Below are 54,015 nucleotides of genomic sequence, written 5' to 3' on the forward strand. Positions count from 1 at the left end.
CGCGGCCGGTATCCCGTCGACGGGTGTGACGGCGGTGGTCCTGAACGTGACGGCGACCGAGCCGACGGCGGGCAGCTTCGTGTCGGTGTTCCCCGCAGGAACGGTCCGCAACGGTGCGTCGAACCTCAACTTCACGGCGGGCCAGACGATCCCGAACCTGGTGGTCGTCCCCGTGGTGAACGGGAAGGTGAGCTTCTACAACCACGCGGGCTCGGTCCACCTGATCGCCGACGTGGCGGGCTACTACACGACGTAACGCCGCAGACCGCACCACCACCATCACCGCAGCCCCCGCCCCGTCCGGGCGGGGGCTGCGGCGTGTCTGCGGTCCTGGGTGACCATCGCGGCACACCACTCGCCATCTCGGAATATGAAATTGATCGTCTCACCAGTCGACACGCTTACTAGGGTGCCGTCATGGGTGAGGTGGGGATACCGCGACGCAGTTGGCTGATGCTCGCTCTGGGCACCGGCGGCCAGACCGCCAGTACGACGGTGCTCTACGGGCTGCCCTACCTGCTCCCCGCGTTCCGGGAGGAGCTCGGGCTCTCGCTGGTGGGCGCCGGTCTCCTCGTCTCCTGCCCGATCATCGGGATCCTGCTGGGGCTGATCGGGTGGGGAGTGGTCGCCGACCGGTACGGGGAGCGCCTGGCGCTGTCGGCCGGGCTGCTGGCGGCCGCCGGGGCGATCGGCCTGGCCGCCGCCGTGCCGGGGGCGCGGGCGCAGGGTGCGCTGCTCGTTCTCGCCGGCGCGGCGGGTTCCTCCGTCAACTCGGCTTCGGGGCGGCTGGTCATCGGGTGGTTCCCGCCCGGCCGGCGGGGCGTCGCGATGGGCGTACGGCAGGCCTCGCAGCCGCTCGGCACCGCGCTGGCCGCCGCCGTGCTGCCGTCGCTCGCCCACCATGGCGGTCTGTCCGCGGCCTTCGGATTCTGCGCGGTGCTGTGCGGGGTCACGGGTGCGGCGATCGCCGTGTTCGCCACCGACCCGGCGCGGCCCGAACGGCCGTCGGGCGAGCGGGCCCCCGGCCCGTACCGGGGCGGCTACCTGTGGAGGCTGCACGGGGCCGCCGCCGTGCTGTGCGTACCGCAGTTCGTGGTGACGGGCTTCTCGTTGCTGTTCCTGACCGAGGTGCGCGGCTGGTCGGCCGCGACCGCCGGCACCGTACTGGCCGCGGCCAACCTGGCCGGCGCGGGCGTGCGACTGCTGGCCGGCTGGTGGTCCGACGCCCTGGCCAGCCGGGTCCGGCCGATGCGGCTGCTGGCCGCGGCCACCGTGGTGGACCTGGCGCTGCTCACCGCAGGCGCCGCGTGGGACTCGCCGGCCGGCACGGCGGCCCTGCTGCTGGCGTCCGGCCTGACGGTCAGCACCAACGGCCTGCACAACACGGCGGTCGCCGAGTACGCGGGCACCGACTGGGCGGGCCGCGCCCTGGGGGTGCACGGGATGGGGCAGCACGCCGCGGTGGTCCTCGTCCCGCCGCTGGCCGGCGCCCTGATCGCGGGCCACGGCTACACCCCGCTCTTCGCGGCCGCGGCGGCCTTCACGGCGCTGGCGCTGGCCCTGCTGCCGACCGCCGACCGACCGACGCCGGGCCTGGCCCGTACCTAGACCGTCAGCGACCGGACGTACGCGACGGCGGCGAGCAGCAGCGGCAGGATGTACCACCACTTGCCCATGGTCCGGCGGTACACCGGGGCCAGGGAGACGAGCAGCCCGACCAGGCAGATGGCACCCACGGCGCAGGCGCCCGCCTGGACGTCGGCGCGCATCCGGTCGTCGTCCGGGTGTACCTCGGCGATCAGCAGGAGCACGCAGAAGTACACGGCCGGCAGGTAGAGGAGCGCGAGCGGCACGCCCAGCACCCACCGCAGGCACCCCTGGTCCTCGGGCAGGTCGATGTTCTCGCGTCGGAGCCTCATTCGAGCGTTGCCATACGCACCCATGCGATCACGCCCAGGACGATCGGCGGGGCGAGCCACCACGGACCCAGGGTGCGGCGGAAGGTCGGGACGAGGGTGATCAGCAGAGCGAGCACGCTCGACATGAGGGCGAAGAGACAGGCTGCGGTTGTCCCCGCGTACCCCTGGTCGTCCCATTCCGCCTGTGGCCCGTAGCGCACGGCCGAGTAGACAAGGAGGCCATTGAACGCGTTGAGGAGCCCGAGGGGTATCCCGAGCACCCATTGGAGGCAGCCCCGATCCTCGGGCAGGTCGATGCTCTCGCGGGCGAGTCTCATTCGAGCGTTGCGATCCGCACCCATGCGATCACCCCCAGGATGACGGGCGGGGCGAGCCACCAGGGGCCCGTGGCCCTGCGGATGGGCGGGATGAGGGTGATGAGCAGGCCCAGTGCGGTCAGGCACAGGGAGACGAAGCACATCGCGCTGACGCCTTCGTAGCCCTGGTGGTCCCACTCGCCCTGCGGTCCGGCGAACAGGGCCCCGACCACGGCGACGGCGTTGAGCAGGTGGATGATCCCGAGCGGGACGCCGAGGACCCAGCGCAGGCACCCTTGGTCCTCGGGCAGGTCGATGTTCTCGCGCGGCAGCCTCAGTCGAGCGTCGCGATACGCACCCATGCGATCACCCCCAGGGCGACGGGCGGGAGGAGCCACCACAGGCCGAGGGCCCGGCGGACCGGTGGGATGAGCGTGATGAGGACCCCGATCACGCTGAGCACGATGGCGAGGAGGGCGCCCGCCGCAGTACCGGCGTAGCCCGCGTCGTCCCACTCGCCTGCCGGTCCGGCAGAGACGATGGCGTACACGGTCGCGGCGTTCAGCGCATGCAGGAGCCCGAGAGGGATTCCGGCCGCCCAGCGCACCCATGGACGCTTCCTGTACGAGTCGATGCTCTTGATGCTGTCCGTCATCGATCAGATCGTGACCGATCGGACGTACGCGACGGCAGCAAGCAGCAGCGGCAGGATGTACCACCACTTGCCCATGGTTCGGCGGAACACCGGGGTGAGGGTGAGCAGCAGGCCGATGGCGCAGAGGATGATGGTGAAGTAGGCGAGGTACTGCATGTCCGAACGCAACGGGTCATCGCGCGGACTCGGCCGCGATACCAGAGCCAGGTAGCAGAAGTAGGCGGCGGGCGCGTAGAGCAGCCCGAGCGGCACGCCCAGCACCCACCGCAGGCACCCCTGGTCCTCGGGCAGGTCGATGTTCTCGCGCGGCAGCCTCATTCGAGCGTTGCGATACGCACCCACGAGATCACCCCCAGGATGACGGGCGGGGCGAACCACCAGGGGCCCATGGCCCGGCGGACGGGCGGGATGAGCGTGATCAGGACCGTGATCACGCTCAGGCAGATGGAGAAGAGACAAAACGTGGCTGTCCCGGCGTACCCCTGGTGGTCCCATTCGCCTTGTGGTGGATAGCGCAGGACGGCGTACACGCAGACGGCGTTCATCAGGTGGAGGAGACCGAGGGGGACGGCCAGTACCCAGTTCAGCCATCGACCCTTCTTTGGCAGTTCGATGGCTTCTGTCATCGCATTGCGTCCTTGATCTTGCCGAGGTTGTTTCTGAAGTCCTGACCGTAGTACTGGGGCTTGTCCGACTCCCAGTACGGTCCACCGTTGTAGCGGGCGGCGATCTCCTGCATCTGGTTGTCGGTCAATTGCTCCGGCGGGATGTCGCCGTAACCTGCCTCCGCCTTGATCTGGGCGAGGAAGCCTGCTGCGATGAAGGCATTCTGCGCAGGATCCTGAAGCGACTCTTCCACCAAGGCACGTTGCTCCTCGGTGAGGTGAGCCGGATCGTAGCCGAGCACCTCGGCGCCCCGGCGGAGCTGGATGGCAATCGGACCGAAAGAGGTCTCGTCGGGCGTTCCGCCCGCCCTGCTGGGCAGGTTCTCGGGGAGGACGGGACTCAGAGGGGACTCGGCCCACTGTCGGACCGTGTCGATGCCGTCGTCAAACCACCCGGGCTGCCCCGGGATCTCCTTCCACGCGATGCCCGCCACCAACGCCTCGGGTACCCCGGCGTGCTCGGCGGCGTAACGGAGAACCCACTTGTTGGCGGCGATCCACTCCGCCTTCTCCTGATCGCTGTCCTTCGGGTCCCAGTACATGTCCACCGCTTCGGGCAATCCGGCGACCCGCATCCGTATGTCCCGCAGCTCCGGTGACATTGCGGTGTTGCCCAGCGGCCCCGTCACCTCCCGCTTCGGAGCGCTGCCCGGCAGGTGGGTGAGAGGGCTTGCCGCGGCCTCCGCCGCCTCCCGGCGGATGTCCGCCATCGCCGCGTACAGGTCCGGCCGCTTGCCGTCGCCCGACAGCTTGAACTCGGGCAACAGCTCGTACGCCTGCTTCAGCGCGTGCACGCAGGTGCTGCGCGCCTCCTGCTCGACCGTCTTCGCCAGGTCGAAGCTGCCGCCGGCGGCGTCGTGGAGCCGGTTCGCCTCGTCCCGGATGTCGTCCACGTCCATGGTGAGCTCGGCGAAGAAGTCCATGACGCCGGTCGTGGCCCTCATGTCCTCCCACTGCCGCATGGGCTCCGCCTCCTGCGCGGTCTTCGTGATCGCGGTGCCCTTCGTGCCGATCAGCGCGGCGAGCGCCCGCTCCGAGCGCTTGCCGTCGCGGTAGTGGGTCTTGGCGGTGTTGAGGGCGGCGGCGTAGGCGTTCAGGGCACTGGCGGCCTTGTCGTACCCCTCGGCCATCTCCGCCACCAGTTGACGCGCCTCGGTGAGGCGCTTGGTGTACGTGTGGCTGCCGTCGCTGTGCCACTCCGTACGCGTCTCCGCGCGCCGGGCGGGTTCCTCGACCTGCACGAGAAGGTCGCGCAGCCGCCGGAACTCGGCTGCGTTGCGGTCGACGAGGGGCGGGTTCGCCTCCTCCAGGAACGCGACGTCCTTGTGGTGGCTGAGCCCGCTCACTTGCACTCCGGTGGTACGTACTGGCCCGATTCGAGGAGGTTGTCGAGGAAGGACCGGGCAGTGCCGTCGTCGACCTGGGCGAAGCTGGTGCCGGTGGTCTTCAGGCGTGTGGCCAGGCCCGCGAACAGGGCGATCGTGTCCTGGAACTGGTCGTCGGCGAAGCGGGCGAAGCCGAGGGCGGCCTTGGATACGTCCTCGTGCGCGCGGGGTGCGCGGGCCATCGTGCTCGCGTCGCCGTCCGGGCGGCCCTCGTGCAGGAGCGCGGCGATCTCGATGAGGAGGTTGGCGTTGCCGTTGATGGACGAGGCACCGGCCACCAGGGTCCCGGCCGCGCTGCCTCCGCCGCCCGCCTCGGGCGCCACGTGATTGAGCCGCATGGCGGGCGACTGCGATTGCCCGGTCAGGGCGGCCGCCTTGTGCCCGGCCCATTCTTCGTCGAACGACATGTATCCCCTGGAGAGTTGGTGCCCGGACATGACATGAATCGGATGGTCATGTCCATGCCTGGAGACGTGGAACGGGGATCTTATGGTTCCGCAACGACATTCGACAGAGGCCCTATAGTCGACGCTCGTTGATCAACTGGGCTTGTTCGGAGGGTAGATGGCGGTACGGGAGATACGCGCGGCGGCGCAGATCATCGGGCGGCGCAACGCATTGCGCTACCTGGCGATCGGGGTCGCCGGCTCGCTGGTCGCGGCGTGCGGGGGCAAGGGCGGGGGCGCGACCCCTGCGCAGGGGGCGTCCTCGGGGGCTCCGGCCCCGGACCCGTCGTCGCCCCCCGCGTCCCCGTCTCCGATCGCCCGGGCCTTCGACGCGTTCATCGGGGGCACCTGGAAGCTGGAGTCGACCACGCCGGGCGGCAAGACGGTCCACGGCACGGCCACGGTGATGGCCCCGCCCGGTGGCAACGGCGGCTTCACCATCGTCTGGGACGAGGGCGGCAAGTCGGTCACGTGGAACGGACAGTGGCTGCTGCGCGGCGGTCACCTGAGCTACCAGCTCTTCGCGGGCGGCAAGGAGATGACGAAGCTGAGCGGCGGCGAGGCACTGACGGTCCCGGGGACGGTGGAGGACAACGCCTCGCTGACCCTGCCGTGGAAGCCGCCGGGCTCACACGGCATGGTCGACGGGCAGACGCTGGCGGTGACCTACAAGAACAACGTCCTGCGGATCGTCCACGACAACGGGCACAAGAGCGAGTCGGTGCACGTCTGCACGCGGGCTTGAGGGTCGTCGGCGCGGTCAGTGGGCCGTCGGGGCACGGCCGAAGATCGCGTCGAGGAAGGCCGAAACCCCGAGGGCGACCAGCTCGAAAAGGATCAGCACCAGTACCGCGACGATCGCGAACTGAGCGGCGGGATGCCCCAGGAAGCGGTTCCAGGTCGCACGCCTGATTCTCATGTTCCTCCGGTTCCCCGCCGCGGCGGGGAACGCACGACCTTCTCAGCCGGCGGACGCGTGGGCCACGAATCCGGTCCACGCGTGGCGGCCGACAGTGAGGTGGGGGAGGTGGATGTCCTTCGAGTCCCGGACCAGGACGGCGGTGGGGGCGGCGGCCACCTCGACGCAGGAGTCGCCCTCGCTGCCGCTGCTGTAGCTGCTCTTGAACCAGTCCAACTCGGGGTGGTGGATCATGTTTCTCCCAGCAGTTCCTCGATGAAGGCCCGCGACTCCCGAGGCGTGAGAGCCTCAGCCCGGATGATGCCATAGCGCAGGTCAAGGATTCGGAGCTGCTTCGGGTCGGAAACCGGGCGTCCATTGAATGCCCCTTCGGAGCGTCCCACGGCAGTGCCATCCCCGAACTTCAGGATCTCGATGCCGCCGTCCATACCGGGGTGTGCTTCTCGACTGTTCGGCATGACCTGGAGGGAAACATGCCGCAACTGGCCGAGCTCCAAGAGTCGTTCGAGCTGATTGCGCCACACCATTGTGCCCCCGATGGGACGGCACAATGCCGAAGCTTCGTGGACGAAGCTGATTGCAGGGGCGGGCGTCCGGCTGAAGACGGACTGACGAGCGACCCGTGCGGCTGTATACCGCTCCACCTCGTCCTGCGAGTACGCAGGCTGTCGCATTTCGAAGAGGGCCCGTGCGTGCTCCGCTGTCTGGAGGAGCCCGTGTACGGCGTGCGTGCTGTAGACGCTGATCTCAACCGCTTGGCGCTCCAGCTTCGCCAGATCCCGCACCTTCTTCGGGTAGCGGACCTGCTCCATGTCCATCTTCATCGCGACGATCTTCCCGCCGGCCCGCAGGGCCTCGTCCACCTTGTCCAGGTACTCGGGGCGGGGGATCCGCTTACCCGCCTCGACTTTCCGAACGAGGTCCTCTCCGTAACCGATCTGTGTACCCAGGTCGGCGGCCCTGACCCCCCTCTCCTCGCGCCATACCTTGAGCTGGCGGCCGAGCGCGGCCAAGACCGCCACTCCCTGCTCGTCGTCGGGATCGACGTCCCAGCCCGCGTCTTCCGTGCCGTCACTTTCCACGCTCATGCGCACCCACCTCCGCCGGACCGAACTCCTCAACGCTCCGTTCCCAGGGCTTGTGCAGGACAGCCGCGACAGCATCGGACAGCGGCCGGACAAAAGCCGGACGCAAGGGCGTTGTCACTTCTCACGGTACGCACGCATCGCCACGCTGAGTGACGTGATTCTTCAACTCGCCGATTTCCACGTCCAGCTGTCCTCGACGCCGCGCGGCGCCCGACTCGGCCGCATGCTCGCCATCGAGCAACTGCGTGCCTGGGGGCTTCCCTTGGAGGTGCCGGCCCAGATCATCGCCGAACTCGCCACCAACGCCGTGACCCACGGCCGGGTCGCCGGGAGGGACTTCCGGATGGCTCTCAGCGTCACCTCCGGCACGCTCCTCATCTAGGTGATGGACACCCGGGGTGACCGGATCCCAGAGATCCGCGACCCGGGGCGGGGGCTCCTGCTGGTCGAAGCGCTCGCGGACCGTTGGGGCGTAAGGGAAGGGCCGCTTCCCTGCAAGGTGGTGTGGGCGGAGGTGTCGCTGAACACCGTGTCCCGGGGGCCCGCTACCCGGCGTGCTTAGACGCATAAGGCTTCAAAGAACCGGGAGAAAAAACCAACCAACCCAACCCCACCGGTTCGAGTCCCTCGGTCGGGTGAATCGGGCCAACTGGACTGGATTTCGGGCCGGTTGCCGGGCATATGCTCGGCCCGACAACAGCAGACATGAGACGGCCCCCGGCGGGACTGGCATCCCGGTCGAGGGCCTGACCAAGCAGGAAGACAACAGCTTCCTTATGGCTCTCCAGCACCCTAGCGCGCCTTCGCGCGCCTCGTCCCGAGTTCACGCCGGGACCGCTCGATCCGGTGTCATCCACGTCAACTCGCCGCACACGAGTCACTTCACCGTGGTCGGCAACCACCTCCTCCAGCACCGCCGGCTCTCGGCGACGGCGATCGGGATCGGTGCGTACATCCAGTCGCTGCCCGAGGGGTCCCCGGTCGGCGTGAAGGCGCTCGCCGAGTGGTTCCCGGAGGGCGAGATCCGCATCGGGTCGGCCCTGCGGGAGCTGGAGCGGCACGGCTACCTGGAGCGGCGGCGCGAGCGGCTGGCGTCGGGGCGGGTGGTGACGCGGACGTACTCGTACAACAAGCCGGGGGCCGCTGCGGGCGGCCCGCCGCCGCCACCGCCGCCGCCGGAGCGTGAGCCCGTGCCGGTGCCGGTGCCGGTGCCGGTGCCGGAGCCCGCGCCGGAGCCCGCGCCGGAGCCGCAGGTGGCCATCGCCCCAGCCCCAGCCCCAGCCCCCGCCTCGCCACCGGCCCCGCAGCCCGTGCATCCGCAGGCCGCCGACCTGCTCGCAGGGCTGCGGCGGCACGATCCCCGGCTGCTGCTGTCCGAGCGGGACGTGGCACGGCTCGCGCCCGGGATGTCGGCCTGGCTGGAGCGCGGGGCCGATCCCGTGGCCATCGGGCAGACCCTGTCGGGGAACCTCCCCGAGCCGATGCGCAACCCGGCCTCCGTACTGGCGTACAGGCTGAACGCGCTGCTCCCGCCCCACCTGCCGGCGGCCCCGACGAGCGGCAAGCAGGCCAGACCCCGCCCGCACCCCCTCCAGAACTGCGACGGCTGCGACCGAGCCTTCCGCTCCCCGACCCCAGGGCGCTGCGGCGCCTGCCCACCGGCGGCGAGCGCGGCGGCCTGACCCAATGGGGGAAAGCGAGCGGGGCGCGTCCGAAAGGGGGCGGACCGCCCGCCCTACCCCCGCCCGCCCTGATCGACCAGCAGATCCAACTCCCGTCGCAGCGTGCTGCTGGAGACGTGGGCCGTGTACGGGAGGTACACGACCTCCACGCCCACCGCCTCGAAGTCCCGCTCCCACTGCGCCCCGCGCTCGGTGCCGTGCCAGTCGTCGCCCTTGAACAGGCGGTGGAAGCCGACCTTCCGCCACGCGTCCAGCTTGTCGAGAGAGGTGTCGGCGACGACCTCGTCGACGTACCGCACGGACCGTACGATCTCCAGCCGCTCGTCGAACGGGACCACCGGGGCGCCCCCCTTGTGCGCGGCCACCTCGTCGAGGAGCACCCCGGCGACGAGGTGGTCGCAGTGGGTGCGGGCCCGGCGGAGCATGTTGAGGTGCCCGACATGGAAGAGATCGAAGACACCGGACGCGTAGCCGATGATGCGAGACACGGAACCCCTTGCAGCTGTGCAGTTTGACCCGGTTGCGGCGGGGCGGCCCGATGGTAGATCAGGGCGGGCCCGGGGTGTCGCGACTGTCCACGGCCGGCCCGTGGCCCGTGGTCACTTGATGTGGATGGTGCTAGCTTCATTGGCATCATGTTGCTGAAGCTGAACACCGCGGACACCCGCCCGCTGCACGAGCAGGTCGCGGGCGCGATCCGGCGCGCCATCGCCGAAGGGGAATGCGGCCCCGGCGACCGCATCCCGCCCGCCCGTGACCTGGCGCAGGCGCTCGGCGTCAACGCCAACACCGTTCTGCGGGCGCTGCGCACGTTGCGCGACGAAGGCCTGCTGGAGTTCCGGCGGGGCCGCGGGGTGACGGTGGCCGGCGGTGCGGACGGGCGGTCGGTGCTGATGGAGCGCCTGCGCGAACTCGTCGCCGACGGTGCGCGGATGGGTTACAGCAAGGCCGACCTCATGGAGATGATCAGGGAGGTGCCGTGAGCTACCGAGCTTCCGGTGGAACGAACGGAACGAACGGAACGAACGGAACGAGCGGGGCGGCGTGGGGTGTTGGTGCCTGGGGCGTCGGGACGGCGGCGTTACTCGTGGCCATGCCCCTGGCCGCGAGCGGACGGCTTCCGGAGCGGGTGGCCACCCATTGGGGCGGGCTCTCCGGACCGCCCGACGGGTCCATGCCGCTCTGGGCCGCGGCGCTGTTCCCGGCGCTGATATGGGCCGTCCTCGTGCTCGCCGTCGCGATCGCGGCGCGGCGGACCGGGGGAGCGGCGCGGGGCTGGGTGGCCGGTTCGCTGCTCTCGGGCGGCGTGCTCCTGGCCGGTGCGCAGGCGTCGATCGTCCGGGCGAACCTGGACCACGAGGACTGGCGGCAGGCCGAGTCGGCGACCGGCTGGGTCGTCGTCGTGTTCGTGGCGGCAGCGTTGGCCGCTCTCGGGGGAGTGCTGGTGGGGCGACGGGGCGCGGTCGGGTCGCGGGGGCCCGCGGTCGTCGGGCCCAGCATGGACATCCCGAGCGGGGAGCGCCTCGTATGGCTGTCCCGGGCGTCCAACGCGTGGCTCCAGCTGATCGCGGCCGTCGCCGGACTGGTGGCCGTCGCGGGCGCGCTCGCCGGGCTGGGCGGCCTGATGGGGTCGGAGTGGCTGCTCGTCGCGCCCTTCGCCCTCGCCTCCCTGCTGACCCTCGCCTTCTCCTCCGTGCGGGCCCGCGTCACCGGGCGGGGCCTGGAAGTCGCCTTCGGGCCGCTCGGCCTGCCCGTACGCCGCTGGGCCGCCGAGGACATCGAGTCGGCATGGGTGGAGGAGCGTACGGCCGCGCGGGTCGGCGGCTGGGGGTACCGGCTGAACGGGCTCGGTACGACCGTGATGCTGCGCGGCGGCGAGTGCCTGGTCGTCCGCTCCAAGGGCAAGGACTTCGCGGTGAGCGTGGACGACGCCGAGCGCGGCGCCGCCCTCCTGAACTCCCTGGGCGGCCGGCCGACGCGACCGTGATGAGGGGCGATGTGCGTGGTGTGGGCGGTGTGGGCCGATGTGGGGGGTGTGGAAAGGAGCCGTGCAGAGGGGTGGCCGTCAGCGGTGCGCCATGCCTAGATTACCGGCGGTAACACCTGACTGACCCAGGAGGACACGCCTTGGACGCCGCCGAGCCGAAGCTGGTCGAGCCCGTCAAGACCGTGGTCGACGGGGTCGTGCGCGAGGTGTACGTGCCCGCGCTCGCCGCCGTGCCGGAGCGGGGGTCCCTCGGGGACATACCGTTCGAGAACGCCCGCCAGGCCCCCGGCGAGGCGGTACTCGCCCGCAAGGAGCCGGACGGGACCTGGCGCGACGTCACCGCCGCCGAGTTCGCGGCCGAGGTGCTCGCCGTCGCCAAGGGCCTGATCGCGGAGGGGCTGCGCGAGGGCGACCGGCTCGCCATCATGGCCCGTACGACCTACGAGTGGACCCTGCTCGACTTCGCCGGCTGGGCCGCGGGGCTGGTCACCGTACCGATCTACCCGACCTCGTCCGCCATCCAGGCCCGCTGGATCATCCAGGACTCCGGCGCCGTCGCGTGCGCCGTCGAGGACACCGCGCAGGGCCGCATGATCAGCATGGAACGCAGCGCCCTGCCCTGGCTGACGCACCTGTGGGCACTCGACACGGGCGCCGTGGGACGGCTCGTCAAGGCCGGCGAGCACCTGCCCGACCAGGTGGTGCACGAGCGGCTGATGGCCCGTACGCCGGAATCCGTCGCGACGCTCGTCTACACCTCCGGCACCACCGGACAGCCCAAGGGATGCGTGATCACCCACGCGAACTTCTTCGCCGAGGTCGACAACGCGGTGGAACTGCTGCACCCCGTCTTCAGGTCGGTGAGCAGCGACCCGGCGTCCACGCTGCTCTTCCTCCCGCTGTCGCACATCTTCGGACGGATGGTCGCCATCGGCTGCATGCGGGCGCGGGTGAAGCTGGGGCACGCTCCGAGCATCCGTACCGAGGACCTGCTGGAGGACCTCGCGGGCTTCCGGCCGACGTTCCTGCTCGCCATCCCCTACGTCCTGGAGAAGGTCTACAACACGGCCCGCGCGACCGCCGAGAAGATGGGGCGGGCCTCCTCCTTCGACCGGGCCGCCCGGATCGCGCGCAGCTTCGGCGAGTCGGTGGAGGGGACCGGGAAGGGCAAGGCGCCGGGGCTGGGGATGAGGGCGGCGCGGGCGCTGTACGACCCGCTGGTCTACCGGCGGATCCGGGCCGCGCTCGGCGGGCGCGTGCGGTACGTGCTGAGCGGCGGCTCCCCGCTGGGGCGGCGGCTCGCCGCCTTCTACACCGGGGCCGGGATCGAGGTCTTCGAGGGGTACGGGCTCACGGAGACGACCGGCGCCAGCACCGTCAGCCCGCCCCAGCGGCCCCGACTCGGCACGGTGGGCTGGCCGCTGCCGGGCACCTCGGTGCGGATCGCGGACGACGGGGAGGTGCTGCTGGGCGGGCGGCACGTCTTCGCGGGCTACTGGAACAGCGGGCAGGGCGTCCCGTACGGCAGTTGGCTGCCGACCGGGGACATCGGGGAGCTCGACGCGGACGGGTACCTCTCCATCACCGGCCGCAAGAAGGACGTGATCATCACCTCGGGCGGCAAGAACGTGGCCCCGGCCCCCCTGGAGGACTGGCTCCGGGCCCACCCGCTGGTCGGCCAGTGCATGGTGGTCGGAGACAATCGGCCGTACGTCACCGCGCTGATCACCCTGGAGCCGGACGGGCTGGCGCACTGGCGGCAGATGCACAAGAAGCAGGACGTGCCGATGCGGGTGCTGGTGCAGGACGAACAACTGCTGGCGGACCTCCAGCGGGCGGTGGACGACGCGAACCAGCTGGTGTCGCGGGCGGAATCGATCCGACGGTTCGCGGTGCTGCCGGGGGAGTTCACGGAGGGGCGGGGGCACTTGACGCCGTCGCTGAAGCTGAAGCGGATGGCTGTCGCGCGGGACTTCGCGGATCGGATCGAGGACCTGTACCGGTAGCTCACGGCGCGGCGGGCGGGCGGGCGGGCGCGGGCCGAGCGCACGGGGCTCCGCCGTGGACCGCGAGGCGGTCGGGTGCGGGCCGAGTGCACGGGGCTCCGCCCCGGACCCCGCGCCTCAAACGCCGGCGGGGCTGGAAGGTCGGGGGCTCCGCCCCCGGACCCCCGGTCCTCAAACGCCGGACGGGCTGGATTTGCCTCCGGCGTTGCCTCAAACGCCGGCGGGGCTGGAAAATCCAGCCCCGCCGGCGTTTGAGGCGCGGGGTCCGGGGCGGAGCCCCGGGGAACGGTGGAAGGGCGGGTAGGGGACGGGCTCCGCGCAGCGGTCACCCGGGGGCGCCGGTGGACGTGCCGCCGGGCTGGGGCGCGCCTATCGTGGGCCCGGGGGGCCGCCCGGAGGAGGGTTTCGTGCCCCGCACCACCCGCACCCGTACCGCTGCAACCACCGCAACCGCCGCACTCGGCGTACTGGTGCTGGCAGCCGCACTCGGCGCAGCCCCCGCCCGCCAAGACCTCCGCTGGGGCGCGTGCCCCGAATCGCGCGTCCCCAAGGAAATGCGCTGCGCGACCCTCGACGTCCCGCTCGACTACACGGGCCGGCACAAGGGCCACGTCCGCCTCGCCCTCGCCCGGATACCCGCCGCCGAGCCCCACCGGCGCCTCGGCTCCCTCGTGCTCAACTACGGCGGCCCCGGCGCCCCCGGCATCGCCAACCTCGCCGCCGACCCCAAGGCCTTCGCCGAGCTCGGCAAGCGTTACGACCTGGTCGCCTTCGACCCCCGCGGCGTCGGCCACAGCGATCCCGTCTCCTGTGGCGGAGCCCAGGGAAAGGGGGAGGAGACCGTCGAGACCGCCGAGACGGCCACCGCCCAGCTCGCCGCCCTGCGCGCCGAGGTCCGGCGGTGCGAACGGGCTTCCGGGCCCGTGCTCCCGTACATCGGGACCGTCAACGTCTCCCGCGACATGGACCGGATGCGCCAGGCCCTCGGCGAGGACAAGCTGAACTTCCTCGGCTTCTCCTACGGGACCCGGCTCGGCGCCGTGTACGCCGCGCAGTTCCCCGACAAGACCGGCCGCATGGTGCTCGACGGCGTCGACACCCTCGGCGAACCGCTCGCCGAGCAGGCCCTCGTATCGGCGCGCGGCCAGCAGCGGGCCCTCGACAACTTCCTCACCTGGTGCGCCCACCGGCCCGGCTGCGTCTACGGGACCAACACCCGCACCGCGAAGGAGAAGGTCGCCGCGCTCGTCGAACGGCTCGACCTGGAGCCGCTGATCGGCGACGACGGCTCGCCCGTGACCGGGCAGGACGCGGTCGCCGCGATCGGCGCCGCCCTGTACTCGAAGGCCATGTGGCCCGACCTCGCCGAGGCACTCGCCCAGGCCGAACGCGACCACGACCCGGTCGGACTGCTCCAGCTCGGCGGCCCGATGGACGTCGTCCCGGGCGGTGGCGGCGGCGACGGCGACACCGGTGCCGGCACCGGACCCGGTGCCGTGCCCGCCGACAACGCGGCGTCCGCGCTCATCGCGGTGAACTGCGCCGACGACCCCGACCGGCTGAAGACCAAGGGTTCGCAGGCCGCCACCGCGAGGGCACTGGTGGAGATCCAGAAGGGGCTCCGGGGCGAGTTCCTGGAGGCGTCGAAGATATTCGGGCCGAACCAGCTGGCGACCGTACTCTCCTGCTACGGACGCCCCGCCGGCACCGACTTCATCCGCAGGATCGACCATCCCGGCGCCCCGCGGATGCTCCTCGTCGGCACCCGCGGCGACCCGGCCACGCCGTACGAGTGGACGGAGGAGACGGCGAAACGTCTCGGCTCGGCGGTGATCGTGGACTTCAAGGGCGACGGGCACACCGGCTACTCGTCGTCGAAGTGCGTGCAGGAGTACGTGGACCGCTTCCTCGTCGACGGCCGGCTGCCGTCCGGGACGCGGGCCTGCCCCGCCGGGGAATGAAACCGGCCCGCAGGCGATTGCGGCCCCGCCGGCGTCTGAGGCGCGTCGTCCGGGGCGGAGCCCCGGGAGGTGGGCGGGCGGGTGGGGAAAATCGGTGGGTCTTCGTGGGGGCCGCGCGCAGAATGGGCGGCGATGATCGATACCGCCGAGCAGCTGCTCGCCGCCGTGGCCCCGCTCCCGCACCCCGCCCGGCTCCGCCTCACCGCCGTCACCGCCCGCCGCCTCGCCGACCGCGGCGAACTCCGGCCGCTACTGGTCGACTTGGAGGCCCACGGCCCGTACGGGCGCCGGCTCGCCGCCCTGGCCGCGCTGGTCGGCGGCGACGTACCCCACCTGGCGGCCCGGCTCGCCGATCCCGATCCCGTCGTACGCCGCTACGCGCTCCGCGGCGCCCGACGGCTGCCCGTGCCCGACCGGGCCGTCGAGACGGCCTACGACGACGCCCCGGCCGTGGTCCGCGGCGACCTGGCACGACTGCTGTGCGAGGGCGAGGGGAGCCGGTCGGCGCTCGCCGAGCGGCTCGTGCCGCGCCTGCGCACCGCGTACGGCGACCGGGACGCGGCCCGCCTGCTGCCCGGCTGCTCCTCGGAGTTCGCGGCGCGGATGCTGCCGGAGCTCGCCGCGGCGGTGCCCTTCGAGGGCTGGGGACGGCTGGGCCTGCGCCACCCCCTGGCCTTGCTCGACCACGCCGAACGCGAACTCGCCACCCTGCGTGGTTGGCACCGCGACACCTGGTGGACACGGCACGCCACGGGCATCGGGGCCGCCCTGCCCGCCGCCCCGGAACGCGTCCTCGAACTGCTGGAACGCCACGGCCCCAGCCGGCTGCCGGGACCGGTGTACGACCGGCTGGGCGACCTCGTCGCGGCGAACGCCGAGCGCATCACGCGGTGGCTCGCCGCCCCCGAGCGCAGCACCGCCCGATGGGAGCCGACCCCGAGCCGGCGGGTCCTGCGGCAACTCGTCGACGCCGACCCGCCGTCGCTGCCCCGGTACGCCGCCCGGTGGTTCAACCGCCAAGCCTTCACCGCCCTGCTCGACCTGATGCCGCCGGCCCGCCGCGACGCGTTCGCCACGGCCGTCGCCGCGCACCTCCCGCACCGCGGCAGGGCCGTGCTGCGCGACCGCGTACGCGCCGCGCTGCCCGTGCCCCAGCTGTACGCCGAGGCCACCGCGAGGATCGAGGAGCTCCGCGCCGAAGGCGGATCGGACTGGGACATCTGGTGGACGATCGCCCTCCTGCCGCCCGACCAGGCCCGGCCGCAGCTGCTCGCGGCACTCACCGGCGCCGACGCCGAAGAGCGGGAGTCGCTCTGGACCTCGCTCATCCACAACGCCGGCCGCAGCGGGGACGGCGGGGTCGTGGCCGAGGTCATGACCCTGGCGGCGGCCCGGGTGGCCAACGACCGGGACCCGGTGCGCTGGTCCGTGCTGGAGGACTTCGGGAACCTGCCCGGCGGGCTGTTGGCCGCCGCGGTGGCGGGAGCCGGGCCGACGGCAGGGCCGCTGGAACGGCTGTGCCGCGACGCACTCGGCGCCAGGGACTGCTCGGACATCACCCGGTGGATGGTGGGCGACCTCGCGCTGAAACTCCTCGGACGGGCGGGCGAGGCGGGCGAGGCGGACGGGTTCGCCGCGGCAGCCGCCGTCCGCATCATCGAGGCGCTCACCGCCCACACCGGCACCCTGAACCTCGGCGCGCCGAACCGCACCCTGCCCGCGGGTCGGGACAGCGCCGTCCTCGAAGGGCTCCTGCCGTGGCTGGACCGGGCCGCCGTCCGGGGTGACGCCGGGCCCCTGATCGAAGTGGCGGAGGCCTTCGGGCGCCGGGCACAACGACTCCCCGGGCTCCAGGACCGGATCGCCCGCACCCTGCGTACCTGCTCGGACGGGGACTTTCCCCGGGTGGCCGCCCTGTGGCTGAGCGGCAGCCCGTCCGAGCGCGGCGAACGCGTGGCCGAGCTGCTGGACCGGGAGCCGTCGGCGGTGTTCACCGCGCCCGTACTCGCCGTACTGGCCGCCCGGCGGACGGACCTCCTGGACCGCGCCCTCGTCGCGACGCCGCCCCCGGGCCGTTTTCCGCCGCAGGGTGCGCCGCGCGAACTGCCCGACCTCCGGTACGCCGACCGGTGGACGCCCCGGCAGCAGGAAGCGGCGGTCGGGCTCGTCCGGGCGGCCCTCGCCGACGATTCCCGGAGCTTGGACGAGCGGGCGAAACTGCTGCGAGCCGTGGCCTCCGTACCGGAACACGGACCCGCCCTCGTCCGGGAGTACCTGCCCTCCGGGCAGCCCGAAGGCGAAGCGGTCCCGCCGGTGTTCGCGCGTGCCGCACTGGAGGCATCGGGCCACGGCACGGTCCCCGACGACGCCCTCACGACCCTGCTCGACCACGCGGGCACGGACGGCGCGGCGACCGCGTGGGCCGCGGCGGGACGCGTCGCGGACCGCGTACGCCCCGGCCTGCTCGCCGCCCTGCTGCGCGACCTGCTGACCCGCGAGAGCGGGGTGAAGGTGACCGTCCGCAAGTCGGCCGCCCGCCTGGCGGCCTTGCACCTGCCGCCGGAAGCCGCCGCCGAGCTCCTCGCCGCGGTGGTGAGGGACCCCCGCAGCCACCCCGACGTGCAGATCGCCGTCGCCGGTCTGGCGGTGCCGCTGCTCCCGGCGCCCGGTGCGGTGGAGTTGGTGGAGCGGGTGGTCGCCCACGGCCCCTCCGGGGCGCAGAAGGCGTTCCTGGAGCGCACGCCCCTCGGAGTCCCCGCACCCCACCGCTTCCGGTACGGGACGCTGGTCGCCCGGCTCGCGGTCGCCCCGAACAGTGAGGTGGCCGCCGAGGCGGTGTCCGCCCTGGCGGTCTGGGCCCGCTACGCGCCGGAGGCCGCGGGGATCCTGGGCGATCTGTGCACCGACCCTTCGGCCCACTGGGACATCGTGCGCCGTGCCCACGGCAGCCTTCGCGCCGTCGCCCTGTCCGACCTGCCCCATCCGGTGGGCGGTGCGGAGCCGGGCAGCGTGCTGCACGGGGTCGTCACCCACCTCGTGGAGATCGTCACCTCCGGCGAGGAGGAGTCCCGGGACGCCCACGGCCGGCCGGGGGCCGATCTGCCGGCCCGGCGGTGCCTGGAGGCCCTGACCCAGTCCGTGTACGGCGGGTCCGGTCTGAGCGGCCCCCTGGCCCGTCACCTGGCGGGCGTGCCGGCGCTGACGCCCATGAGGGCCGCACTCCTCGCCGAGAGCGTCGACCTCACCGCGCCCGGGTCCGCCCAGGACCTCGCGGAGGCCCTGCGCGAGATCGCGCGCACCGTCGAGGGGCGTCCCGTGCTCGCCGGGCAGACGGCCCGTTACCTGCACGAACGCCACCGGTACGGGGACCCGCTGGAGACCCCGGGGCCCGTGTTCGAGGCCGTCGCAGCCCTGGGCGACGGCCTCGCCGAAGGCCTGCTCGCGGTCGCCCTCGCGCACGCCCTCGGTATGCGCCAGGGCTGGACCCAACCCTGCCGCGAGGCCGTCCTCGCGCTCCGCGACCATTCCGAACAGGAGGTGCGCGACGCGGCGTACGCCGCGGTCATGGGTCAGGGCTGAGCCCGCGCAACGGATCGCGTCGGGCCGCCACCCGCCCGACGCGATCCGGTACGGCCCCGGCGTCGTGCCCGGCCGGCGTCAGCCCGACGTGGCGTCCCGGCGGCAGTAGGCCCAGCAGCCCGCCGCCGCGACCAGCACGGTGTAGAGGCAGAACAGGCCCGTCGCCGGCACCGTGGCGAGGTCGGAGCCCACCAGCGCGCGGGCGAACGGCCGGTCGTCCGCCGGGTACGCGGACGCGTCGGTCAGCATCGCCCGGCCGGCCGCGAACGGCAGCAGCCCGCCGATCCCGTCCAGCCCCGGGATCCGGCCCAGCAGCCCGCCCAGCAGCCGCTCGACGATCAGCGGCCACATGCACAGGAACAGCACCGGGATGATCCGGCTGCGGATCAGGGACACCAGCGCGAGGCAGAGCAAAGCCCAGCAGCCCATCCACAGGCCGAACCGCAGGGCGGGCACCGCCACCCGGCCCCACTCGGGCTGCGCCGCACCGGACGCGGCCAGCGCGAGGGCGGAGGACAGGGAGCCGAGCAGCGCACTGGCCGTGGCCGTGACGGCCCCCACGAGGAAGCCGACCAGGCACTTGGCGGCGTAGGCGGTACCGCGCCCGTTGACCGCCAGCCACGTCGTACGGGCGGCCCCGCGCACGAGGTCGGTGGAGACGGGGCCGGTGCCGAGGACGAGCAGGAAGAAGCACAGGGCGGGGACCTGCGTGGCCAGCGGTGCCCAGGTGACGACGTCGGCCACGGCGGCCGCGCCGATGGGCGGCTCGCCCGCGTCGACGTCGAGCAGGACCGTGATCCCGGTGAACAGGCTCAGCACCGCCGCGACGCCGAGCAGTACCCACGTGGAACGCAGCCCGGCGAGATGGCGCCACTCGTAGCGGCAGGCCCGACGGAAGGCCTCGACGCGGGGCACGGGGGTGAGGGGTGCCGTGTCGACGGGCGCCGGGTCGGCGGTCGGAGACCTCACGAGATCTTGAACTCCTCTTCCGCGATGCCCAGGTAGAACTCCTCCAGGGAGGGTCCCGCCTCGTGCAGCCAGTACAGCGGCAGCCGGTTCTCGGCGGCCAGGGTGCCGATCCGGACCCGGTCCAGGCCGGTGACGCGCGCGCTCCGCCCACCCGTGGGGTCGAGCCGGCCACCGGCCGCCGCGACGAGCCCGGCGAGCCCCGGCAGGTCCGGCGACTCCACGGTCACCACCCGCCGGTCGGCGGCCCGTTCCAGCAGCTCCGCCATGGCGGAGGCCGCGACGACCCGGCCGCGCGAGAGCACCACCACCCGGTCGGCCAACTGCTCCATCTCCCCGAGGAAGTGGCTGGACACCAGGACGGCCCGACCGCCCTCCTCGGCCTGCCCGCGCAGGAACTCCCGCAGCCACCGGATCGAATGCGGGTCGAGCCCGTTCGCCGGCTCGTCCAGGATCAGTACGGGCGGATCCCCCAGCAGGGCCTGCGCGATGGCGACCCGCTGGGACATCCCGAGCGACAGCTGGTCCAGCCGCAACCCGGCCGCCCCGGTCAGGCCGACGGCCGCCAGGAGCTCGTCGACCCGCCGGTCGTCCACGGCGCTGCTGGCGGCCACCATGCGCAGATGGGTCCGTACGCGGTGCCGGGGATGGCCGGCGACCCCGCCGAGCACCGCGCCGACGACCGTCCCCGGAGCGCCCCACGCGTGCAGGGGGCGGCCGAGGTAGCGGGTGCTGCCCTCGCCGTGCAGGAGGCCCAGCATCAGCTGGATGGTGGTGGACTTGCCGGCGCCGTTGGCGCCGACGAACCCGGTCACCTCGCCGGCGCGGAGGGTCAACGAGACGTCGTCCAAGACCCGCTTGGGGCCGAAGGACCGGCCGAGACCTTCCGCCTCGACCACCGTATTGACGGGGTGGCGATTCATGTAGGGTCTCCCTGCGTTATCGCAAGGGGGAGGAAGTCCTCACTCGACGACCTGAACAGGCGTGGAAACCGAAGGGTCGTCACCCGCGGGCTTCTTCCCCCGATGAGCTTGTCCGTCAATTTCGGCTCGAATGCGCGTCATTCCCGACTGCGCGTCGATGACTTCGCGTCAATTCCGTACGAGCCAGATCACTTGTACCGCGAGAGCGGCATGCGCGAGAACGCACGTAACCCAGGCGCTGGGTCCGCGCATTCCGTGGCGGAACACCGTCACCCAGCCCGCCGCCAGCAATACCGCGGACAGGGCGCAGAACGCCCAGGAAATCACGAGCCACGGCGTGGAGGGCGAGGTGAGGTACCGGAGGACCACCACCGGGAGGAGGGTCAGCAGGGGCAGGGCCCATGCGCTTTCGCCGGCTGCTCGGGCGGACTTGGCGTCGGTCATCCCGGGTACTCCGTCTTCGTTCTTCGTTCTGTTCTGGGGTGATGGCGGGGCCGGGCCGCCCGGGGGAACCCGGACGGCCCGGCCGACGTCACTCGATCGGCCTCGGGGCTCGATCAGCCGCGGAGGGCGTTGTAGATCTCAAGGAGCGTCAGGCCCGGGGAGACGGCCGCGAGAGGCGCCCGGACCCACCACGACAGGCCGTCGTACCACTTCTTGAAGTCGCTGAACTTGCCGCCGATGGCCTTGCCGAAGCCGCCGACCTTGCTGAAGGCGGCGCGGATCGCGCTCCACTTGCTCGCGGCCGAGGCCTCACCGGCGACGATCCGGTTCATCTCGGTGCGCTCGGCGGGGGTCAGCTCAGCCGCGAGCGGGCTCGCGAGCAGGGCGCGGGCGGCCTGCTGCGCCTCGGCCTGCTGGGTGGCCGAGACGGACTGGGGCACCGCCACGGAGGTCGAGGAGGCCTGGGCCAGGCCGGCGCCGCCCCCGATGGCGATGGCTGCGACGGCCGAAACGGCCGCCATGCGCAGGGTGTTGCGATTCATTTGGAATTCCCTTGCGTTGTCGCAAGGGGGAGGAAGCCCTTGTGGGCAACCCGAACAGGCGTGGAAACCGAATGGTCACCCGCGGACTTCTTTCCCCCGATTACTTGGTCGTCGCCGTACTGCTCCTGGTCAGGGAGAGGTTCGACGGTGTGCTCGTCATCTCATCCTTCGAGTGCCGGGCACACGTGCACGTTACCCACAAGTCGATCACTTGACCACTGTCGTAATGGCCAACCCGCCTCGCCTGCGTGCGGGTTCAACGCGTCTACCTGCGGGTTTATGGGCGGGCCTTCGCTTTACCTTTACATTGCTTGGCCGGAAGCCGTCTGTTGTGGCCGGGATGAGGCGGCGGATTACGAACGCCTGGAGACTGCCCCGAAGGGTCCTGATGACCGGCTGATGAGCGCTCAGGCCGGCGGGCGTGACGCTTCCGGTCATGTCGCCGGGCCCGCCCCGCGGCCTGGCGTCGAGGGTCACCAACCTCTACCTCCCGCTCGCGCCCCCGCCGGCGCAGCTGATCCAGTTCACGACGCTGCTGGAGGGCGGGGAACTCTGCCACTTCGGAGGCAGGATCGAAGACGTCCCGGCCGAGCCGGCCGTCGTCCGCCCCAACCCCTTTCACTGCCGACCGGGGCCCCGCCAAACCCAAGCCCCCACCACCGCATCGCTCCTCAAGTGGGCCTGCGACGATGCCGGGATGCGTGCGCTTCATGAACTGATCGAAGTCGAAGATCCTGCCTGGCCCGTCCTGCTCGGGGAGGTTGCCGGTGCCGTGGTGCCGGTTGAGGTGTTGGGGGGTGATGTCGAGCGGGGGCGGGCCGTTCTCGGGCAGTTGCAGGTGTCCGCTCGGTCGTACCTCGGGGGGCTCGTGCTCAACTGCGGTGGGCTGCTCGTGGACGGGGGCTGGCTGCGGGTGTTCGGGAGCCCGGATGACGCCGAGTCGGCTGGGCTGCCGGGCCTCGCCGAGGTGAACGGCATGCCTGCGGAGTTCGACCCCGCGTGGCGGCCGGACGCGGGGCTGGTCGTGGCTCAGGACGTGCTGGGTGGGGTCTTCGCGCTCAACGGCGCCGACCCCGCCGGGGACGGGCGGCCCGGCGGGCCGGGCGAGGTGGTGTACTTCGCGCCCGAGGCGCTGCGCTGGGAGGCGCTCGGCGCCGGGTATTCGGCTTGGTTGTCATGGGTGCTCGGCGGGGACCTCAAGGGGTTCTACGAGGGGGTCCGGTGGCCCGGGTGGCGCGAGGAGGTGGCCGGGCTGCGGCGTACTGAAGGGTTCGCGTTCTACCCGCCGTTGTGGACGGCCGAGGCGCGCCAGGACCTGCGGGGGGCCGACCGTCGGTCCGTGCCCATGGGGGAGCTGGTGGGGGCGGGACGCGAGTCGTGCCTTCAGCTCGACGGGGTCGATCCGGGGTTCCTCGGGATCGTGTGAGGCGCGCGGCGCGCGGCGCGCGGCGTGCGGCGTGAGGCCTGAGGCTTGAGGCTTGAGGTGCGCGGCGCGCCGGGTGCGCGTGTTTTCAGTCGGTGCTCGGCCGGTCCGGGCATCGTGGGGGCATGGACGAGCAGCGGTTCGGGGTGTGGGTGGCCGGGGACGCCTACGAGCGGTACATGGGGCGGTGGAGCCTGCCGGTCGCCGAGAAGTTCGTGGCGTGGCTCGGCTGCGCGGACGGGCTGCGGTGGTTGGACGTGGGCTGCGGTACGGGGGCGTTGAGCCGGGTCGTCGCCGAACGGTGTCGGCCCCGGGCGGTGCTGGGGGTGGACCCGTCCGGGGGCTTCGTCGCCTCGGCCCGGGCGGGTGCACCCGCGGTCGCGCGGTTCGTCGTGGGGGAGGCGGCTTCGCTGCCGGTGCGGGACGCCGGGTGGGACGTCGTGGGCAGCGGGCTCGTGCTCAACTTCCTTCCCGCGCCCGGCGCCGCGCTCGCGGAGGCGGTCCGGGTGGTGCGGCCGGGTGGGCTGGTCGGCGCGTACGTGTGGGACTACGCGGAGGGCATGGAGTTCCTGCGCCGTTTCTGGCGGGTCGCGGTGGCGGTGGACCCGTCCGCCGCGGAGGCGGACGAGACCCACCGGTTCCCGGTGTGCCGGCCGGAGCCGTTGCGTGCCCTGTGGGCGGAGGCGGGGCTGACCGAGGTGGCCGTCGCGCCGATCGAGGTGGCCACCGTGTTCGGTGACTTCGAGGATCTGTGGGTGCCGTTCCTGGCCGGTCAGGGGCCCGCCCCGGCGTTCGTGGCGGGCTCGGCGCCGGCCGTGCGGGAGCGGCTGCGCGAGGCGCTCCGGGCGGCCGTGCCGTCGCGGGCGGACGGGTCGATCGCGTTGACCGCCCGCGCGTGGGCGGTTAAGGGGCGGAGGCGGGCCTCCGGCGGGTCCCGGTCTCCGATCGCCTGACGGGTGCCGGGGAGGCGTTACTCCCGCCCCGCCCTGGGTATCCGGCCAGGAGGGGAGAGGGGGGCGCCGTGCGTGCTGTCGTACGGAAGTTGGGGCGGGCGGCGGCCGCCTTGGGCGCCGTGGTCTCCCTCGGGGTCGCCGGGTGGCTGGTGTGGCTGCTGCCCGGGCCGCAACTGGCCGCCATCCTCGGCTTCGGGCCCGTCGACGGGGTCGTCACGGTCCACGAGTGCCATGAGGCGACCGACGAGGACGGCTACTCGACGGGCACCGACTGCACGGGCTGGTACGTCCCGCGGCGGGCCGACGGGCCGGCGCGCGAGATGGTGATCGAATCGGCCGCCGGGAAGCACCGGCACGGTGCCCGGGTGGAGGTCCGTACGGCGCGCGGGCGTGCCTACGAACTGTCGGGAACCGCCGTGTTCGACACGGGCACCGCCACCGGGATGCTGCTCGTGCCGTTCCTCGCCGTGGCGGGCTGGCTGGTGTCCTGCGCGCGCGGCGCCTCCCCGGGTGACGGGGAGGTCTACTTCTTCGCCGCGCTCGGCGGGATGGTCGCCGTCATCGTGCTGGGCATGGTGTGCGGGATCCTGGTCGCGATCGGCGTCGCGGTCTTCTGAGCAGGCTCCCGAGGGGCCTGCCGAGTCATCCGGCGGTGACGCGGGCCGCGAAGGAGTCCAGGTTGAGCGTCATCCGCTCCAGGCGCTCGTCGAGCGTCAGGGACTCCTCGTACCGGGTCGTCCGCAGCTTCGGCTGCCGCTTCCCGCGTACGTAGAGGGGACACGCGAGGTCCGCGCACACGTACACCCCGACCGTGTTCCCCTCGCGGCCGCGGGCCCCCGCCAGGGGCGCGGCGAGCAGGGTGACGCCGGAGGAGGCGTGGCCCGTCAGGCACAGCTGGCAGAGGCTGGACTTCACGGCGCTGGTACGGCTCACCGAGGGCACGCGGAGCGAGATGCCGAGCGGGCCGTCCGGCCGGGGGAGTACGAGATGGGCCTTGAGGGGCGCGCCCGGATCCACCCAGCCGAGGAAGTCCAGGTCCTCCCAGGGCAGCTCGGCGAAGTCGAGCGGGAGGCGCAGGCGGGAGGCCTCGCCCTTGGTGCAGTTCACGAAGGACGAGCGGATCTGTTTCTCGCTGAGTGGTTCCACGGGAGTCGACCCTAATCTCCGGCCGGAGCCGGCCGCATCCCCATATGGGTCCGGTGCCGGTGCCGCCGGCGGTCGCAACCGCGCGCGGTCGCGACGCGTCCACGGATGGGGGGTGTGGATGACTGCGCAGGGCGACGGGCGGCCGGCCCGGGAGCGGTCGGCGGGACGGGTCCTCGCCGCGCTCGCGGTGCTCACCGCGCTGCTGATGCTGTTCGCCGACCGGATCCCGAACCGGGTCGGGAACCCGGGCAGCTTCGTGCAGACCTTCCTGCCGTGGAGCGGGATCGTCGTGCTCGGGCTCGGGGCGCTCGCCCTGCTGCGCAGGTCACGGCTCGCGCTGGTGGCCGTGCTGGTGCCGGCGCTCGTCTGGGGGCTCTTCCACGCGGGCACGCTCACCGACCGGGCCGACGCCGGGGCGGGGGGCGCGGGCGGCGGCGCGCTGACCGTCGTCACGCACAACGTCGACGACGAGAACCCCGACCCCGCCGGCACCGCCCGCGCCCTCGCCGCCACCGGGGCGCAGCTCATCGCGCTGGAGGAGCTCGTCGAGCCCGCGGCCGGCCGGTACGCGGAGGTGCTCGCGGGCGCGTATCCGTACCACGAGGTGCGCGGCACGGTCGGGCTGTGGTCCACGTACCCCCTCGCCGACACCCGGGCCGTGCCGATCATGGAGTGGACCCGTGCCCTGCGGACCACCGCGCAGACCCCGCAGGGGCCGCTGACCGTGTACGTGGCGCACCTCCCGTCCGTGCGCGTACGTCTCGGCTCGGGCTTCGACACGGCCCGCCGCAACGCCGCCGCGCGGCGCCTCGCGGAGGCCGTCCGGGACGGTCCGGGCGGGCGGACCCTCCTGATGGGCGACCTCAACAGCACCACCGGGGACCGCGCGGTGGCCCCGCTGATGTCGCGGTTCCGCTCCGCGCACGACGTGGCGGGGGCGGGCTTCGGCTTCAGTTGGCCCGCGGCGTTCCCGGTGGCCCGCATCGACCAGGTCCTGGTGCGGGACCTGACCCCGCTCTCGGCCTGGACCCTCCCCGCGACCCCGAGCGACCACCTTCCGGTGGCGGCCCGCCTGCGTCTGTAGCCGCCCGCGTCACCGGCCTTCGCGGGCTACGGCTTGCGCTTCTCCGCGATCAGCTTCTTGAAGGCCTCCGGGGTGATCGAGTCGATGCCCCGGCCCGTGTTGACGGTGAGCTGCTCGCCGTCGATGAGGACCGCCGGGGTGCCGCTGACGCCCGCATCGAGGAAGGCCTTGCCGACCTTGTCGACCCACGGCATGTACGTCAGTCCCTCGACGGCCCGGTCGAAGGCGGGGGTGCGCAATCCCGGTACCTGGTCGGCGAGTTCCAGGAGGGTGGCGGTGGAGCCGTACTTGTCGTCCGTCTCCTTCTCCGGGTGGTTCTCGTAGAGCACCCGGAGGTACTCCATGAACTTCTCCGGGCCCTCGTCGACGGCCGCGCCCAGCGCGTTCACGGCCCGCTTGGAGCCCTTGCCGCCACCGAGGGCGCCGTCGAGGAAGGTCGCGAAGCGGTACTCGACCTTGTACTCGCCCGCGTCGGCCTGTTCCTTGATGGTCCTGCCCAGGCCGATCTCGACGCCCGCGCAGTACGGGCAGCGGGGGTCGAGCCAGACGGTCAGCGTGTGCTTCGCGTCGGCCTTGCCGTACGGGACCACGACCCCGTCCGCGCCGGTGGTGTTGGCGGGCTGGACGAATGGCTTTCCGGCCGAATCGGGGTCGCCCGAACCGCCGGCGGCGGAGGAAGCGGAGGAGCCGGAGGCGTAGACGCCCACGCCGGCCGCGATGCCGAGTACGGCGACGAGGGAGCCCCCGACCAGCAGCCGGCCGCGCAGCCGCGCGCGCCGGGCCTGCGCCTCGCGCTCCGGGCGGAGCCGGTCGCGGGACTCGCGCCGCCGGTCCTTCTTCGTGTTCGTGCTGGTCGCCATGACGACCAGCGTACGGAGCGCAGGGGGTCGAAACCGGGGGTCATTGGGCTATATCGGGCGGGGACTTAAGTCCTTTGTTCGTTCTGTCGTGAGGGTCCGGTGAAGCTGAGACGAATGGTGTGTCATATCTGCCGGGGGGACGGCGATTCGGGTCCGAAGACCTGATAAACAGAGGGATATTCGCGACCCGACCGGTCGTGTGCCGCAAGCCTGACGGCTCCTTGGGGGGATCGCCGCACCGTGAAGCCGCTTCATCGTCACCTCGTCAGCACCTCGCGCAAGGTCCTGTGCACGGCCGCACTCGCGGCCAGCCTGACCACCGCCGCGGTCGTGACCAGCCCGACGACCGCCGACGCGGGGGAGTCCGAACCGACCCCGGACAGTCCGCAGGCAGCCGAACGCGGCGACGCCCGCCTGGACCTGCCCGACCTCGTCGCCGACCCGCCGCCCGCCGGCGGCGCCGCCGCGGCCGGGGGCACCAGCGGAATACCCGCCACCGCCCTGGACGCCTACAAGCGCGCCGAACTGTCGGTGGGCGCCGCGCTGCCGGGCTGCAAGCTGCCCTGGGCGCTGCTCGCCGGCATCGGCCGCGTCGAGTCGGTGCACGCCTCCGGCTACGGCCTCAAGCCGGACGGCTACACCGAGAAGCCGATCCGCGGCCCGCGCCTGGACGGCAACGGCTTCGCCGAGATCCGTGACACGGACAAGGGCGAGTGGGACGCGGACACGGTGTACGACCGGGCCGTCGGCCCGCTGCAGTTCATCCCGTCCACCTGGGTCAAGTGGGGTGCCGACGGGAACGGCGACGGCAAGCGCGACCCGAACAACATCTACGACGCGGCGCTGGGCGCGGGGCTCTACCTGTGCGCGGGCGACCGGGACCTGTCGAACGGGGCCAAGCTCGACCAGGCGATCCTCAGCTACAACAACTCCCGCGAGTACGTGAACACCGTGCTCGGCTTCATGCGGCAGTACCAGAACGGCGGCGTCTCCGAGGTCCCGAACCCGCCCGCCGGCAACTACCCGACCGTGCCGCCGGGCAACCTGCCGACCCCGCGTCCGACGACGCCGGTCACGCCGACCCCGACGCCCAAGCCCACCCCGACGCCGACCCCCAAGCCGACGCCGACGCCCACGCCGACTCCCACGCCGACTCCCACGCCGACCCCGACGCCCACGCCGACGCCGGCTCCGCATCTGGCCTCGCTGACCGTGGTCGACGGTTCCGGTCTCACGGCCGAGACCGGCGCGGAGGCCTTCGACGTGGCGCCCCGGGTCAAGGTGCTCCTCAGCGACGGCAAGCCGGCCGTCGGCCAGGAAGTGGTCTTCGCCGTCGACACGGACACCACGGGAGGCACGCTCTTCGGGACGGAGGACTCCCTGGTGGTCAAGGCGGACGCGAACGGCTTCGCGTCCGCGTCCGGCCTGAAGCCGGGCCCCAAGGCGGGCGCTTTCACCCTGCGCGCCTCGGCCTACGACACGCTGGGCAAGTTCACGGTGAAGTTCGACGGCACGGTCACGGCGAAGCCGGTCGTGGACCGGCTGGCGCGCCCGGAGGGCTCGAAGCCGCTGGAGGCCGTCGCCGGCGACACCGTCAAGGGCGTCGAGGTCCTCGCCACCGCCAAGGGCAAGCCCATCGCGGTGCCGGGTGCGGTCGTCGGCCTGGGCCGGATGAAGGACGGCAAGTGGGTCCCGGCGGACCCGGCGAGCAAGACGGGCCCGTACTTCAAGGACAAGTCCGGCAAGCGCGTCTACACCGGCGAGCCCGGCACGACGGACACGGTGGGAACGCTCGTCCTCCCGGAGCTGTTCACGGACGGCGCCGAGGCCGGCACGTACCAGCTCCGCGTGACCACCCCGGAGGGCGTCACCCTGGTCCTGGACATCAAGATCACCGCCGCCCCCGCCCCCACCCCGGCCCCGACCGCCAAGCCGACGGCCAAGCCGACGGTCTGACCGAGCCCCGGCCCCGGCCCGCAGGGCCAAGGCGTACGGAAGCCGCCCCGGCACCGTGTCAACGGTGCCGGGGCGGCTTCCGTACACCGCCACCCCACCCGGGAGGGAAAAGGCAGGAGCCCTGTCCCCTCCGCTTGCGCAGAGGGGACAGGGCTCCTTGGGTACTGCTTTCCAACCCGCGAGAGTTGGCCCAGGCGACTAGGCCGGGGTGACGTTCTCCGCCTGCGGGCCCTTCGGACCCTGCGTGACGTCGAAGTTCACCGTCTGGTTCTCCTCGAGGGAGCGGAAGCCAGAGGCGTTGATCGCGGAGTAGTGGACGAAGACATCCGGGCCGCCGCCGTCCTGGGCGATGAAGCCGAAGCCCTTTTCAGCGTTGAACCACTTCACGGTTCCGGTAGCCATGAGCCCTCCTATGGGCCAAAGGGTCGCCCTGCTCCAGAACCTGCTAAGAAGTCTGAAAACTACAAAAGCCTGCGGGTCACATTCTCCGCAGGCCTCGTACTGCAAGGGAAACCAAACTGCAACTTGCGTCGAGCCTAGCACGCACCCTGCGGCCGAGACCAGAGGGAAAGATCACGTCACCCGGACGTTTGAGACCCGCCTCAAGGCTGACGCAGACCCGGCCGCTAGTCTCGCGATGTGGACGTCTATCGCAGCCGGCCCCGCGTCGGCCACATTCAGTTCCTGAACTGCCTGCCCCTCTACTGGGGGCTCGCCCGAACCGGCACGCTGCTGGACCTGGAGCTGACCAAGGACTCCCCCGAGAAGCTCAGTGAGCGGCTCGTCGAGGGGGACCTCGACATCGCTCCGATCACCCTCGTGGAATTCCTCCGCAACGCCGACCGGCTCGTCGCCTTCCCCGACATCGCCGTCGGCTGCGACGGCCCGGTCATGTCCTGCGTGATCGTTTCGCAGGTGCCGCTGGAGCAGCTCGACGGAGCCCGGGTCGCCCTGGGATCCACCTCCCGTACGTCCGTACGCCTCGCCCAGCTGCTGCTTTCCGAGCAGTACGGCGTACGGCCCGACTACTACACCTGCCCGCCCGACCTGAGCGTGATGATGCAGGAGGCGGACGCGGCCGTACTGATCGGGGACGCCGCGCTGCGCGCCTCCCTGCACGACGCTCCCCGGCTCGGGCTGACCGTGTACGACCTGGGGCACATGTGGAAGGAGTGGACCGGACTGCCGTTCGTCTTCGCCGTCTGGGCCGCCCGCAAGGACTACCTGGAACGCGAGCCGGCCGTCGTGCGCGAGGTCCACGAGGCCTTCCTCTCCTCCCGGGACGTATCCCTCGAAGAGGTCACCAAGGTCGCCGAGCAGGCGGCCCGCTGGGAGGCCTTCGACGCCGAGCTGCTGGAGCGATACTTCACCACGCTCGACTTCCGCTTCGGGCCGGAACAGCTCGCCGGCGTAAGGGAATTCGCGCGCCGCACGGGACCGACGACCGGCTATCCCGCCGATGTATCCGTGCAGCTCCTGGAAGCCGCGGTACCGGAGCCCGTCTTGGCACCGGTCGTGGAGTCCTGACCGATTCACCCGCTGTTTCCGGTGGCTTCCATTCCATTCCTTTCCGCTTTCCGCGCGCACGGCACGGGAATGCGGAAAGGAATGCAATCCCTACGAGGCGTCCGCCAGCAGGCTCAGGCCGACGAGCAGCCCGAACACGGAGGCGACGGCCACCAGCGTGACCAGCAGCATCACCCAGCCGCCGACGATGCCCGCCAGAGCCATGCCCTTCCCGTCCCCAGACAGCCGCCGGGCCCGGAAGCGGCCCACGTGCCCGGCCGGGACCGCGATCAGCGCGCACAGCAGGGCCAGGCCGACGAAGATCGGCGGGTTGAGCCAGGCGATGGGCGTGGCGAAGTTGGCCATCGCCCCGAAGCTGCCCAGTGCGAAGAACACGCTGACCTTGGCCGCCCGGTTCCTTCCGGGCAGGACCGCCTCGCTCATGGTTCGGTTCCCCTCCGCAGACGTACGACGGCCGCCACCGTAACGCCCTAAGGTGCTGTCAAGGATCTTCCCGGGGGATGGGGGACGCGATGCAGCCGCTCGAAGCGGGCGAACCACGGACCATCGGCGCGTACCGGCTTTTGGGCCGGCTCGGCGCCGGCGGAATGGGCCGGGTCTACCTGGGGCGGAGCGCGGGCGGCCGCACCGTGGCCGTCAAGATCGTGCACCCGCACTTCGCCGCCGACGAGGAGTTCCGCGCCCGCTTCCGCCGCGAGGTGGAGGCCGCGCGGCGGGTCGGCGGCGAGTGGACCGCTCCCGTACTGGACGCCGACCCGGAGGCGGCCGTGCCCTGGGTGGCGACCGGGTACGTGGCCGGGCCCTCGCTGGACCGGGCCGTCGCCGGGCACGGGCCGCTGCCGGAGGCCTCGGTGCGGGCCGTCGGCGCGGGGCTGGCCCGCGCCCTGGTGGCCGTGCACGGGCTGGGGCTCGTACACCGGGACGTGAAGCCGTCGAACGTGATGCTGACCCTGGACGGGCCCCGGCTGATCGACTTCGGGATCGCGCGGGCCACCGACGGCACCGCCTCGCTCACCTCCACCGGGGTCTCCGTCGGCTCGCCGGGCTACATGTCGCCCGAGCAGATCCTCGGCAAGGGGATCACCGGGGCCGCCGACGTGTTCTCCCTCGGCGCGGTCCTGGCCTTCTCCGCGACCGGCCGCCCGCCGTTCACCGGGGACAACTCGGCGACCCTCCTCTACAAGGTGGTCCACGAGCCGCCGGAGCTGGACGATGTCCCGCCCGGCGCGCTGCGCGGGCTGATCGAGGCCTGTCTGGCCAAGGCCCCCGCCGACCGCCCGTCCCCGGGCGCCGTCGCGGAGGCCCTCGCCCCCGCCCTGGGCGCCCCGGGCTGGCTGCCCGCACCCCTGGTCGAGGAGGCCAGCCGGGCCGCCGTGGCCCTGCTCGACCTCGACGCCGGCCCCGCCGAAGCCGGGTTCGGACCCCCGCCGCCCGCCGAGGCGCCGTCCGGGCCGGTGCCGTTCACGACCCCGTCGTACGGGGGCCAGGCCGCGGGGTCCCCGTACGGTCCTCCGGGCACGGGCGGCGGTCCGTACGGCGGCCCCTACGCGCCGGCGGGCCCCTACGGCACCCCCGACGCGACCGCCGGGAGCGTGCCGCAGCCGCGGACCGCGCCGGACTCCGGGCGCCAGGTCAGCCTCAGCGCGGCCGGGCGCCGCTTCAGCTGCACCCTCGTACTGGCCGCCGCCGCGGTGCTGACCGGGCTGGTGGGCGGGCTGTACGGGATGGGGCTGCTGCCCGGGACGGGCGGCGGCAAGGAGCGTGACCTGGCCGACGCCCAGAGCTCCTCGTCCCCGCCCGCCGGATCCCGGCCCACGGGGACGGCCGCCGCCACGGCGCCCCCCGCCACGTCATCCCCCGACACCGCGTCCCCCCGCGCGACGCCGAGCGGGGGCGGGACCCGTACCGACGTCCCCAAGGAGCTCACCGGCACCTGGAAGGGAACGGTCACCACCACCGGCAGGCTCTCCACCGAGTTCGAGATCACCATCAAGGACGGCAAGGTCGGTGAGGTCGTCGCCCGGGACAAGTCGATCATTCCGGTCCTCGGAACGGACTGCAGCGGCGACTGGCGGCTGGCCTCGGCCACCGACCGCTCCCTCGTCCTCGACACGTCGGACGGCCCCAACCCGGCGCCCGGCATCTGCTCCAACGGCTCCAAGAACGAACGCTTCACCCTCAACGACAACGGAACGCTCCACTACAAGTCGGGCGACGGACCGGCCGGAAACCCCGAGGGCGACCTCACCCGTAGCCCCTGAACGCCGCCGACGGGCCCTGGCGTAGGCTGGATCGGTCCGTACCTCTTGACACCGCCGAAAGGTGACGCACCGGTGACCGACCAGGCCGCTCTCCAGTCTGTCCTCGACCGTGCCGCCGCAGGGGGCCGGATCACCAAGGAAGAGGCGCTCGACCTCTACCGCCACGCGCCGCTGCACGCCCTGGGCCAGGCGGCCGACGCGGTGCGCCGCCGCCGCTACGCGGGCACCGAGCACATCGCGACGTACATCATCGAGCGGAACATCAACTACACGAACGTGTGCGTCACGGCGTGCAAGTTCTGCGCCTTCTACGCGGCCCCCAAGGACACGAAGAAGGGCTGGACGCGCGACCTCGACGACATCCTGCGCCGCTGCGCGGAGACCGTCGAGCTCGGCGGCACGCAGATCATGTTCCAGGGCGGCCACCACCCGGACTTCGGCGTCGAGTACTACGAGCACCACTTCTCCGCCATCAAGCAGGCCTACCCGCAGCTGGTCATCCACTCCCTCGGCGCCTCCGAGGTCGAGCACATGGCCCGCATCTCCAAGGTGTCGGTGGAGGAGGCCATCCAGCGCATCCACGCCGCCGGCCTCGACTCCTTCGCGGGCGCCGGCGCCGAACTGCTGCCGGAGCGGCCCCGCAAGGCGATCGCCCCGCTCAAGGAGTCCGGCGAGCGCTGGCTGGAGATCATGGAGATCGCCCACAAGCTGGGCGTGGAATCCACCTCCACCATGCTGATGGGCACCGGCGAGACCAACGCCGAACGCATCGAGCACATCGCGATGATCCGTGACACGCAGGACCGCACCGGCGGCTTCCGCGCCTTCATCCCGTACACGTACCAGCCCGAGAACAACCACCTCAAGGGCCGCACGCAGGCGACGATCTTCGAGTACTTGCGCATGATCGCGATCGCGCGCCTCTTCCTCGACAACATCGCGCACATCCAGGGCTCCTGGCTCACCGTCGGCAAGGAGGCGGGCCAGCTCTCCCTGCACTACGGCGCGGACGACCTCGGCTCGATCATGCTGGAGGAGAACGTCGTCTCCTCGGCCGGCGCCAAGCACCGCTCCAACCGCCAGGAGATCATCGACCTGATCCGCAAGGCGGGCCGCACCCCGGCGCAGCGCGCGACGACGTACGAGCACCTCGCCGTGCACGACGACCCGGCGAACGACCCCGTCGACGAGCGCGTCGCCTCGCACATCTCCTCGATCGCCATCGAGGGCGGCACGGCCCACCCCGAGCTGAAGCTCATCTCGACGAACTGACCCGACCCACACGAACCGACGCCGACGAGCCGATGCGTACGCTCCATTCCGCCGAACTCCTCCTCCCCGGGCCGGGATCCGCGCCGGTGGCCGACGGCGCGGTCCTGGTCGAAGGCGACCGGATCGCGGCGCTCGGCCCCTTCGGCGAGCTCGCCGAACGCTTCCCGCACGCCCGCGCCCGCCGCTGGCCAGGGCTGCTCACCCCGGGCCTGCTGGTGAGCGGGGCCGACGAGCTGCTGGAGCGCACGTACTACCCGGACGACCCGTACGAGATCACCGAGCTCGGCGCCGACCCCATCAACGGGGAGGCGGAGCTGGAAGAGCTGAAGCTGACCGAGGCCCGCTGGGGCAACAGCGCCCGGCGCGGCACCCAGAAGCTCCTCGCGCGCGGGGTCGTCGCGGTCACGGGCCGCTTCACGGTCACGGCGGTGCGCACGGCGGTGTCCCGCTCCGGCCTGACGATCCTGCCGCCGGCGGCGCAGGAGGGCACGCCCTCCCTGGACCCGTTCGCCGGGCGGGACACGGCCGGGCAGGCCTTCCACGGGGTACTGGAGGCGGGCGCCCCGGCCCGCTTCGCGGTCTTCGCGGTCGAGGACGAGGCGGCGCTGCTGGAGCGCGGCGCGACGACCTGCGTGGCCACCGTCATCGGCGGCCGTCTGCTGCACCGCCGTCGCTGAGCGACGGGTCGGAGGCCCCTTCCCGCGCGAGGGCGGCGAGCAGACAGGCCTGGAGCCGGCTTATCCCGCCGAGCTTGGCCCGTATGTTCCCGACGTGGAACTTCACCGTGCTGACCGACAGTTGGAGCTGATCGGCGAGCTCCGCGTTGGAGGCGCCGGTGGCCAGCCAGAGGAACACGGCCGATTCCTGCTCGGTGAGCTGGGCCCCCTCGGGCACCTCGGTGCCGTACGAGGGGAACCAGCCGGGGACGGTGAAGCTGACGACTCGCAAGGTTTCCACGGTTATGGGACGTGCGGACCCGACAGATAAGTTCCGTTCGCGTCGTACGGCCAGGCGTTGGCCTTGCAGCCGTGCAGACCCTTGATCTGCTGCATCATCGCGGGCGCAGGCTTGCCCGGGCCGGGGCAGGTCTCGTGCTCGTGGCCGATCTCGTGCCCCACCTCGTGGTTGACGATCAGCGCCCGGTACTCCTCCACGGGCCCCTTGAACTGCGGCGAACCCTCTTGCCAGCGCTTGAGGTTGACGACGACGGTGTGGCCGGCGCGGCAGTTCGTCTCCCCGATCAGTTCGGGCGTGACGACCTCGCACAGCAGGTCAGTGGTCTTCGGCGTCGCGATCTTCACGGTGAAGTCCACCGGCTCGCCGGGCCCGGCCAGCTGGAAGCCGTACGCCGGGTCGTTGGTCCAGCCGCGCGGGTGCCCGAGGATCGTCTCCACGGCCTTCGCGGCGCCGTCCGCGTCCACCCCGCTGCCCTCCTCCACCTCCATGCGCCAGCGGCGCACCGTCCCCTTGCCCTGCGGCCCTCCGGAGGCGGCGGAGGGGGTGAAGACCCCCGGCCGGGCGGGCGCGGCGCTCGTCGCGGTGGGCGACGGCGGGCTCGGGGACGGGGCGGCGGCGGGCGGAGTGGAGTGGTGTGCGGGGGAGGGGGAGCGGCGGCCGCCCTGCGCGGCGGGATCCCCGCCGCCGGAGTTCTCCCCGTCCATCTCGTCGGGTCGGCCGTCGGCCTTCTCGCGGCCGCCGGCGACGGTCGCCCCGTCGTCCGAGGTCATCGCGTACGCGGTCACGCCCACCGCGACCGCCAGGACCGCCGCCGTGCCGACGAGCGTGCGCCGCAGCCGTCTTCGCCGCTCGGCGCGGCGTCTGGCACGCGGATGGTTCGGGGTGCTCTGGCGCGATCGACCGGTGTTATGGCCTGCCGGCATCGTGAAGCCCTCTGTTTCCGGCGGCCACTGCCCGGATCGGCCGCGATTCGGGTGCCGGCCCGGGGGGTGACCCTCGCACCGGGCCGCACCCCGCCAGTCAACGCGGCCGCACGCGCCCGGCGTAACTGTCCTTCGGGCCAGTTGTGGGGCAGGTCGTACCGGTTCGTGGAGCCCCCGCCGCAGGGACGGGCGGGGCCTGAGAGGATGGCTCCGTATCCGCCGATCCGTACCGCACGCACACCGAGGGGCCAACGCCAGTGACCCGCGCTTCCCTGGACAAGCAGCCGCACGAAGTCGCCTCGATGTTCGACGACGTCGCGGCGAACTACGACCTCACCAACGACGTGCTCTCCCTCGGCCAGGACCGGGTGTGGCGCAAGGAGGTCGCCAAGGCGGTCGCCGCGCGCCCCGGGCACAAGGTCCTCGACCTGGCCGCCGGCACCGCGACCTCCTCGCTGCCCTTCGCCGCGACCGGCGCGTACGTCGTCCCCTGCGACTTCTCCCTCGGGATGCTGCGCGAGGGCAAGAAGAAGCACCCGTGGCTGCCGCTGACCGCGGGCGACGCGACGAAGCTGCCGTTCAAGGACGACGTCTTCGACAGCGTGACGATCTCCTTCGGGCTGCGCAACGTCCAGGACACCGAGGGCGCGCTGCGCGAGCTGTACCGGGTGACGAAGCCCGGCGGCAAGGTCGTCATCTGCGAGTTCTCGCAGCCCACGTGGGCGCCGTTCCGCACGGTCTACATGGAGTACCTGATGCGCGCGCTGCCGCCGGTGGCCCGCGCGGTGTCCTCCAACCCCGACGCGTACGTGTACCTGGCCGAGTCCATCCGTGAATGGCCCGACCAGCCGGCCCTCGCCGGGCTCCTGCAGAAGGCGGGCTGGTCCAAGGTCGCGTGGCGCAACCTGAGCGGCGGCATCGTGGCCCTGCACCGGGGCGTCAAGGCCTGATGGACTACGACGCCCTGCTGGAGCGGATCGCGAAGGACATCGCCCCGCTCGTCGGGAGCGGCACGCCCGCCGCGTACATCCCGGCGCTCGGGGCGGTCGACGCGAACCGCTTCGGGATGGCCATCGCCGGCGTCGACGGCAGTGTGCACGGGGTGGGGGACTGGCAGGTGCCGTTCTCCACCCAGTCGATCACCAAGGTCTTCGCCCTCGCCCTGGCCCTCGCCGAGGGCGGCGACAGCCTGTGGGAGCGGGTCGGGAGGGAGCCCTCCGGCAACCCGTTCAACTCGCTGGTGCAGCTGGAATACGAGAACGGCATCCCGCGCAACCCGTTCATCAACGCGGGCGCGCTCGTGGTCACCGACCGGCTCCAGACCCTCACGGGTGACGCGAGCAGCGAACTCCTCACCTTCCTGCGCACCGAAAGCGGAAACGAGTCCCTGGCCTTCGACCCGGAGGTGGCGGCCTCCGAGCAGGAGCACGGCGACCGCAACGCGGCCCTCGCCCACTTCATGGCCTCGTACGGCAACATCGACAACCCCGTGCCGGCGCTCCTGGACCACTACTTCTGGCAGTGCTCCATCGAGATGACCTGCGCCGACCTGTCCCGTGCGGGCCTCTTCCTGGCCCGGCACGGCCTGCGCGCGGACGGCTCGCGCCTCCTCACGCGCAGCGAGGCCAAGCAGATCAACGCGGTGATGCTGACCTGCGGGACGTACGACGCGGCCGGCGAGTTCGCCTACCGCGTGGGTCTGCCGGGCAAGAGCGGCGTCGGCGGCGGCATCATCGCGGTCGTCCCGGGCCAGTGCGTCCTGACGGTCTGGAGCCCGGGCCTGGACGCCCAGGGCAACTCGGTGGCGGGCGTGGCCGCCCTGGACCGCTTCACGACGTTGACGGGGCTGTCCGTGTTCTAGGGAGTACGAGTCCACGGGCGACCCGCCCCCACCCCCTCTGTGGTGAGTGGGCAGCCGCCGGGACGGGGTGGCGGGGTGTGGGGGGAGAAGTCCCGACCGCGCGTGACCCCGTACCCCCCGCCCGCCCCCGCCCCGCCCTCACCCCCGGGTGAGCGTGAGTTCGTACCGGCGGCCGTGGCGCTTGCCGCCCGGGAGGGGGAAGGTCTTCGCCAGCGTCATGCCGAGGCGTTCCGCGACCGCGGAGGAGCGGGTGTTGGCGTCGTCGATCATCGCCACCACCTGGGGGACCCCCGCTTCCCGTACGCGTTCCAGGGTGGCCAGTGCCGCGGCGTACGCGTACCCCCGCCCCCACGCGGACCGGCTCAGCCGCCAGCCGATCTCGATCTCGCCGACCGGCCCCCATGCCTTTTCGCGGGGCCACGGCTGGGCGCCGGTGAAGCCGATGACGGTGCCCTCGCCGTCGAGCAGGGTCCACAGGCAGTAGCCGAGCTGGGCGTCGTGCATGCGCTGGCGCGCGGTGATCTCCTCGTACGCGGACAGCTCCGCGGGACCGCCGAGGAATTCCATGACGTCGGGGTCGTCGAACGCCCGGTGCCAGGCGAGGGCGTCCTCGTCGGTGGGTACGCGCAGCTCTATGACGGGGAGCGGCCGGGTCGGCGGGGTGTTCATGTGGCAGCCCTTCGGATCGCGATCTCTGTCGCTGCATAGACTGCACATGTCCGGGGCCGCCCGGCACCCCTTATCGAGATCGAGCCTTCGGGAGACCCCGCAGTGACCGAGCCCCTCTCCGAACACTCCGCGGACGTGATCGTCGTCGGGGCCGGGCCCGCCGGCTCGACCACCGCCTACTACCTCGCCAAGGCCGGACTCGACGTCCTGCTGCTGGAGAAGACGGCCTTCCCCCGCGAGAAGGTCTGCGGCGACGGGCTGACCCCGCGCGCCACCAAGCAACTGGTGGCGATGGGCATCGACATCTCCGAGGAAGCCGGCTGGCTGCGCAACAAGGGCCTGCGCATCATCGGCGGCGGGCAGCGGCTCCAGCTGGATTGGCCGGAACTCGCCTCCTTCCCGGACTACGGACTCGTCCGCAAGCGCGACGACTTCGACGAGACCCTGGCCCGCCAGGCGCAGAAGGCCGGCGCCCGCCTGTACGAGCGCTGCAACGTGGGCGAGCCGATCCGCGACCCGCGCACGGGGCACATCACCGGCGTGCAGGCGAAGCTCGGCGAGGAGAAGACCCCGGGCACCTTCCACGCCCCGCTCGTGGTCGCCGCGGACGGCAACTCCTCCCGCCTGTCGCTCGCGATGGGCTTGCACCGGCGTGAGGACCGGCCCATGGGCGTGGCCGTCCGTACGTACTTCACCTCGCCCCGCCACGACGACGACTACCTGGAGTCCTGGCTGGAGCTGTGGGACCGGCGCGGCCCGCAGGACCGGCTGCTGCCCGGCTACGGCTGGATCTTCGGCATGGGCGACGGCACGTCCAACGTCGGCCTCGGCATCCTCAACTCCTCCTCCGCCTTCAAGGAGCTGGACTGGCGCGAGGTCCTCAAGGCCTGGTGCGCCTCCATGCCGGAGGACTGGGGCTACACCCCCGAGAACATGACCCAGCCGATCCGCGGCGCGGCCCTGCCGATGGCCTTCAACCGGCAGCCGCACTACACCAAGGGCCTGCTGCTGGTCGGCGACGCGGGCGGCCTCGTCAACCCGTTCAACGGCGAGGGCATCGCCTATGCGATGGAGTCCGGCCAGATCGCGGCCGACGTCATCGTCCAGGCCCACGCCCGCGCCACCCCGGCGCAGCGCGAGCTGGCGCTGCACAACTACCCGAAGGTGCTCAAGGAGACGTACGGCGGCTACTACACGCTGGGCCGCGCCTTCGTGAAGCTGATCGGCAACCCGGCGGTCATGAAGATCGCCGCGCAGCGCGGTCTGACCCACCCGGTGCTGATGCGCTTCACCCTGAAGATGCTGGCCAACCTCACCGACCCGACGGGCGGCGACGCGATGGACCGCATCATCAACGGCCTCTCGAAGGTGGCCCCGAAGGCCTAGCGGTCGGAGTGGACGGCGGCGTCGTCGGAGTCGGCGGCGCCGCCGTGCACCGTGCGTACGCAGCGGGCCAGTAGGGCCAGGCCGCAGACCAGCAGGGCGCCGGAGGCGGTCCAGCCGAGGCCGAGGGTGAGGGCGTTGCCGGGCTTCTGCCAGGGGCGGGCGGTGGTCAGCAGCCAGCCGCCGACGGCGAGCATGCCGAGGCCCAGTGCGGCCGGCAGGGCGGTGGGGTCGCCGGCGCCGCGGTGTTCGTACGGCTTCGGATTCACGGGGCCACCGCCTACAGGTCGAACGATGTGAACGCGCCGCTGCCTATCTTCGCAGGGCCTCGGCCGGTTCGATACGGGCTGCCCGCCAGGCGGGATAGAGGCCGGCCAGCAGTCCGGTGACCAGCCCGGTCAGCGGGGCCGCGGCGACGGTGGCCGGGTGGATGACCGGGGTCCAGTCGCGGGCCAGGGAGACGCCGACCACGGTCAGTTCGCCGAGGGAGGTGCCGACCAGCCCGCCGAGCGCGCCCAACGCCGCGGATTCGGTGAGGAACTGGGCCGAGATGTGCCGGCCCCGCGCGCCGAGCGCACGGCGCAGCCCGATCTCGCCGGTCCGCTCCAGCACGGCGACGAGGGTGGTGTTGGCGATCCCGACCGCGCCGATGACCAGGCAGATACCGGCGAGCAGCAGGAACAGCGAGCTCAGGTCGGAGGTGACGCCGGAGCGCAGCATCCGCGGATCGGGCGGCGGTACGGCGTTCAGGTACTCGGGGTGGTCGGGGCGCAGCGCCAGCGGAGCGAGGTCGGCGACCTGGCGGGCGGCGCCGAGCCGGGTGGCGATCAGCATGCTCGCGCTGCCGGGCGAGGGCTGCCCCCACAGCTCCTCGGCGGTGGCCCGGGGCACGAGCACGGACAGCAGGTTCTCGGGCTTCCGCTCCACGTCGGAGATGATCCCCGCCACGGTGAACGGCTCCTGCCCGATGTAGAGCGCGGGCCGGGTCGCCAGGGTGGTGATGCCGAGGCGGCCCGCGAGTCCGCCGCCGATGACGACCACGCGGGCCCTGCTCCGCTCGGCGAACTCGTCGTAGAGACGGCCCTCCTGGAGGGTGGGCACGAGCGCGGCCACGGCACCGGGGGAGGCGGCGACGACGGACGCGCCGCTGCCGTTGGAGTCCGTACCGCCTCCCGGGGAGGGGAGGGAGCCGATGGGGGTGCGCGAGTCCAGCCGTACCGTCCACAGCACGCCGGCGTGCTCGATGCCGGCGACGGCGCGCAGCCGCTGTTCGGCGTCGGCGGGGAGGCCGGGTCCGGCGAACTCGTTCTGCCGGCCGGCGACGTCCTCGATGGTCACCTCGGTGGCGGTGAGCACGTTGAACCGGCCGTCGATCTGCGAGGAGATGGTGGCGGTGAGGCCGAGCACGGCCACGAAGCTGCCGACGCCGAGGACGGTGCCGAGGGCGGTGAGCACGGCCCGGCCGGGGCGGCGCAGCATGCCGGCGACGGCCTCCGAGAGGGCGTCGCGTACGGACAGCCGGGTCGGCCTGACGGCGCTCACGTACGCAGCCGCCCGTCGCGGATGGTGACGGTCCTGGCGCCGCGCCGGGCCACCTCGGGGTCGTGGGTGATGACGAGCACGGTCATTCCGGAGGCGTGGAGTTCGTCGAGCAGCCCCAGTACGGAGGCGGCGTTGGCGGAGTCGAGGTTGCCGGTGGGCTCGTCGCACAGGAGCAGCGAGGGCCGTCCGACGAGGGCGCGGGCGATGGCCACGCGCTGCCGCTCGCCACCGGACAGCCGCCCGGGCACGGCGTCGGCGCGGTGCCCGAGCCCGACCTGGTCGAGCGCCTCGCGGGCCCGTACGAGGCGCTGCGCGCGCGATGTTCCGGTGTAGAGCATGGCGAGGGTGACGTTCTCCAGGGCGGACCGGTGGGGCAGGAGGTGGAAGGACTGGAACACGAACCCGATGCGCCGGCCGCGCAGGGCGGTGCGCTCCCGGTCGGGGAGGGCGGCGGTGTCGATGCCGTCGAGGAGGTAGTTCCCGGTGGTGGGGGAGTCGAGCAGTCCGGCGACGTTGAGGAAGGTGGACTTCCCGGAGCCGGAGGGGCCCACGACGGTGATGAACTCACCTCGTTTCACGGTCAGTGCGCAGGGGTGCAACGCCTCGACGGGTGGTGGCCCGGGGTAGGTGAGCCCTACCCCGCGGAACTCGATGACGGGCACGGATCCGTCGACGTCGTCCCCGGGCAGGGCGTCGTCGGGGGCACGGCGCGGCCGCGGAAACCTCACGAACCGCCTCCCGCGGAGGCCCTGCCCGGCTTCGGCGATTCGCCGCGGCCCTTGGCCGGTTCCCGGGGGGCGATGCCGATGACGACCCGGGTGCCGGCCGCGAGGTCGCCGTTCTTGACGGGGGTCACGGCCACGTAGCCGTCGCCGCTGGTGCCCGTCCGGACCGGTATGCGCCGCTGGGTGCCGTCGGTGGAGACGGCCGTCACGAGGGTCTGGCCGTCCGGGCTCGCGGAGACCGCGGTGACCGGGACCACGAGGGCCTCGCCGTCGGTGGCGGCGGACTCGATGGTCAGCCGTACGTCCTGCCCCGCGAAGGCGGCGGGCAGCGGCTGGTCGGCGCGGACCACCATGCGGTAGCCGAGGTCGGCGCCGCCGGCGCCGGCTCCGCCACTGCCGCCCTTGCCCTGGGAGGCGTCGCCCTGGGTCCCGCCCTGCTGCCCGTTCGACCGGCCGCCGCCCGGCTGCTGTCCGGTGGAGCGTTCGCCGGCCACCGCCGCCACCTTGCCGCGGGCGTCGGTGCCGGCCACCTCGGAGGAGACCACCACGGACATGCCCGCCCGCAGCAGCTGCTTCTTGTCGTCCTTGAGGTACGCCTCCACGACGAGTTCACCCGCGGACAGGGTGAGCACCGAACCGGACACGGGCCCGCCGATCCGGCCCCCGACGGCGCTGACCCGGGCGGGGAAGGCCCCGAGGAACACGGTCTCGGAGGCGGGGAGCACCGGCCCGTCGGCGGCCTCGGCCGCCGCGAGCTTGGCCCGGGCGTCGGCGAGCGCCTGCCGGGCCCGGGTCAGGGTCCGACCGGAGTCGCCCGCACCGCCGGCGCCCTTTCCGCCGCCCGAGGAGCCTGCGGCACCCGTCGTACCCGTCGCACCCTTCGGGCCCTGGGACGCGGACGGGCCGGGGGGCGTCGCCCCGCCCCCGCCCCCGCTGCCGCCCCCGTCGGCACCGGCAGAGGCGGCGGTAGAGGCATTGGCACTGGCCTGGGCGTCCTCCAGGGCCCACTCGGCCGACCGTACGGACTCCCGCGCGGCCTTCAGCACCTCCGCGCCGTCCGCCACGGCGGGTAGCGGGTCGTACCCGATGGCCTTGTACAGAGCGGCGAGCGCGGCCTTCGTACCGGCCCCGAACACGCCCTTCGCGTCGCCGCCCGTGCCGTGCCCGAGCTCGCGCAGGGCCTGCTGCAGCTGGGCCACGTCGTCGCCGGTGGCGCCCGGCTTGAGGTCCCGGTAGACGGGCAGGGCCCCCCTGAGGGCGAACACCGGCCGCCCCGAGACCTCCGCCAGCAGCTGCCCGGCCGCGACCGGGTCCCCGGCCTTGAGCGGCAGCTTCGTCACCACCGGCGTGCCGGCGCCCTCGGCGGAGCGCGGCTGCGGAGCGACGTCGACGCTCTGGTCGGCGACGACGGTCCCCCGCATCACCACCTTCTGCGCGAGCACCCGCCGCTCGACCTCGGCGGTCAGCACGCTCTGCGCGGGCGGCCCGGTCTCGGCGGCCACCTGCGCGGGCGACTTCACCAGCGTGGTGGCCAGCAACCCGCCGACGGCCATGAGCGCGGCCCCGGCGACGACGCCGAACACCACCTTCCGCCCGCGCGCGAGCCCGCCGGAGTCCGGGGCACCCTTCTCGACGTCGGCGCCGTCCTGTTCGTCGACGGTCGTCACGTCCACTACGACGTCCTGCAGTTCACTCACCTGCCGAGACCGACGTTGTCGGCGGCGCCGGCGTCGCGTTCGGCCCTGCACTTCGTCATGGCGTCCATGTGCTTGGTCCTGAGCTCGGCCGCCTGCTCCGAGGTCACGGCCCCGACGGCCGTGTTCCCGGTCGTCGGATCGGGATCCGGGTACCAGGAGACGCCGTTCGCGCGCAGGCACCGGGCCTCCGCACGCGAGGCAGCGAGGATCTTCGGGTCGGCCGGCACGGGGGAGGGCGGCGGCGGGGCCTTGTCCTCGCAGGCCGCCTGCGCGGCCGGGAGCTTCTCCAGCGACGGCGGATCGTCCTTGTTCACGCGGGGCGCGCCGTAGTCGGTGTGCCTGATCTTCACCCCGTTCGCCTTGAGGCAGTCGTAGTAGGCGATCTCCTCCTTGGTGGGCGGAGGGCTGTCACTTGCCTTCGGCTCACCCTCACCCGAGCAGGCGGTGAGCGCGAGGGACGCGGCGACGAACAGGGCTGTTGCGTACTTGCGCATGCTGGCGCTTCCCCCGGGGTGGGAATGTGGAATGGGGGCGTCCGCACGACGGGAAGGCGTGCGTCCGCGGTTCGTGATCCTAAGGAGAGGTGCGGAGGGACTACAAGTGCTCCCTGGTGCAACCTTTTTGACGGTCCATGAAGCGAGAGCGGGTGCGCGTGAATGCGAACCGGCTGCCGCTGGTCTCCGCTTGGTCAAAGCAGGTCGGGGATGCGCTTCCGTCCATTTCTACAATGGTGAATGTATGAACGAACAAGGCCTCTCGTGGTGACGGATTTCAAAGCCCTGACATGAGCGTCGACCTCGAGAACGGGACTTCGACGCGCGAGTCCGCTCAGCGGTCACCGCGGCACTTCCTCAAGGCGTCCACGTGCTCCCGCTTGAGCGAGGACCATTGCTCGGGGGTGCCCTTGCGGTCGTCGATCTCGGCGGTCACCGGGTCCGGGTCCGGATACCAGGTGATGCCCTCGGCCCGCAGGCAGCCGGCCTCCTTTCGTGCGGCGGCGAGCCTTTCGGGGGTGGCCTGCTGGGGCTTCGGCGGCGGCGGAAGCTTGCCCTCGCACGCCTTCTTGGCGGCGGCCTCCTTCTCGGGCGGCTGGGGCTTGTCCTTGTCCACGCGAGGATCCCCGTAGCTGGTGTGCGTGATCGGCAGGCCCTGCTCCTCGAGGCAGTCGTAGTAGGCGATTTCCTCGGCCGTGGGCGGCGGGCTGTCGCTTGCCTCGGGCTCCTTTTCGCCGCCGCATCCCGTCAGTGAAATGCAGATGAGGAGGGCGGGGATGAAATGGCGAACACGCATGTCGGGTTCCCTTTCTGCGATACAAGCGGAATCCGGGAATCGGAGTCGGGAGGTCGGCGGAGTGCGCCGCCAGATAGTAGGTAGCCGTTCGGATGGGACGCAAGTTGCCTTTCGGGCAACGTAGGTGACTGTCCATCAGGCGAGAAAGGCCTTGTCTCGGATCGCCCGCGACTGTTGAATCCACGCCGGGCGGGAATCCGTTGAATCGACCCCGCCGCGACATCCGCTTTTTCACCGAAGAGTGAGGTACGCGTGATGGACAAGAACATGCGCAAGTTGGTGGCCGGCTGCGTCTCCGCCGTTTCGGTGGGAGCCGTTCTCCTGGGAGCCGCCGGACCGGCGGCCGCCTACGGGAGGGACGGAACGCTGGAGGACCAGGAGTTCGGTCTCTACTACTGGCAGAACCGATCCGGTTGCGTCTTCGACCTGGTGACCAGCGATCTGAACTTCGCCGACGACAAGTACCGGGGATCGTGCTCCGCGAGCGGGGACCCGGTGAACGACACCACCGAGTCCTACTGGAACCGGGACGTCTACGCCTGGAAGGTCGGCACCGACAAGGACCTGGGCGGCAACGTCGGCGAGCTTCCGTCGAAGTACTTCGGCAACGCCTCGGCGACCTTCAAGAACAGGATCAGCTCGGCCAAGTACACCCTCCACGCCTGATCCGGAAGAAGGAGTCCCGAGCGATGCGCACCCCCCGGCGCCTGCGGTCCGCCGCCGCCCCGGCCGTCCTGCTGGCGGTCACGCTCGTGGCCGGCTGTTCCGGTGCCGGTGGCTCCGGGGGCGCGGAGCCCGGCCTCGGTGCGATCGCGGTCGATCCGGCCACGGCCGCGCTGTCGTTCCCCATGGACGCCTACACCGACACCGAAGCCGAGCGGATCCGGATGGGCCGGGCCCAGGAGGCCCTCGTCGCCCGGTGCATGGCGCGGTACGGGTTCACCTACGAGGGGGTGCGGTCCCCCGCGGCCCCCGGCGGCGAGGGGGTCGCGGGGGTCGAGGACCGGCACCGTTACCTCTTCGGGTTGGCCGATCCGGAGTTCGCCGCGGCCCACGGCTACGACAAGTCCGCCGGCGAGGGATCGCCGCCCAAACCGCCCGCCCCGCAGCTGAGCGACAGCGCGTACGTCGTCATGAACGGCGAACAGCGGGGCGAGCAGGGCGGCAAGCCCGTCGACGCGCCCACCGAGGAGGAGGCCGCGCGGCTCGACAGCGGTCTCACGGCGGCCGGGCAGAAGGTGCCGGCCGGCGGGTGCGGGCGGGAGGGGTACCGGAGGCTGTACGCCCCGACCAAGGACAGCGTGGACCTGCTCTTCGTCTTCGGGCTGTCCTCCGAGGCGCACGAGCGGTCGAAGCAGGACTCCCGGGTGCTCAAAGCGCTGAAGAACTGGTCCGGTTGTATGGAAAAGTCCGGATACGGCAGGATCGAGACGCCCTACGACGTCGTCGAGAAGCTGGGCCTGGAGGACGACAGGGGCGGCCCCAAGGCCGTCACGGCCGCCAAGGCCGACGTCGCGTGCAAGCGGGAGGTGAACCTCGTCGGGATCTGGGCAGCCGTCGAGAAGGCCTACCAGGAGCGTCTCGTCGACGAGCACGCCGAGGCGCTCGCCCTGTACGGGAAGCAGCGCGAGGCGCGGTTCAGGCTGGCGGCCTCCCTGGCGTGAGCGGCGCGAGAGGCACGAGCGGCGCGAGAGGCACGAAAGGGCCGGCACTCCACCCCCGAGCGGGGGAGTGCCGGCCCTTTCGCGTCGTTCCTGTGCCTCACACGGCTCAGAGGACGCGAACGGCGCCCGTCGGCTTGTCGTAGCTCAGGCTGCGCTCGACGATGCCCGTGCTGGGGTTCTGCGCGCCGACGAACTTGCCGCCGCCGACGTAGATGGCGACGTGGTACGCGGAGCCGCGGGGGCCCCAGTACAGGATGTCGCCGGGCTGCAGGGCGCTCAGCGAGACCGAGGTGCCCCGCGAGGACTGGTCCTGCGACATGCGCGGCAGGGAGATGTTCGCCTGGCGGTAGGCGGCCTGCACGAGGCCGGAGCAGTCGTACGAGGACGGGCCGGTGCCGCCGCTCACGTACGCCTTGCCGACCTGGGCGCGGGCGAAGTTGACGATCGCGGCGGCCGAGCCGGTGGCCGGCGCGGTCACGGTGCCCACGCCCGCCTCGGAGCCCGAGCCGGAGGCCGAGGTGCTCTGGAGGTTGGTCCGGGAGGAGGAACGGGTGGCGCGATCGGCCTCCGCCTTGCGGGCGGCCTCGTCCGCGGCCTTCTTCTCCTCGTCGGCCTTCTTCTGGGCCTCTTCCTTGGCCTGCTTCGCCTCGGCGGCGGCGCCGGTGCGGGCCGTCTCCTCCTGGGCGTTCAGTTCGCCGAGGACGGCGGCCGACTGGGTGTTCTCCGCGGCCGTGGTGACGGCGGAGGAGACCTCGGCGGCCAGGTCCAGGTTCAGGACCGGCATTTCGAGCGTCGTCTCGGCCACGGGCTCGGAGGGGGACGCGCTCGCGGTGCCGGCCATGGCCAGGGTGCTGAGGACGCCACCGGCAACTCCGGCGCGGACCGCGAGCTTCGAGGCGCTGCGGCGGGGCTTCCGGTGGCTGGGTATGTGAGCGGTGTGGGACATGAGAACAACCGCTATCAGGGGCGTAGGGGTCCCATCAAGAAACGTGGTCTGCGCCACAGTTGCGCGCGAAGCGTGCGAACCGGGCGCGTCGCGAACCTTATTGACGCCGTAACGGGCGAAACGGACATGCCCCTACAGGGCTGTGATCATGGGGTTTCCGCAATAAGTCCGAATTGATCTCCGCTTACCATCCCTCCGCACTGATGGCCAAGCCCTCTTTCGGAACGGCGGATTCACAGTGGCGCAGGTCACACGACGGTCTCACTGTGAGGGTGTTGTGCCCCGTCCGTGATCCGCCTGTGAACCAGCCGGGGAGGCCGAGGGTGTAGGGAGGCGCGCGACGGGCCGGCGGCGAGCGGTCCGTGGGTCGGCGGCGGGGTCGCGCCGCCGGACCGCCGGGTCCGATGATCCGGCCCGGCAGTCGCGCGGTGCGGCGGGGCGGTCACGCGGCGTGATCGGCGTCGGTTCGGCCCGGCGCCCGGCTCGCGGGCCGGCCCGCTCGTGAACGGATGCGCTTTGGCCCGGTCCCCCGGAGGCGTCGGCCGGTCCCGCGTCCACCTCCGTACGCGGGGCCTAACCCGACCGGGGGAGGCCGATCCCTTTATCACTCCGGCGTCGGCGCCGCCAATTTGCCTGCACGGTCCATCGTTTGATAGGGCGACCCGGCCTCTACCTGCGGTAACGGGCCCGGATGTCACCTTTGGTGATCATGTGGATGCTTCGCGTACGAAGATCACCACTCATCGGACTTCATGATCGTTCGTCAGGTGGTGGAGATCACAAACTCGTTGTTGTAACCCGTGTCGCAGATCACAGATGCGCGGGCATAAGATGCGCACCAGTCCGGCTTGTGAACTGCCTCACATGCGAGCGAGGCGGGGCACTCGGCGCCGGCAGCGGTCCAACGGTCAAGGACGACTGGAAGGAGCGAGGAGCGTGAATGCGTACGCGCCCATCCTCGTGCTCGGCGCCCTCGGCGCAGGGTTTGCGATCTTCTCCGTGGTCATGGCCACGCTGATCGGCCCAAAACGGTACAACCGGGCGAAGCTTGAGGCGTACGAGTGCGGCATCGAGCCCACTCCCACGCCGGCCGGTGGCGGTCGCTTCCCCATCAAGTACTACCTCACGGCGATGCTCTTCATCGTCTTCGACATCGAGGTTGTCTTCCTCTACCCCTGGGCCGTCACCTTCGACTCCCTGGGGATCTTCGGGCTCGTCGAGATGCTGCTCTTCGTGCTCACCGTCTTCGTGGCCTACGCCTACGTGTGGCGCCGCGGCGGCCTGGAATGGGACTGAGGGGCTGAATTTTCCATGGGACTGGAAGAGAAGCTGCCGAGCGGCTTTCTGCTGACCACCGTCGAACAGGCCGCGGGCTGGGTGCGCAAGGCATCCGTCTTCCCCGCGACCTTCGGCCTGGCCTGCTGCGCGATCGAGATGATGACCACCGGAGCGGGCCGGTACGACCTGGCCCGCTTCGGCATGGAGGTCTTCCGCGGCTCCCCGCGCCAGGCCGATCTGATGATCGTGGCCGGCCGGGTCAGCCAGAAGATGGCGCCGGTGCTGCGGCAGGTGTACGACCAGATGCCCGCTCCCAAATGGGTCATCTCCATGGGGGTTTGTGCATCTTCAGGCGGAATGTTCAACAACTACGCGATCGTCCAGGGCGTCGACCACATCGTCCCCGTGGACATCTACCTCCCCGGCTGCCCGCCCCGCCCCGAGATGCTGATGGACGCGATCCTCAAGCTCCACCAGAAGATCCAGGGCGGAAAGCTCGGCGTGAACCGGGAAGAGGCGGCCCGCGAGGCGGAGGAAGCGGCCCTCAAGGCACTCCCCATGATCGAGATGAAGGGGCTGCTCCGGTGAGCGAGACCCGAGAGCCGGAGAACGGCAACCCCGAGAACGGCAACAACGTCCCCGCCCCGCGGAACGGCGGCCCCGAGGTCATCGGCGTCCGCAAGGGCATGTTCGGTGCCGGGAACGGCGGCGACACCAGCGGCTACGGCGGCCTGGTCCGCACCGTGGCCCTGCCCGGAGCGAGCCACCGCCCGTACGGCTCCTGGTTCGACGAGGTGGCCGACGAACTCGAAGGCGCCCTGGAGGAGCAGGACCTGGTCCCCGAGAACGCCATCGAGAAGACGGTGGTCGACCGGGGCGAGCTCACCTTCCACATCGCCCGCGAGCACCTCGTCCGCGTCGCCCGCACCCTGCGCGACGACCCGGCGCTGCGCTTCGAGCTCTGCACCGGCGTCTCCGGCGTGCACTTCCCGAACGACAAGGGCCGCGAGCTGCACGCCGTCTACCACCTGCGCTCGCTCACCCACGGCCGGATCCTGCGGCTGGAGGTGTCCGTCCCGGACGGCGACCCGCACGTCCCGTCGCTCGTCTCCGTCTACCCGACCAACGACTGGCACGAGCGCGAGACGTACGACTTCTTCGGCCTGATCTTCGACGGGCACCCGGCCCTCACCCGGATCATGATGCCGGACGACTGGCAGGGCTTCCCGCAGCGCAAGGACTACCCGCTCGGTGGCATCGCCGTCGAGTACAAGGGCGCCCAGATCCCGGCTCCCGACCAGCGGAGGTCGTACAGCTGATGTCCAACACCTCGAACCACGCGTCCTCCCGCGAGACGACCGAAGGCCTCGTCTACACCGTCACCGGCGGCGACTGGGACGAGATCGTCCAGTCCGCGGCCAAGGCCGACGACGAGCGGATCGTCGTCAACATGGGCCCCCAGCACCCCTCCACCCACGGAGTGCTGCGCCTGATCCTGGAGATCGACGGCGAGACGGTCACCGAAGCCCGCTGCGGCATCGGCTACCTGCACACCGGCATCGAGAAGAACCTCGAATTCCGGAACTGGACGCAGGGCACCACCTTCGTCACGCGCATGGACTACCTGACGCCGTTCTTCAACGAGACGGCGTACTGCCTCGGCGTCGAGAAGCTGCTCGGCATCACCGACCAGATCCCGGACCGCGCCACCGTCATCCGCGTCCTGCTGATGGAGCTCAACCGGCTCTCCTCCCACCTGGTGTGCATCGCCACCGGCGGCATGGAGCTGGGCGCGACCACGATCATGATCTACGGCTTCCGCGACCGCGAGCTGATCCTCGACATCTTCGAGCTGATCACCGGCCTGCGCATGAACCACGCGTTCGTCCGCCCCGGCGGCCTCGCGCAGGACCTGCCCCCGGGCGCCGTCGACCAGCTGCGCGAGTTCGTCAAGACGATGAAGAAGAACCTGCCGGAGTACGACAAGCTCGCCACCGGCAACCCCATCTTCAAGGCCCGCATGCAGGACGTCGGCTACCTCGACCTCACCGGCTGCATGGCGCTCGGCGCCACCGGCCCGATCCTGCGCTCCGCCGGCCTGCCGCACGACCTGCGCAAGTCGGACCCGTACTGCGGCTACGAGAACTACGAGTTCGACGTGCCGACCACCGACACCTGCGACTCCTACGGACGCTTCCTGATCCGCCTGGAGGAGATGCGCCAGTCGCTGCGGATCGTCGAGCAGTGCCTGGAGCGCCTGGAGCCGGGACCGGTGATGGTCGCCGACAAGAAGATCGCCTGGCCCGCGCAGCTCGCGATGGGCCCCGACGGCCTCGGCAACTCGCTCGACCACATCAGGAACATCATGGGCACCTCCATGGAGGCCCTCATCCACCACTTCAAGCTGGTGACCGAGGGCTTCCGGGTACCGGCCGGCCAGGCGTACGCGGCCGTCGAGTCCCCCAAGGGCGAACTCGGCGTCCACCTCGTCTCCGACGGCGGCACCCGCCCCTACCGGGTCCACTTCCGCGATCCGTCCTTCACCAACCTTCAGGCCATGGCCGCGATGTGCGAGGGCGGCCAGGTCGCCGACGTCATCGTCGCCGTCGCCTCCATCGACCCCGTGATGGGAGGCGTCGACCGATGACCGACATCTCATTGGGCATGCCGCAGCTTCCCGCCCCCGACTTCCCGGCCGACGTGCGCGAGCGGCTCGAAGCGGACGCGAAGCAGGTCATCGCCCGCTACCCCGACAGCCGCTCCGCGCTGCTCCCGCTGCTGCACCTGTGCCAGTCGGAGGAGGGCCACGTCTCGCGCACCGGCATCCGCTTCTGCGCGGACGTGCTGGGCCTGACGACCGCCGAGGTCACGGCGGTGGCCACCTTCTACACGATGTACCGCCGCAAGCCCTCCGGGGACTACCAGGTCGGCGTCTGTACGAACACCCTGTGCGCGGTCATGGGCGGCGACGCCATCTTCGAGGAGCTCAAGGAGCACCTCGGGGTCGGCAACAACGAGACCACCCCCGACGGCAAGGTCACCCTCGAACACATCGAGTGCAACGCGGCCTGCGACTTCGCCCCCGTGGTGATGGTCAACTGGGAGTTCTTCGACAACCAGACCCCCGAGTCCGCCAAGTCCATGGTGGACGACCTGCTGGCCGGCCGCCCCGTGCAGCCGACCCGGGGCGCGCCCCTGTGCACGTACAAGGAGACCGCCCGGATCCTGGCGGGCTTCCCCGACGAGCGCGAGGGCGCGGTCGAGGCGACCGGCGGCGCCGGCCCCGCCTCCCTGATCGGTCTGCGCATCGCCCGCGGCGAGTCCCCGCGCACCGCGATCGTCCACCCGCGCGGAGAGTCCCGCGGCGAGTCCCGCGGCGAGTCCCGCGGCGAGACCGGCACCGAGGGAGGGGAGTGATGTCCGTGTCTACTCCAAATGAAAGTCTCGGGGGCACCTCCCAGCCGGAGGCTGGGGGAGGGACCAGCCCGGAGAAGCTCCTCGCACCCGTCCTGTCGGCGTTCTGGGACGATCCGGAGTCGTGGACGCTGGAGACCTACCGGCGCCACGAGGGCTACGAGGGCCTGCGCAAGGCCCTCGCGATGACCCCGGACGACCTCATCGCCTACGTGAAGGACTCGGGTCTGCGCGGCCGCGGCGGCGCGGGCTTCCCCACCGGGATGAAGTGGCAGTTCATTCCGCAGGGCGACGGCAAGCCGCACTACCTCGTCGTGAACGCGGACGAGTCGGAGCCGGGAACCTGCAAGGACATCCCCCTCCTCTTCGCCAACCCGCACTCCCTCATCGAGGGAATGATCATCGCCTGCTACGCGATCCGCTCGGAGCACGCCTTCATCTACCTTCGCGGTGAGGTGGTGCCGGTCCTGCGGCGCCTGCACGAGGCGGTGCGCGAGGCGTACGAGGCCGGATACCTCGGCGAGGACATCCTCGGCAGCGGCCTGAACCTCGACATCACGGTGCACGCGGGCGCGGGCGCGTACATCTGCGGCGAGGAGACGGCGCTGCTCGACTCCCTCGAAGGCCGGCGCGGTCAGCCCCGGCTGCGTCCCCCCTTCCCTGCCGTCGAGGGGCTCTACGCCTGCCCCACTGTGGTGAACAACGTGGAATCCATCGCGTCCGTTCCCGCGATCCTGAACAAGGGCAAGGACTGGTTCAAGTCGATGGGGACCGAGAAGTCCCCCGGCTTCACGCTGTATTCGCTCTCCGGGCACGTCGCCGGCCCCGGCCAGTACGAGGCCCCGCTCGGCATCACCCTGCGCCAGCTCCTCGACATGAGCGGCGGGATGCGGCCCGGGCACCGGCTGAAGTTCTGGACCCCGGGCGGCTCCTCAACCCCGATGTTCACGGACGAGCACCTCGACGTCCCGCTCGACTACGAGGGCGTGGGCGCGGCCGGCTCGATGCTCGGCACCAAGGCGCTCCAGTGCTTCGACGAGACGACCTGCGTGGTGCGGGCCGTCACCCGGTGGACCGAGTTCTACGCCCACGAGTCCTGCGGCAAGTGCACCCCCTGCCGTGAAGGCACGTACTGGCTGGTCCAGTTGCTCCGCGACATCGAGGCGGGCAAGGGCGTCATGGCCGACCTCGACAAGCTGAACGACATCGCCGACAACATCAACGGCAAGTCCTTCTGCGCACTGGGCGACGGCGCCGCCAGCCCGATCTTCTCCTCGCTGAAGTACTTCCGCGAGGAGTACGAGCAGCACATCACGGGCAAGGGCTGCCCCTTCGACCCCAGGAAGTCGACCCTCTGGGCCGACACGGAGGTGAACGCATGACCGTCACCACTAACGCACCGGCAGGTGGCGGAGAGGCGGCGGTGCCGCCCGAGGACCTGGTGTCGCTGACCATCGACGGCATCGAACTGTCGGTCCCCAAGGGCACCCTCGTCATCCGGGCCGCCGAGCAGATCGGCGTCGAGATCCCCCGGTTCTGCGACCACCCCCTCCTCTCCCCGGCCGGCGCCTGCCGCCAGTGCATCGTCGAGGTCGAGGGCCAGCGCAAGCCGATGGCCTCCTGCACCATCACCTGCACCGACGGCATGGTCGTCAAGACGCAGCTGACCTCCGAGGTCGCCGACAAGGCCCAGCGCGGGGTGATGGAGCTGCTGCTCATCA

The 54,015-nt window shown here is 71.9% G+C and carries 60 protein-coding genes and 1 pseudogene (1 of these 61 only partly in view); 31 read left to right on the plus strand and 30 right to left on the minus strand.

Annotated features, from left to right (window positions below; all coding sequences use genetic code 11):
* Positions 1-256: hypothetical protein (locus ACFYYJ_RS26080; protein ID WP_389135886.1), on the plus strand; the 256-nt coding region annotated here is incomplete at its 5' end.
* A gap of 161 nt (positions 257-417) precedes the next feature.
* Positions 418-1,608: an MFS transporter gene (locus ACFYYJ_RS26085; protein ID WP_389135888.1), complete on the plus strand. Its 1,191-nt coding sequence runs from the start codon at positions 418-420 to the stop codon at positions 1,606-1,608.
* Here the strand turns inward: ACFYYJ_RS26085 and ACFYYJ_RS26090 are convergent.
* Genes ACFYYJ_RS26090 through ACFYYJ_RS26125 form a run of 8 tightly spaced genes read right to left on the minus strand, consistent with a single transcriptional unit; the run spans position 1,605 to position 5,327 of the window.
* Positions 1,605-1,919, minus strand: coding sequence for a hypothetical protein (locus ACFYYJ_RS26090; protein ID WP_385127660.1), 315 nt, complete (start codon positions 1,917-1,919; stop codon positions 1,605-1,607). The two genes, ACFYYJ_RS26085 and ACFYYJ_RS26090, sit on opposite strands and share 4 nt — an antisense overlap.
* A complete protein-coding gene (locus ACFYYJ_RS26095; RefSeq protein ID WP_385365207.1) occupies positions 1,916-2,236 on the minus strand; it encodes a hypothetical protein in 321 nt (106 codons plus the stop codon). The genes ACFYYJ_RS26090 and ACFYYJ_RS26095 overlap by 4 nt, the downstream gene beginning before the upstream one ends.
* On the minus strand, positions 2,233-2,577 hold the full coding sequence (locus ACFYYJ_RS26100) for a hypothetical protein (protein WP_389135891.1): 345 nt from the start codon (positions 2,575-2,577) through the stop codon (positions 2,233-2,235). Before ACFYYJ_RS26100 ends, ACFYYJ_RS26095 begins: the two co-directional genes overlap by 4 nt.
* On the minus strand, positions 2,550-2,870 hold the full coding sequence (locus ACFYYJ_RS26105; RefSeq protein WP_385127666.1) for a hypothetical protein: 321 nt from the start codon (positions 2,868-2,870) through the stop codon (positions 2,550-2,552). The genes ACFYYJ_RS26100 and ACFYYJ_RS26105 overlap by 28 nt, the downstream gene beginning before the upstream one ends.
* A 3-nt stretch (positions 2,871-2,873) precedes the next feature.
* Positions 2,874-3,188, minus strand: a complete 315-nt coding sequence (locus ACFYYJ_RS26110) for a hypothetical protein (RefSeq protein ID WP_385127668.1) — start codon at positions 3,186-3,188, stop codon at positions 2,874-2,876.
* The gene (locus ACFYYJ_RS26115) at positions 3,185-3,496 is read right to left on the minus strand and encodes a hypothetical protein (protein WP_385365203.1); all 312 of its coding nucleotides are present in this window, start codon (positions 3,494-3,496) and stop codon (positions 3,185-3,187) included. The genes ACFYYJ_RS26110 and ACFYYJ_RS26115 overlap by 4 nt, the downstream gene beginning before the upstream one ends.
* Positions 3,493-4,881, minus strand: a complete 1,389-nt coding sequence (locus ACFYYJ_RS26120) for a hypothetical protein (protein WP_389135894.1) — start codon at positions 4,879-4,881, stop codon at positions 3,493-3,495. Before ACFYYJ_RS26120 ends, ACFYYJ_RS26115 begins: the two co-directional genes overlap by 4 nt.
* Entirely contained in the window at positions 4,878-5,327 is a 450-nt protein-coding gene (locus ACFYYJ_RS26125; protein ID WP_385365200.1) for a hypothetical protein, read from the minus strand. Before ACFYYJ_RS26125 ends, ACFYYJ_RS26120 begins: the two co-directional genes overlap by 4 nt.
* Before the next feature lie 157 nt (positions 5,328-5,484).
* Between ACFYYJ_RS26125 and ACFYYJ_RS26130 the strand changes: the two genes are divergently transcribed.
* On the plus strand, positions 5,485-6,111 hold the full coding sequence (locus ACFYYJ_RS26130) for a hypothetical protein (protein ID WP_389135897.1): 627 nt from the start codon (positions 5,485-5,487) through the stop codon (positions 6,109-6,111).
* A 15-nt stretch (positions 6,112-6,126) separates the two neighbouring features.
* Here the strand turns inward: ACFYYJ_RS26130 and ACFYYJ_RS26135 are convergent, their stop codons facing one another.
* The 3 genes from ACFYYJ_RS26135 to ACFYYJ_RS26145 are packed head-to-tail and all read right to left on the minus strand — an operon-like array spanning position 6,127 to position 7,373.
* Positions 6,127-6,285, minus strand: a complete 159-nt coding sequence (locus ACFYYJ_RS26135; protein WP_389135899.1) for a hypothetical protein — start codon at positions 6,283-6,285, stop codon at positions 6,127-6,129.
* Between the two features lie 42 nt (positions 6,286-6,327).
* Positions 6,328-6,519 (minus strand): DUF397 domain-containing protein, encoded by a 192-nt coding sequence (locus ACFYYJ_RS26140; RefSeq protein WP_389135902.1) that lies wholly within the window; start codon positions 6,517-6,519, stop codon positions 6,328-6,330.
* Positions 6,516-7,373, minus strand: coding sequence for a helix-turn-helix domain-containing protein (locus tag ACFYYJ_RS26145; RefSeq protein WP_389135905.1), 858 nt, complete (start codon positions 7,371-7,373; stop codon positions 6,516-6,518). Before ACFYYJ_RS26145 ends, ACFYYJ_RS26140 begins: the two co-directional genes overlap by 4 nt.
* Positions 7,374-7,596: 223 nt before the next feature.
* Between ACFYYJ_RS26145 and ACFYYJ_RS26150 the strand changes: the two are divergent.
* Positions 7,597-7,935, plus strand: a pseudogene (locus ACFYYJ_RS26150) (ATP-binding protein).
* Between the two features lie 325 nt (positions 7,936-8,260).
* Positions 8,261-9,055: a helix-turn-helix domain-containing protein gene (locus ACFYYJ_RS26155; protein ID WP_389135908.1), complete on the plus strand. Its 795-nt coding sequence runs from the start codon at positions 8,261-8,263 to the stop codon at positions 9,053-9,055.
* Between the two features lie 53 nt (positions 9,056-9,108).
* Here ACFYYJ_RS26155 and ACFYYJ_RS26160 read toward each other — a convergent pair whose 3' ends face one another.
* Positions 9,109-9,480, minus strand: a complete 372-nt coding sequence (locus tag ACFYYJ_RS26160; protein ID WP_385365211.1) for an adenylyltransferase/cytidyltransferase family protein — start codon at positions 9,478-9,480, stop codon at positions 9,109-9,111.
* Between the two features lie 210 nt (positions 9,481-9,690).
* Between ACFYYJ_RS26160 and ACFYYJ_RS26165 the strand changes: the two genes are divergently transcribed.
* From ACFYYJ_RS26165 to ACFYYJ_RS26185, 5 genes are all read left to right on the plus strand, one after another.
* Positions 9,691-10,038 carry a GntR family transcriptional regulator gene (locus tag ACFYYJ_RS26165; RefSeq protein ID WP_385365191.1) on the plus strand — a complete coding sequence of 116 codons (348 nt, stop codon included), beginning with the start codon at positions 9,691-9,693 and terminating at the stop codon, positions 10,036-10,038.
* Positions 10,039-10,142: 104 nt separating this feature from the next.
* Positions 10,143-11,042, plus strand: a complete 900-nt coding sequence (locus ACFYYJ_RS26170) for a DUF1648 domain-containing protein (RefSeq protein WP_389135910.1) — start codon at positions 10,143-10,145, stop codon at positions 11,040-11,042.
* 140 nt (positions 11,043-11,182) lie between these two features.
* Positions 11,183-13,048 (plus strand): AMP-dependent synthetase/ligase, encoded by a 1,866-nt coding sequence (locus ACFYYJ_RS26175; protein WP_389135912.1) that lies wholly within the window; start codon positions 11,183-11,185, stop codon positions 13,046-13,048.
* Between the two features lie 407 nt (positions 13,049-13,455).
* Positions 13,456-15,009 carry an alpha/beta hydrolase gene (locus tag ACFYYJ_RS26180; protein WP_389135915.1) on the plus strand — a complete coding sequence of 518 codons (1,554 nt, stop codon included), beginning with the start codon at positions 13,456-13,458 and terminating at the stop codon, positions 15,007-15,009.
* A gap of 132 nt (positions 15,010-15,141) precedes the next feature.
* Positions 15,142-18,588, plus strand: coding sequence for a hypothetical protein (locus ACFYYJ_RS26185; protein ID WP_389135918.1), 3,447 nt, complete (start codon positions 15,142-15,144; stop codon positions 18,586-18,588).
* 78 nt (positions 18,589-18,666) lie between these two features.
* Here the strand turns inward: ACFYYJ_RS26185 and ACFYYJ_RS26190 are convergent, their stop codons facing one another.
* The 4 genes from ACFYYJ_RS26190 to ACFYYJ_RS26205 form a co-directional block, all read right to left on the minus strand.
* Positions 18,667-19,557 carry a hypothetical protein gene (locus ACFYYJ_RS26190; protein WP_389135920.1) on the minus strand — a complete coding sequence of 297 codons (891 nt, stop codon included), beginning with the start codon at positions 19,555-19,557 and terminating at the stop codon, positions 18,667-18,669.
* Positions 19,554-20,477 carry an ABC transporter ATP-binding protein gene (locus ACFYYJ_RS26195; RefSeq protein WP_389135923.1) on the minus strand — a complete coding sequence of 308 codons (924 nt, stop codon included), beginning with the start codon at positions 20,475-20,477 and terminating at the stop codon, positions 19,554-19,556. Before ACFYYJ_RS26195 ends, ACFYYJ_RS26190 begins: the two co-directional genes overlap by 4 nt.
* 168 nt (positions 20,478-20,645) lie before the next feature.
* On the minus strand, positions 20,646-20,921 hold the full coding sequence (locus tag ACFYYJ_RS26200; protein ID WP_384593626.1) for a hypothetical protein: 276 nt from the start codon (positions 20,919-20,921) through the stop codon (positions 20,646-20,648).
* Positions 20,922-21,034: 113 nt separating this feature from the next.
* Complete coding sequence (locus ACFYYJ_RS26205; protein WP_389135927.1) at positions 21,035-21,463, minus strand: hypothetical protein; 429 nt, start codon at positions 21,461-21,463, stop codon at positions 21,035-21,037.
* Between the two features lie 436 nt (positions 21,464-21,899).
* Here ACFYYJ_RS26205 and ACFYYJ_RS26210 point away from each other — a divergent pair, with 436 nt between their 5' ends.
* The 3 genes from ACFYYJ_RS26210 (at position 21,900) to ACFYYJ_RS26220 (ending at position 24,456) form a co-directional block, all read left to right on the plus strand.
* Entirely contained in the window at positions 21,900-22,889 is a 990-nt protein-coding gene (locus ACFYYJ_RS26210; RefSeq protein ID WP_389135929.1) for a DUF2625 family protein, read from the plus strand.
* Between the two features lie 122 nt (positions 22,890-23,011).
* The gene (locus tag ACFYYJ_RS26215) at positions 23,012-23,839 is read left to right on the plus strand and encodes a class I SAM-dependent methyltransferase (RefSeq protein ID WP_389135932.1); all 828 of its coding nucleotides are present in this window, start codon (positions 23,012-23,014) and stop codon (positions 23,837-23,839) included.
* Positions 23,840-23,907: 68 nt separating this feature from the next.
* A complete protein-coding gene (locus tag ACFYYJ_RS26220; protein ID WP_385365170.1) occupies positions 23,908-24,456 on the plus strand; it encodes a hypothetical protein in 549 nt (182 codons plus the stop codon).
* A 25-nt stretch (positions 24,457-24,481) separates the two neighbouring features.
* Here ACFYYJ_RS26220 and ACFYYJ_RS26225 read toward each other — a convergent pair whose 3' ends face one another.
* Positions 24,482-24,985 carry an FBP domain-containing protein gene (locus tag ACFYYJ_RS26225; protein WP_385128569.1) on the minus strand — a complete coding sequence of 168 codons (504 nt, stop codon included), beginning with the start codon at positions 24,983-24,985 and terminating at the stop codon, positions 24,482-24,484.
* A 118-nt stretch (positions 24,986-25,103) separates the two neighbouring features.
* Between ACFYYJ_RS26225 and ACFYYJ_RS26230 the strand changes: the two genes are divergently transcribed.
* Positions 25,104-26,069 (plus strand): endonuclease/exonuclease/phosphatase family protein, encoded by a 966-nt coding sequence (locus ACFYYJ_RS26230; protein ID WP_389135935.1) that lies wholly within the window; start codon positions 25,104-25,106, stop codon positions 26,067-26,069.
* Positions 26,070-26,095: 26 nt separating this feature from the next.
* Here ACFYYJ_RS26230 and ACFYYJ_RS26235 read toward each other — a convergent pair whose 3' ends face one another.
* On the minus strand, positions 26,096-26,929 hold the full coding sequence (locus ACFYYJ_RS26235) for a DsbA family protein (RefSeq protein WP_389135937.1): 834 nt from the start codon (positions 26,927-26,929) through the stop codon (positions 26,096-26,098).
* Positions 26,930-27,169: 240 nt separating this feature from the next.
* Here ACFYYJ_RS26235 and ACFYYJ_RS26240 point away from each other — a divergent pair, with 240 nt between their 5' ends.
* On the plus strand, positions 27,170-28,885 hold the full coding sequence (locus ACFYYJ_RS26240) for a lytic transglycosylase domain-containing protein (RefSeq protein ID WP_389135940.1): 1,716 nt from the start codon (positions 27,170-27,172) through the stop codon (positions 28,883-28,885).
* A gap of 198 nt (positions 28,886-29,083) precedes the next feature.
* On the opposite strand, the gene ACFYYJ_RS26245 is transcribed toward ACFYYJ_RS26240, so the two are convergent.
* Positions 29,084-29,287, minus strand: a complete 204-nt coding sequence (locus ACFYYJ_RS26245) for a cold-shock protein (protein ID WP_030012116.1) — start codon at positions 29,285-29,287, stop codon at positions 29,084-29,086.
* 237 nt (positions 29,288-29,524) lie between these two features.
* On the opposite strand from ACFYYJ_RS26245, the gene ACFYYJ_RS26250 reads away from it, so the two are divergent.
* Positions 29,525-30,412 (plus strand): menaquinone biosynthetic enzyme MqnA/MqnD family protein, encoded by an 888-nt coding sequence (locus ACFYYJ_RS26250; RefSeq protein ID WP_385362429.1) that lies wholly within the window; start codon positions 29,525-29,527, stop codon positions 30,410-30,412.
* A 90-nt stretch (positions 30,413-30,502) separates the two neighbouring features.
* Here ACFYYJ_RS26250 and ACFYYJ_RS26255 read toward each other — a convergent pair whose 3' ends face one another.
* Positions 30,503-30,835: a DUF4190 domain-containing protein gene (locus ACFYYJ_RS26255; protein WP_385128564.1), complete on the minus strand. Its 333-nt coding sequence runs from the start codon at positions 30,833-30,835 to the stop codon at positions 30,503-30,505.
* Between the two features lie 89 nt (positions 30,836-30,924).
* Here ACFYYJ_RS26255 and ACFYYJ_RS26260 point away from each other — a divergent pair, with 89 nt between their 5' ends.
* The 3 genes from ACFYYJ_RS26260 (at position 30,925) to ACFYYJ_RS26270 (ending at position 34,622) form a co-directional block, all read left to right on the plus strand.
* Complete coding sequence (locus tag ACFYYJ_RS26260) at positions 30,925-32,673, plus strand: serine/threonine-protein kinase (RefSeq protein WP_389136002.1); 1,749 nt, start codon at positions 30,925-30,927, stop codon at positions 32,671-32,673.
* 72 nt (positions 32,674-32,745) lie between these two features.
* Positions 32,746-33,945, plus strand: coding sequence for a cyclic dehypoxanthinyl futalosine synthase (gene mqnC / locus ACFYYJ_RS26265; protein WP_385128563.1), 1,200 nt, complete (start codon positions 32,746-32,748; stop codon positions 33,943-33,945).
* Between the two features lie 32 nt (positions 33,946-33,977).
* Complete coding sequence (locus ACFYYJ_RS26270) at positions 33,978-34,622, plus strand: hypothetical protein (RefSeq protein WP_389135944.1); 645 nt, start codon at positions 33,978-33,980, stop codon at positions 34,620-34,622.
* Here ACFYYJ_RS26270 and ACFYYJ_RS26275 read toward each other — a convergent pair.
* Together ACFYYJ_RS26275 and ACFYYJ_RS26280 are read right to left on the minus strand one after the other, a co-directional pair.
* Positions 34,588-34,902 carry a helix-turn-helix transcriptional regulator gene (locus tag ACFYYJ_RS26275; protein ID WP_385362437.1) on the minus strand — a complete coding sequence of 105 codons (315 nt, stop codon included), beginning with the start codon at positions 34,900-34,902 and terminating at the stop codon, positions 34,588-34,590. The two genes, ACFYYJ_RS26270 and ACFYYJ_RS26275, sit on opposite strands and share 35 nt — an antisense overlap.
* A 2-nt stretch (positions 34,903-34,904) precedes the next feature.
* Complete coding sequence (locus tag ACFYYJ_RS26280; RefSeq protein WP_385128560.1) at positions 34,905-35,825, minus strand: DUF3152 domain-containing protein; 921 nt, start codon at positions 35,823-35,825, stop codon at positions 34,905-34,907.
* A gap of 257 nt (positions 35,826-36,082) precedes the next feature.
* Here ACFYYJ_RS26280 and ACFYYJ_RS26285 point away from each other — a divergent pair, with 257 nt between their 5' ends.
* Together ACFYYJ_RS26285 and ACFYYJ_RS26290 are read left to right on the plus strand one after the other, a co-directional pair.
* Positions 36,083-36,775 (plus strand): demethylmenaquinone methyltransferase, encoded by a 693-nt coding sequence (locus ACFYYJ_RS26285; RefSeq protein WP_385128559.1) that lies wholly within the window; start codon positions 36,083-36,085, stop codon positions 36,773-36,775.
* Positions 36,775-37,686, plus strand: a complete 912-nt coding sequence (locus tag ACFYYJ_RS26290) for a glutaminase (protein WP_385128558.1) — start codon at positions 36,775-36,777, stop codon at positions 37,684-37,686. The genes ACFYYJ_RS26285 and ACFYYJ_RS26290 overlap by 1 nt, the downstream gene beginning before the upstream one ends.
* 138 nt (positions 37,687-37,824) lie before the next feature.
* Here the strand turns inward: ACFYYJ_RS26290 and ACFYYJ_RS26295 are convergent, their stop codons facing one another.
* Positions 37,825-38,355 (minus strand): GNAT family N-acetyltransferase, encoded by a 531-nt coding sequence (locus tag ACFYYJ_RS26295; RefSeq protein WP_385128557.1) that lies wholly within the window; start codon positions 38,353-38,355, stop codon positions 37,825-37,827.
* Between the two features lie 102 nt (positions 38,356-38,457).
* On the opposite strand from ACFYYJ_RS26295, the gene ACFYYJ_RS26300 reads away from it, so the two are divergent.
* Positions 38,458-39,741, plus strand: coding sequence for a geranylgeranyl reductase family protein (locus ACFYYJ_RS26300; protein ID WP_389135949.1), 1,284 nt, complete (start codon positions 38,458-38,460; stop codon positions 39,739-39,741).
* Here the strand turns inward: ACFYYJ_RS26300 and ACFYYJ_RS26305 are convergent.
* The 6 genes from ACFYYJ_RS26305 to ACFYYJ_RS26330 all read right to left on the minus strand — a co-directional run bounded on the left by ACFYYJ_RS26305 (position 39,738) and on the right by ACFYYJ_RS26330 (position 44,992).
* Positions 39,738-40,007 carry a hypothetical protein gene (locus ACFYYJ_RS26305; protein WP_384582069.1) on the minus strand — a complete coding sequence of 90 codons (270 nt, stop codon included), beginning with the start codon at positions 40,005-40,007 and terminating at the stop codon, positions 39,738-39,740. The two genes, ACFYYJ_RS26300 and ACFYYJ_RS26305, sit on opposite strands and share 4 nt — an antisense overlap.
* A 43-nt stretch (positions 40,008-40,050) precedes the next feature.
* Positions 40,051-41,280 (minus strand): ABC transporter permease, encoded by a 1,230-nt coding sequence (locus ACFYYJ_RS26310; RefSeq protein ID WP_385362446.1) that lies wholly within the window; start codon positions 41,278-41,280, stop codon positions 40,051-40,053.
* On the minus strand, positions 41,277-41,969 hold the full coding sequence (locus ACFYYJ_RS26315; RefSeq protein ID WP_385128579.1) for an ABC transporter ATP-binding protein: 693 nt from the start codon (positions 41,967-41,969) through the stop codon (positions 41,277-41,279). Before ACFYYJ_RS26315 ends, ACFYYJ_RS26310 begins: the two co-directional genes overlap by 4 nt.
* A 35-nt stretch (positions 41,970-42,004) precedes the next feature.
* Complete coding sequence (locus ACFYYJ_RS26320) at positions 42,005-43,702, minus strand: peptidoglycan-binding protein (protein WP_389135953.1); 1,698 nt, start codon at positions 43,700-43,702, stop codon at positions 42,005-42,007.
* Positions 43,699-44,196: a hypothetical protein gene (locus tag ACFYYJ_RS26325; RefSeq protein WP_385128551.1), complete on the minus strand. Its 498-nt coding sequence runs from the start codon at positions 44,194-44,196 to the stop codon at positions 43,699-43,701. Before ACFYYJ_RS26325 ends, ACFYYJ_RS26320 begins: the two co-directional genes overlap by 4 nt.
* Before the next feature lie 334 nt (positions 44,197-44,530).
* On the minus strand, positions 44,531-44,992 hold the full coding sequence (locus ACFYYJ_RS26330) for a hypothetical protein (protein ID WP_389135957.1): 462 nt from the start codon (positions 44,990-44,992) through the stop codon (positions 44,531-44,533).
* A gap of 255 nt (positions 44,993-45,247) precedes the next feature.
* Here ACFYYJ_RS26330 and ACFYYJ_RS26335 point away from each other — a divergent pair, with 255 nt between their 5' ends.
* The gene (locus ACFYYJ_RS26335) at positions 45,248-45,658 is read left to right on the plus strand and encodes a hypothetical protein (RefSeq protein WP_385362453.1); all 411 of its coding nucleotides are present in this window, start codon (positions 45,248-45,250) and stop codon (positions 45,656-45,658) included.
* 23 nt (positions 45,659-45,681) lie between these two features.
* The gene (locus tag ACFYYJ_RS26340; RefSeq protein WP_385362455.1) at positions 45,682-46,656 is read left to right on the plus strand and encodes a hypothetical protein; all 975 of its coding nucleotides are present in this window, start codon (positions 45,682-45,684) and stop codon (positions 46,654-46,656) included.
* Positions 46,657-46,762: 106 nt separating this feature from the next.
* On the opposite strand, the gene ACFYYJ_RS26345 is transcribed toward ACFYYJ_RS26340, so the two are convergent.
* Complete coding sequence (locus ACFYYJ_RS26345) at positions 46,763-47,602, minus strand: C40 family peptidase (protein WP_385128547.1); 840 nt, start codon at positions 47,600-47,602, stop codon at positions 46,763-46,765.
* Positions 47,603-48,538: 936 nt separating this feature from the next.
* On the opposite strand from ACFYYJ_RS26345, the gene ACFYYJ_RS26350 reads away from it, so the two are divergent.
* The 7 genes in view from ACFYYJ_RS26350 to ACFYYJ_RS26380 are tightly spaced (at most 15 nt apart) and all read left to right on the plus strand, a layout consistent with a single transcriptional unit that may run on beyond the window.
* A complete protein-coding gene (locus tag ACFYYJ_RS26350; protein ID WP_030028256.1) occupies positions 48,539-48,898 on the plus strand; it encodes an NADH-quinone oxidoreductase subunit A in 360 nt (119 codons plus the stop codon).
* 15 nt (positions 48,899-48,913) lie between these two features.
* Positions 48,914-49,468 (plus strand): NuoB/complex I 20 kDa subunit family protein, encoded by a 555-nt coding sequence (locus tag ACFYYJ_RS26355; protein ID WP_376658070.1) that lies wholly within the window; start codon positions 48,914-48,916, stop codon positions 49,466-49,468.
* Positions 49,465-50,199 (plus strand): NADH-quinone oxidoreductase subunit C, encoded by a 735-nt coding sequence (locus tag ACFYYJ_RS26360; protein WP_389135961.1) that lies wholly within the window; start codon positions 49,465-49,467, stop codon positions 50,197-50,199. The genes ACFYYJ_RS26355 and ACFYYJ_RS26360 overlap by 4 nt, the downstream gene beginning before the upstream one ends.
* A complete protein-coding gene (locus tag ACFYYJ_RS26365; RefSeq protein ID WP_385128545.1) occupies positions 50,199-51,527 on the plus strand; it encodes an NADH-quinone oxidoreductase subunit D in 1,329 nt (442 codons plus the stop codon). The genes ACFYYJ_RS26360 and ACFYYJ_RS26365 overlap by 1 nt, the downstream gene beginning before the upstream one ends.
* Entirely contained in the window at positions 51,524-52,297 is a 774-nt protein-coding gene (nuoE, locus tag ACFYYJ_RS26370) for an NADH-quinone oxidoreductase subunit NuoE (protein ID WP_389135964.1), read from the plus strand. Before ACFYYJ_RS26365 ends, nuoE begins: the two co-directional genes overlap by 4 nt.
* Positions 52,297-53,676 (plus strand): NADH-quinone oxidoreductase subunit NuoF, encoded by a 1,380-nt coding sequence (gene nuoF / locus ACFYYJ_RS26375; RefSeq protein ID WP_385128542.1) that lies wholly within the window; start codon positions 52,297-52,299, stop codon positions 53,674-53,676. The genes nuoE and nuoF overlap by 1 nt, the downstream gene beginning before the upstream one ends.
* Positions 53,673-54,015, plus strand: partial view of an NADH-quinone oxidoreductase subunit G gene (locus ACFYYJ_RS26380; protein ID WP_385128541.1) — the 5' portion only. It continues 2,165 nt past the right edge of the window; the window shows 343 of its 2,508 coding nt (coding positions 1-343); its start codon is at positions 53,673-53,675; its stop codon lies off the right edge, out of view. Before nuoF ends, ACFYYJ_RS26380 begins: the two co-directional genes overlap by 4 nt.

Source organism: Streptomyces sp. NPDC002467, from assembly GCF_042889825.1.
Classification (GTDB): domain Bacteria; phylum Actinomycetota; class Actinomycetes; order Streptomycetales; family Streptomycetaceae; genus Streptomyces.

Excerpts from the sequence above, each read along its gene's own strand:
- ACFYYJ_RS26085 (WP_389135888.1), top strand. The coding sequence starts at position 418 with ATGGGTGAGGTGGGGATACCGCGACGCAGTTGGCTGATGCTCGCTCTG.
- ACFYYJ_RS26090 (WP_385127660.1), bottom strand. The coding sequence starts at position 1,919 with ATGAGGCTCCGACGCGAGAACATCGACCTGCCCGAGGACCAGGGGTGC.
- ACFYYJ_RS26095 (WP_385365207.1), bottom strand. The coding sequence starts at position 2,236 with ATGAGACTCGCCCGCGAGAGCATCGACCTGCCCGAGGATCGGGGCTGC.
- ACFYYJ_RS26100 (WP_389135891.1), bottom strand. The coding sequence starts at position 2,577 with ATGGGTGCGTATCGCGACGCTCGACTGAGGCTGCCGCGCGAGAACATC.
- ACFYYJ_RS26105 (WP_385127666.1), bottom strand. The coding sequence starts at position 2,870 with ATGACGGACAGCATCAAGAGCATCGACTCGTACAGGAAGCGTCCATGG.
- ACFYYJ_RS26110 (WP_385127668.1), bottom strand. The coding sequence starts at position 3,188 with ATGAGGCTGCCGCGCGAGAACATCGACCTGCCCGAGGACCAGGGGTGC.
- ACFYYJ_RS26115 (WP_385365203.1), bottom strand. The coding sequence starts at position 3,496 with ATGACAGAAGCCATCGAACTGCCAAAGAAGGGTCGATGGCTGAACTGG.
- ACFYYJ_RS26125 (WP_385365200.1), bottom strand. The coding sequence starts at position 5,327 with ATGTCGTTCGACGAAGAATGGGCCGGGCACAAGGCGGCCGCCCTGACC.
- ACFYYJ_RS26130 (WP_389135897.1), top strand. The coding sequence starts at position 5,485 with ATGGCGGTACGGGAGATACGCGCGGCGGCGCAGATCATCGGGCGGCGC.
- ACFYYJ_RS26135 (WP_389135899.1), bottom strand. The coding sequence starts at position 6,285 with ATGAGAATCAGGCGTGCGACCTGGAACCGCTTCCTGGGGCATCCCGCC.
- ACFYYJ_RS26140 (WP_389135902.1), bottom strand. The coding sequence starts at position 6,519 with ATGATCCACCACCCCGAGTTGGACTGGTTCAAGAGCAGCTACAGCAGC.
- ACFYYJ_RS26145 (WP_389135905.1), bottom strand. The coding sequence starts at position 7,373 with ATGAGCGTGGAAAGTGACGGCACGGAAGACGCGGGCTGGGACGTCGAT.
- ACFYYJ_RS26160 (WP_385365211.1), bottom strand. The coding sequence starts at position 9,480 with ATGCTCCGCCGGGCCCGCACCCACTGCGACCACCTCGTCGCCGGGGTG.
- ACFYYJ_RS26165 (WP_385365191.1), top strand. The coding sequence starts at position 9,691 with ATGTTGCTGAAGCTGAACACCGCGGACACCCGCCCGCTGCACGAGCAG.
- ACFYYJ_RS26185 (WP_389135918.1), top strand. The coding sequence starts at position 15,142 with ATGATCGATACCGCCGAGCAGCTGCTCGCCGCCGTGGCCCCGCTCCCG.
- ACFYYJ_RS26195 (WP_389135923.1), bottom strand. The coding sequence starts at position 20,477 with ATGAATCGCCACCCCGTCAATACGGTGGTCGAGGCGGAAGGTCTCGGC.
- ACFYYJ_RS26200 (WP_384593626.1), bottom strand. The coding sequence starts at position 20,921 with ATGACCGACGCCAAGTCCGCCCGAGCAGCCGGCGAAAGCGCATGGGCC.
- ACFYYJ_RS26205 (WP_389135927.1), bottom strand. The coding sequence starts at position 21,463 with ATGAATCGCAACACCCTGCGCATGGCGGCCGTTTCGGCCGTCGCAGCC.
- ACFYYJ_RS26210 (WP_389135929.1), top strand. The coding sequence starts at position 21,900 with ATGTCGCCGGGCCCGCCCCGCGGCCTGGCGTCGAGGGTCACCAACCTC.
- ACFYYJ_RS26215 (WP_389135932.1), top strand. The coding sequence starts at position 23,012 with ATGGACGAGCAGCGGTTCGGGGTGTGGGTGGCCGGGGACGCCTACGAG.
- ACFYYJ_RS26230 (WP_389135935.1), top strand. The coding sequence starts at position 25,104 with ATGACTGCGCAGGGCGACGGGCGGCCGGCCCGGGAGCGGTCGGCGGGA.
- ACFYYJ_RS26235 (WP_389135937.1), bottom strand. The coding sequence starts at position 26,929 with ATGGCGACCAGCACGAACACGAAGAAGGACCGGCGGCGCGAGTCCCGC.
- ACFYYJ_RS26245 (WP_030012116.1), bottom strand. The coding sequence starts at position 29,287 with ATGGCTACCGGAACCGTGAAGTGGTTCAACGCTGAAAAGGGCTTCGGC.
- ACFYYJ_RS26255 (WP_385128564.1), bottom strand. The coding sequence starts at position 30,835 with ATGAGCGAGGCGGTCCTGCCCGGAAGGAACCGGGCGGCCAAGGTCAGC.
- ACFYYJ_RS26260 (WP_389136002.1), top strand. The coding sequence starts at position 30,925 with ATGCAGCCGCTCGAAGCGGGCGAACCACGGACCATCGGCGCGTACCGG.
- ACFYYJ_RS26270 (WP_389135944.1), top strand. The coding sequence starts at position 33,978 with ATGCGTACGCTCCATTCCGCCGAACTCCTCCTCCCCGGGCCGGGATCC.
- ACFYYJ_RS26280 (WP_385128560.1), bottom strand. The coding sequence starts at position 35,825 with ATGCCGGCAGGCCATAACACCGGTCGATCGCGCCAGAGCACCCCGAAC.
- ACFYYJ_RS26290 (WP_385128558.1), top strand. The coding sequence starts at position 36,775 with ATGGACTACGACGCCCTGCTGGAGCGGATCGCGAAGGACATCGCCCCG.
- ACFYYJ_RS26295 (WP_385128557.1), bottom strand. The coding sequence starts at position 38,355 with ATGAACACCCCGCCGACCCGGCCGCTCCCCGTCATAGAGCTGCGCGTA.
- ACFYYJ_RS26325 (WP_385128551.1), bottom strand. The coding sequence starts at position 44,196 with ATGCGCAAGTACGCAACAGCCCTGTTCGTCGCCGCGTCCCTCGCGCTC.
- ACFYYJ_RS26330 (WP_389135957.1), bottom strand. The coding sequence starts at position 44,992 with ATGCGTGTTCGCCATTTCATCCCCGCCCTCCTCATCTGCATTTCACTG.
- ACFYYJ_RS26335 (WP_385362453.1), top strand. The coding sequence starts at position 45,248 with ATGGACAAGAACATGCGCAAGTTGGTGGCCGGCTGCGTCTCCGCCGTT.
- ACFYYJ_RS26340 (WP_385362455.1), top strand. The coding sequence starts at position 45,682 with ATGCGCACCCCCCGGCGCCTGCGGTCCGCCGCCGCCCCGGCCGTCCTG.
- ACFYYJ_RS26345 (WP_385128547.1), bottom strand. The coding sequence starts at position 47,602 with ATGTCCCACACCGCTCACATACCCAGCCACCGGAAGCCCCGCCGCAGC.
- ACFYYJ_RS26355 (WP_376658070.1), top strand. The coding sequence starts at position 48,914 with ATGGGACTGGAAGAGAAGCTGCCGAGCGGCTTTCTGCTGACCACCGTC.
- ACFYYJ_RS26365 (WP_385128545.1), top strand. The coding sequence starts at position 50,199 with ATGTCCAACACCTCGAACCACGCGTCCTCCCGCGAGACGACCGAAGGC.
- nuoE (WP_389135964.1), top strand. The coding sequence starts at position 51,524 with ATGACCGACATCTCATTGGGCATGCCGCAGCTTCCCGCCCCCGACTTC.
- nuoF (WP_385128542.1), top strand. The coding sequence starts at position 52,297 with ATGTCCGTGTCTACTCCAAATGAAAGTCTCGGGGGCACCTCCCAGCCG.